A 57671-nucleotide genomic window follows, 5' to 3' on the forward strand; every position below is an offset into this window, starting at 1 on the left:
AAGTACCAGCAATCATACCCATTATGGTATAATAGTTAAAGTGATACTTTAATCGCGCGATCACTCCGATGACCAGGATAGGGATGACGGTGATCAGGAACCCCGTATAGACATATTTCAGTCCGTTGCCCTGTACTACTGTATACCAGAAGCCCGATCCGGCCTTGATACCTACACTGGCCAGAAACAGCACCAGTCCGATTTCCCGCAGCATCATATTGGCAGACGTGGTCGTATAGGTTACCAGTTTGAACTTATACCCATAGCGGCCGATCAATATGGCTATGATCAGCGGGCCTCCTGCAATTCCGAGTTTCAGGGGAGCTGGCATACCCGGAATGGCTACGGGAATGCTTCCCAAGAGGATACCAAGGATGATTCCTATAAAAATGGTAGCGATATTCGGCGCATCGAGGCGCTTTACCGAGTTGCCCATCATGTCTGTTACCTGATTGACATTATCTTCATGTCCGACGACCATCACCCGGTCACCTACCAGAAAACGGTAATCACGGGATGCAAACAGGTCTATTCCCTGGCGTGTGATGCGTGTGACATTGACGCCATAGACACTTGAGAAGTGCATCTTGCCTAGTTCTTTACCGTTCATGGCTGGATTGGTCACGATAATACGTCTGGAGATCATCGGCTGTTTTTGCTCCTCTTCATGCCATTCTGGCTGGATTTCCGGACCGATAAAGGCCTTGACGGCATTTACGTCGGCTTCTGCACAGACAATATGGATTTCATCACCTGACTGGAAAACGGTATCACGCTTAGGTGCCTCCAGTGTGCCCTCATGCATGATACTGGTGCAGACGATGTCGCGTTTTAAGAACTGAGAGATTTCATGCAGGCTTTTTCCGGCTATGTAAGCATTCTGGACCTTCAGGTACATCGGATGCGGTTTTGATTCCGGATTTTCCTTTTCGCTTGCATTTAGTTTTTCGTCTTCCTCCTTCAGATTAATGCGGCAGATATATTTGATGGCAATGGTAGCCCCGATCATGCCCAGCACTCCAAGAGGATAGGCACAGGCGTAACTGTTTGCAATATCAAAGTTGTTTCCGTTCGGAAACACGCTCTGCAAGGCTTCTTTGGCAGCTCCCAGGGCAGGCGTATTGGTTACGGCGCCGAACAGAGTGCCTACCATCATAGGGAGGTTCTTCGGATCTTTTGTGTTAAAAAACAGGTAATAGCATGCGAACATCACTAAGATGTTCAAAAGAATCATCATGCTGGAGAGAATGTTCAAGGTGATCCCTCCCTTTTTGAAACTCTCGAAAAATCCCGGGCCAACCTGCAGACCGATGCAGAATACAAATAAAATCAGACCGAAATCTCTTACAAAGTCCAGAATATCCGTCGGTGCGGTAAAACCGATATGGCCGGCGATGATACCTGTAAAGAGCACAAAGGTGACCCCTAATGAGATTCCGCCGATCTTGATTTTTCCCAGACTGATCCCTGTTGCGATGACAATGGAGAAGAGCAGGGCTATATGTGCGACGGAGTTTTGTGTAGTGAATAAACTGATAAACCAATCCATAATATAAAAAAAGAGATGAACACCGGATTTGCAAGAAGCACCTTGTGTCCCGTATTCATCTCTTTGATGTGTTTGTTATTAGATGACTGATGATAATTAATTATTCGTTGATCGCTGCGATAGCCGGCAGGGTCTTACCTTCAATGGCCTCCAGGAGGGCACCGCCACCGGTGGAGATATAAGACACCTGGTCTGCCAGGCCGAATTTGTGAATGCAGGCTACGGAATCACCGCCTCCGATGAGGGAGAAAGCTCCTGCCTTGGTAGCCTTGGCGATAGCCTCAGCGATAGCTTTGGAGCCACCGGTAAAATTATCAAATTCAAACACTCCGGCAGGACCATTCCACAGGATCGTCTTGCTGCCTTCAATGGCCTTGGCAAATGCCTTGCGGCTTTCAGGGCCGGCATCCAGACCTTCCCATCCATCGGGAATAGCACCTGAAGCGGTGATCTTGGTGTTCGCATCATTGGCAAATTTGTCAGCGATGACCGAATCGGTTCCCAGCACCAGATTCACATGGTTCTCTTTAGCTTTCTTGATGACATCCAGGGCAATGTCTAGTTTGTCATTCTCGCAGATAGAATTGCCGATCTTTCCACCTTGTGCCTTCGCAAAGGTATAGGTCATTCCTCCACAGAGAATCAGGTTGTCCACTTTCGTGAGCAGGTTTTCGATGATCCCGATCTTTGTGGATACCTTAGAGCCACCCATGATGGCGGTAAAGGGACGATTGATGTGATTCAGGATGCTGTCCACGGCCTTGACTTCTTTCTCCATCAGATAGCCGAGCATCTTATGATTCTTGTCATAGAACTGGTCTATGACGGCTGTGGAGGCATGCTTGCGGTGAGCTGTCCCGAAGGCATCCATCACATAGACATCTGCATAGGAGGCGAGTATCTTGGCAAATTCTACCTGACGCTTCTTCATATCAGCCTTTGCAGCATCATATTTGGGATCATTCTTGTCAATGCCTACTGGTTTACCTTCCTCTTCAGGATAGAAACGCAGATTTTCCAGTAACAGGGCCTCGCCACCCTTCAGGGCAGCTGCTTCCTTGCCGGCATGAGCACAATCCGGGGCAAACTTCACCTCTACGCTGAGGGCTTCGGAAACATTCTTTACGATCTGTTTCAAACTCAACTCCGGTTTTACTTTACCTTTGGGCTTGCCCATGTGACTCATCATGATCAGAGCGCCTCCGTCATTGAGAATTTTCTTCAACGTAGGCAGGGCTCCGCGGATACGGGTATCATCTGTAACATGACCGTCTGCATCCAAAGGGACATTGAAGTCAACACGTACGATTGCCTTGTGACCGGCAAAATTGAAATCTTCGATTTTCATTTTAACGTTATTATTTAAGGGTTGATTATTGCACTATTAGCATACAAAGTTAATAAAAAGAACACAGAAACGGGTTGGAAATGGAAGTTTTTAATATTTTTTGCTATTGATTTCCTGAATCTGGTGACTATCTGACCGGAATGCCAACTCTGCTTGACAATTTTTCGCTCAGGAGTCCTCATATTCTGTCGGATCTTCTATTCCGGCTTCTTTCAGCGCTTCTTTACGCTCTCTGCATGTGCCGCATTTCCCGCATTGTTTCTTACCGCCTTTATAGCAACTCCAGGTTTCTGCGTAATTGATGCCCAGTCGTTTGCCGATACGGGCAATGTCGGCCTTGGAAATATCCGTATAAGGAGCTGCGACTCTGATATGGGCAAAGGTACCGGCGACAGTTGCCTGGTCGATGGCTTTGATAAATTCGGGCCGGCAGTCAGGATAAATAGTGTGATCACCGCTGTGATTGGCGATCATGACCCGTTTGAGTCCGTTGCTTTCCGCAATGCCGGTGGCGATAGAAAGCATGATCCCATTGCGGAAGGGTACAACGGTGGACTTCATGTTTTCGGCGTCATAATTGCCTTCTGGTATGGCCTGGTCTCCCTCCAGGAGTGAACTTCTGAAATACCGGTGGATAAAATCGAGGTTAATGGTAATATGCGGAATGTTCAGACGTTTGCAATGCAACTCGGCGAAAGGTATCTCACGGGCATTGTGATTGCTGCCATAGTCGAAACTTACTCCTAAAGCAATTTCATCTTTTTTATCGTATAATAATGTGATGGAGTCCATGCCTCCGCTCACGATAATGACTGCATCTTTCATCCTCTTTATTTTTAAAAGGGCAGACCCACGAATGGAGCTGCCCTTGTCTCTGATCATGATGATCAGTACTCTTATTCTATGACTACGAGAGGATCCTCCTCCCGCACCGTCTGACCGACTTTCACGCAGATCGTCGTTACTTTACCGTCCTTTTCTGCCTCGATGTTGTTCGCCATCTTCATGGCTTCCAGCACGACGAGTGTATCTCCAGCCTTTACCTGTTGGCCTACGGCTACCTGAATGCCGGTGATCGTTCCCGGCAGGGGAGCCTTTACCGCCTTGTTGCTGTCTACTGGTGCTGAGGAGACAGGTTCTGCCCCTGCTTCCGTGGCTGCCGGTTGTCCCAGAACAACTTTCTTCTTTTCAGGCTCGGCCGGCTTTTCCATCTGTACCTTAAAAGAATCTCCGTTCACCGTGACATCAGCCACATTGTTTTCATCAATTTCTCCGATGGTAACCTTATATGCTTTCCCATCGATAGTATATTTGAATTCTTTCATTTCGTAATAGAAATTTGAAGTTTAAAACTTTATCTTGCTGAAGGCTTTGGAGTCATACCCTGAATTCTCGCGTTCCAGAGGGTATGGCGCTTCTTGATGGTAATGATGCCCGGCTCTTTGTCGTGGACATTATTGCCCTCAAATTCATACAGAGCCATCGCAATTGCTGCATATATATTCTGATCCATCATTTGTTCTTTAAAATAAATTTCAGATAAGGATTACATCGGCATGCATCCATGCTTCTTGGCCGGGAGACTCTGACGCTTCGTTGCCAACTGGGCCAGTCCGCGGCAGATGCGGAAACGTGTGTTGCGCGGCTCTATGACATCATCGATATATCCGAACTGGGCTGCCTGGTAAGGATTAGCGAAGGTGTCCGTATATTCCTGTTCTTTCTCCGCAAGGAATGATTTTACATCTTCCCCGGCTGCCTTCTTGGCTTTTGCCTCTTTTCCACAGAGGACAGCCACGGCACCACTTGCTCCCATTACGGCAATTTCTGCCGAAGGCCAGGCAAAGTTCAGATCGGCACGCAACTGTTTGCATCCCATCACGATATGACTTCCGCCGTAAGCTTTACGTAAGGTTACCGTAATCTTGGGTACGGTAGCTTCTCCGTAGGCATAAAGGAGTTGTGCGCCATGCAGGATAACGGCATTGTATTCCTGGCCTGTCCCCGGCAGGAATCCGGGTACATCGACGAGTGATACGATGGGAATATTGAAAGCGTCACAGAAACGGACAAACCGTGCACCCTTGCGGCTGGCATTGACATCCAGGACTCCTGCATAGGCTGCGGGCTGGTTGGCTACAATACCTACACTCTGTCCGTTGAAACGGGCGAAACCGGTGATGATATTCTTTGCAAATTTAGGTTGTACCTCGAAGAACTCCCCTTCATCGGTGATGGCTGCGATGACTTTGTACATGTCGTATGCCTGGTTCGGATCTTCAGGAATGATTTCATTCAGAGCATCCGCTTTCCGGTCAATAGGATCATCACAGTCTGTGCTTGGCGCTTCTTCCGTATTATTGGAAGGAATATAGGAGAGCAAGGTCTTGATCAGTTCCATGCATTCCTCTTCGGTCTTTGCCGTAAAGTGGGTGACACCACTCTTGGAAGCATGTACACTGGCGCCTCCCAGGTGTTCTGCATCAATATCTTCTCCCGTAACCGTCTTGACCACCTTAGGTCCGGTAAGGAACATATAGGATGTCCCTTCAGTCATGATAATAAAATCGGTCAGGGCAGGAGAATATACGGCACCACCGGCGCAAGGGCCCATGATTGCACTGATCTGGGGGATAACCCCGCTGGCAAGGATGTTACGCTCAAAGATCTCTCCGTAGCCGGCTAATGCGGCGATCCCTTCCTGGATGCGGGCACCACCTGAATCATTGATACCGATGACGGGAGCACCCATCTTCATGGCCATATCCATGATCTTGCATATTTTCTGTGACATGGTCTCAGAGAGGGAACCTCCGTGAACTGTAAAGTCTTGAGCATAGAGGTATACCAGACGACCGTCAATGGTTGCAGAGCCGGCTACGACACCGTCACCATAGATCTGTTTCTTTTCCATCCCAAATTGATGACAGCGATGGAGCTTGAACATATCATATTCTTCGAAACTGCCTTCGTCGACCAGCAGGTCAATACGCTCCCGGGCGGTGTATTTTCCTCTTGCGTGTTGCTTGTCAATGGCTTTCTGGCCCCCTCCAAGACGAGCCTGCTCGCGCTTGGCGATCAACTCTTTAATCTTTTCTACTTGTTTGCTCATAATAAGGATTCTATTGTTTTCAATATTATTTCTACCATCCTGGCTGGGTGTATATACACTGCCAACACTAATGGTTTCTTTTCATTAAAGACCGTGCAAAGATAATAATAATTCTTGAAATTCTGAGGATAGGATTTGAAAATCTTACTGATCAGCATGCCTTCAGGTCGTTTTTTACAGAATAAAAGAATCCTTTTTGCACAGATCAATTGAAGTGTGCAAAAATAGACTCTGCTGCCGATCTCTTGTTTGTTGATTTTCTGTTACAGTCGGATAACCTGGCGGACTCCCTTGATCGTCCTCAACTTCCTGATCAGGGAATTTGTTTTTGAGGCATCGCCGATCAAGACTTCGATATTGCCGGAAAACAAACCGTCATGACTGTCTATGTTGATGGATCTCATGGTCAGTTTGTCTTCTTTTGAAATCAAATTAGCAATATTGCTGACGATCCCCAGATCGTCATTGCCGATAATCCGGAGGGTTATCGTATATTGATGGGTCCCCTTTCCGGCCCATTTAGCCTTTACGATACGATAGCCGAAACGCTTCCTGAGCTCCGGTGCATTGGGGCAGTCCATACGGTGAATGGTGATCCCCCCGTTTACCGTGACGAAGCCGAAGATAGGATCACCATAGATGGGGTGGCAGCATTTGGCCAGTTTGTAATCAATGCCTTTCAGGTCCTGGTCAATCGTCAGGACATCCTCTTCATTCATCAAGGCCTCATGGTTAGGATCTTCGAATTCGAATTCCTGAGCACTGCGGGCCTCTTTCTGGTTGTTGACATTGAGATCATGGTCCCTTACTTCCTGATATTTCTCAATAATATCATTAGGGTCCAGACGACCATCTGAGACATCTTTGTAAAAGTCACTGATTTCCTTATATCCTAATTTCTTGATCAGGTGGCCTACCGTACTTTCATCTATGGCTACCTTGCGGTTCTTGAACCGGCGCTCCAGGAGTTCTTTTGCATAGAGACCGTCTTTGACCTGCGTTTCCTTCAGGGCTAATCTGATCTTGGACTTGGCCTTACTCGTGTTCACATAACTCAGCCAGTCCTGTTTGGGCTTCTGGTTGCTCTGTGTCAGCACTTCCACCTGGTCACCCGAATGCAAGGCTTCACGGAAATTGACCACCTTACCGTTGATCCTGGCTCCCACGCAATGATTGCCGATATTGGAATGGATGCGATAGGCTAAATCCAGGACCGTGGAACCCTTGGGGAGTTTCAGCAGATCACCTTTAGGAGTGAAGACATAGACTTCATCTTCATTGAGGTCCATCCTGAACTGGTCCATGAGCTGGAGATTGTCGTTATTCTCCAGGGCAGAGCGGATATTGGCCAGCCATTCATCGATGGCTCCCTCGCTCTTGATGCCCTTGTAGCGCCAGTGTGCAGCCAACCCATGCTCGGCGATCTCGTCCATCCGTTCCGTCCTGATCTGGACTTCCACCCATTTCTTCTCTGGGCCGAGTACGGTGATATGGAGACTTTCATAGCCGTTGGACTTGGGTACGCTCAACCAGTCTCTCAGACGCTTTGGGTTAGGCTGGTACATATCGGTGACGATGGAATAGACTTGCCAGCATTGCATTTTCTCCTGATTGCGCGGGGAGTCAAGGATGATCCGGATGGCAAACAGGTCATAAATACCTTCAAACCCACATTTCTGTTTCTGCATCTTCTGCCAGATGGAATGGATGCTCTTGGTACGGCCCTTGATCCGGAATTGAAGTCCGGCAGCTTCCAGTCTTTCTTTAACCGGTCGTATAAAGCGGTCGATATAGGCATCCCTGGATTTCTTCGTGGCGTTGAGCTTGTCCTTGATCATGTAGTAGGCATCATGATTGAGGTATTTAAGGCTCAGGTCTTCCAGTTCCATCTTCAACCGGTAGAGTCCCAGTTTATGGGCGAGGGGGGCATAGAGATAACTGGCCTCCTCGCTGACTTCCCTGCGGGCTTCCACGGCCTTGGTGTCGCGGATCTGCCGCATCACGTTCACCCGGTCTGCGATCATGATCAGGATGACCCGCATATCTTCGGAAAAAGAAATCAGAAGGTTGCGGAAATTATCACTTTCGATCACGGGGTTCCTTTTATAAAGATCATGGATCCGGGCGAGACCACGGATGATATGTGCTGTGCCGTCGCCATATTGCTCGCTCATCTGCTGGAGCGTATAATAGCCGTTGATCACTCCTTGATAAAGGATGATGGCAAGGACGCCATCCCTTTTCAGGCCGATCTCGTCAACGGCGATCTGTGCGGTCTGTAAAGCGTGCAGGATAGGATTCAGGCCGAAAACATCTCGCTGGAACTGATTGTTTTCGATCCCTTTCTTGATATATTGACGCAATTTCTCCAGGTCATCAGGCTTCATGAAATTCCCGATGGATGCCTCGAGATGATTAATGATATCAATGGCTTCCTTTTTCTCTTCTGGAGTAAAACTGAATCTTTCCTCGTTGTCCATGCGCAGTTTGAGCTAAATTCTATCGCAAAGATAATGTTTTTTATTGAGAAATTTCCGTTTTTCAGAAAAAGTATCTATATTTGTCCTAACTAACCACAAAAGTTAACATCATGTTAGATATTGAAGACTTAAAACAGATATCTGCAAAGGGTATCAGTGTAGAACAAGTCAATCATCAGTTGGATGATATCAAGAACGGTTTCCCTTTCCTCCGTTTGGATTCCGCTGCGGCAGTAGGAAAGGGGATACTGGCACCGAGCCAGGAAGAGGTAGAAACTTATTCCAAGGCATGGGAAGACTATAAGCAAAGAGGCCATCGGATCGTCAAGTTCGTTCCGGCATCTGGTGCGGCCAGCAGGATGTTTAAAAATGTTTTTGCATTTCTCAATGCTGACTATGATGTTCCGACTACTGATTTTGAGAAGACATTTTTTGCAGGGATACATGATTTTGCCTTTTTCGATGTTCTGGATGCGCGATGCGTGAAGAACGAGGGGAAAGGAATAGACCTGTTGATCAAAGATGGCAAGTACAAGGCAATTGCATCCAATCTGCTGAAACCGGAAGGACTTGATTACGGGGAGTTGCCTAAGGGACTGCTCCTTTTCCATAAGTATGCAGACGGACCACGTACGCCGATGGAGGAGCATCTTGTAGAAGCTGCCCTGTATGCAAGCTCTAACGGTGAAGCTCATGTCCATTTCACGGTCAGCCATGATCATCTGCCTCTCTTCGAAGAGAAGGTTGCTGAAAAAGTTGATAAGTATACCAAGAAATACCAGGTGAAGTATGACATTACCTTTTCCGAACAGAAACCGTCGACAGATACCATCGCAGCCAATCCTGACGGCACTCCCTTCCGGAACGATGACGGATCTTTGCTGTTCCGCCCCGGCGGCCATGGTGCCTTGATTGAAAATCTGAACGATATTCAGGCAGATGTCATCTTCATTAAAAATATTGATAATGTCGTTCCGGACCGTTTGAAGGGGGAGACCGTCAAATGGAAGGGCGTATTGGCTGGTGTCCTGGTGACTTTGCAGGAAAGGATATTTGCTTATTTGCGTCTGTTGGACAAGGGTGAATACAACCATAACCAACTTGAAGAGATCATCCGTTTTCTCCAGCGTGACCTGTGCTGCCGTAAACCGGATATCAAGGAACTGGAAGATGCTGAACTTGTCATTTACCTGAAGCAGAAACTGAACCGGCCTATCCGTGTCTGCGGGGTAGTGAAAAATGTGGGGGAACCTGGCGGCGGACCTTTCCTGGCCTATAATCCGGATGGTACCGTCAGCCTCCAGATTCTTGAATCCTCCCAGATCAACCCGGATGATCCGGCTGCCGTCCAGATGTTCCGGCAGGGGACCCATTTTAATCCGGTGGATCTGGTCTGTGCAACGAAAGATAAGAATGGAAAATCATTCCATTTGCCGGACTATGTGGATCCGTCTACCGGTTTTGTAAGTGATAAGAGTAAGAATGGCCATGACTTGAAGGCGTTGGAACTCCCCGGACTATGGAATGGAGCCATGAGTGACTGGAATACGGTTTTTGTCGAGGTTCCTCTGATCACCTTCAATCCGGTGAAAAATGTCAATGACCTTCTTAAAGAGCAACACCAGTAGGGGTGTGCTCTTCTTTCAGGTAAAGAGGGCAGAGTGAGGCGGTTATCCCAGATATTTCGTCAGGATCTTGGCATAACCGCTGTTGCGTATCTTCATAATGCTTTTTTCGCGGATCTGCCTTACCCGCTCGCGGGATAACCCATAGCTCTCGCCAATTTCTTCGAGCCCCTGCTGTGAGCACCCGATACCAAAACTCTTTTTGATAATGGAGATTTCACGTGGCCTGAGGACCTGGTTCAGGATGGAATCAATGTCATAGTTCATGGACTCTTCGTCAGCCCGCTTATCGGTACGGGTATCATCGTCATCGGATGAGAGCATGTCAGCCATCGAGTTGTCATCATCATCGCTGAAGGGGGCGTCAATGCTCATCTCATGATTATCGGCCTTCATGGCCTTGTCTATCTTATCAATATTAATATCCGTCAGTTCTGCCAGTTCATCTGCAGAAGGCTTGCGTTGGTGTTTTTGTTCGAAATTAGAGATCTCTGCATTGATTTTGGAAAGTGCGCCTACTTGATTCAAAGGCAGGCGCACCATCCTGCTCTGTTCGGCCAAAGCCTGCATGATGCTCTGCCGGATCCACCATACAGCGTAGGAGATGAACTTAAAACCTCTGGTCTCATCAAATTTTTCGGCAGCTTTCACCAGCCCTATATTTCCCTCGTCTATGAGATCAGTAAGAGACAACCCCTTATGCTGGTACTGCTTGGCCACGGAGACGACAAAGCGCAAATTCGCACGTACAAGTTTGTCCTTGGCACGTTCTCCTTCCTTGCCCCCTTTCTTGATCTGGCGGGCGAGCTGGGTCTCTTCGTCTACTGAAATCATTGGGATCCGCCCAATTTCTACCAGGTAATTATTCAATGATTCACTAGCACGGTTGGTTATGCTTTTTTGTATTTTCAGTTGTCTCATGTCTTTAGTTTTTTCAAAAGGTTATCGCTGCAAAAAATGTACCAGAACAGCATAAAAAGTAGTTCCTATGGATGCTCATCTCTCTATAAACGCATGATGGTGCAGTTTATTGCAAGAAAAGCAGGGCTTTATACCCATAATTATCGATAATTAACTTAATTCCGCTTTTCATGTTTACGCTTTCATCCTCAGGAGAAGGAACCGTCGGTTATATTCAGAATTTTCTCTGTACTTTCTTTTATTAAGGTCAAAAAAAACACTTGACGGATTCTTTCCCGTCAAGTGTTGTCTGTTTTTATCCCAGGTATTTCATCAGAATCTTCGCATTGCCGCTTTCCCGGATCTTCGCAATGCTTTTTTCCCGGATCTGCCGTACACGCTCCCGCGTCAGTCCGAATTCCTCACCTATTTCTTCGAGGCCACGTTCATGGCATCCTATGCCAAAACAGGCCTTCAGTATTTTCAGTTCGCGGTCTTTCAATACACCATTCAACACCTTGTCCAGGTCTATTTTCATAGATTCATAATCTACCTGGCGGTCTGTCCTGGAATCACTTCCGGAAGCCAGTACGTCAGCCATGGAGTTATCGTCGTCATCTCCGAATGGGGCATCAATGCTCATGTGGTGAGAGTCAGCATTCAGGCTCTGCTCTATCTTGATCTCATCCATGTGCAGGATTTCGGAGAGTTCCTGCACGGAAGGGCGGCGGTTATGCTTCTGGACAAATTTGCTCGTGGCCTGACTGATCTTGCTCACGGCACCTACCTGGTTCAAGGGCAGGCGGACGATCCGGCTTTGCTCGGCAATGGCCTGCATGATGCTCTGGCGAATCCACCATACTGCGTACGAGATGAATTTAAAGCCACGGGTTTCGTCAAATTTTTCAGCAGCTTTGACCAGCCCGATGTTCCCCTCGTCAATAAGGTCAGTCAGGGAAAGTCCCTGATGCTGGTATTGCTTGGCTACGGAGACTACAAACCGCAGGTTCGCGCGGACTAATTTTTCCTTAGCCCGTTCGCCCCCTCTGCCACCTTTCCTGATCTTTTCAGCCAGTTCGATTTCATCATCTACGGTGATCATTGGTTCACGCGCAATTTCAGCCAGGTATTTATCAAGAGCCTCGCTCGAACGATTTGTAATACTTCTGTTGATTTTCAGTTGTCTCATTCCCATTACCTCAAACTATCTTTTTTTTGATATCCTATTGTATATAACTGCATTTCGCCTTACTCTATTCAAAATGCGAATGCAAAATTAGCAAATAAAATCGATACATTTGTCAATATATAAGAAATTCTTCCTTTTCAGTTGCAAACATTGTACACTTTTTACTTTTTTCAAGTTTTCGTTCTTCACTATTTGTTTTTTTACCTACCTTTGCAAGCAAAAGACGAAGAAGAAGTGCATATCGCAATAGCAGGAAATATCGGGAGTGGGAAGACGACCTTGACGAATATGCTGTCCCGTCATTATGGCTGGAAGAAATTGCTGGAGGCGGTGGAGCAGAATCCTTATATCGAGGAGTACTATCAGGATATTCCGCGCTGGTCGTTCAACATGGAAGTGTATTTCCTGAAGCAACGGTTCCGGGATTTACTGAAAATCCGGGATACTGACCAGACGGTGGTCCAGGACCGTACCATTTTTGAAGGGGTCTATGTCTTTGCAGCTAACAATAAGGCGATGGGATTCCTGAATGATACGGATTTCAATACCTATATGGCACTTTTCCAATGTATGATGTCAGTGGTCAAATTACCAGACCTGATGATTTACCTGCGTTCTTCCGTACCCCATCTGGTCAGGAACATCGAGAAAAGGGACCGCAGCTATGAGCGGACCATCACTCTGGATTATCTGACTAATCTGAACCTGCTCTATGAGGATTTTATCTTCCATCATTATAAAGGCCGGACAATGGTCGTGGAAGTTGATGCGATCGACTTTGAGCATCTGCCTCGTGATTTCGGGAAGATTACGGATCGGATTGATGCAGAACTCTATGGTCTGTTCTCCTCTGCACAAAAGCCGGTTCCGCCGGTCCTTTAATTATATTTTCTGTTGAATCAATTTATCTTAACTCTCTGAAAAAATGCATATTGCAGTTGCTGGAAACATAGGCGCAGGAAAGACTACGCTGACGGAAATGCTGGCTAAACGTTATGGGTGGAAAGCTCATTTCGAGCCAGTGAACAATAATCCTTACCTTGAGGAGTATTACAAGGACATGAAGCGCTGGTCCTTTAATATCCAGATTTATTTTCTCAGCAAACGTTTTAAGGACGTTGTTGAAATTTTGAAGAGCAAGGACACGATCATCCAGGACCGAACGATATTTGAAGATGCCCGTATCTTTGCTCCTAACCTCCATGACATGGGGCTGATGAGCGATTGTGATTTTGACAATTATATCGATCTGTTCGATCTGATGGTTTCCTTGGTCCGATTACCGGATTTGCTGATCTATATCCGTTCTTCCGTGCCTACCCTTGTCGACCATATTGAAAGGCGGGGCAGAGAGTACGAAAAGGGAATCCGCATTGATTATCTGAAAGGACTGAATGACCGCTACGAGAAATGGATTGATGGATACAAGGGCAATCTGATGGTGGTTGATGGAGATCGTCTCCGTTTTCAGGAGAATATTGAGGATTTCCGGAAAATTACAGATCGTATAGACAGTGAACTCTATGGTCTGTTCCCGTTGGATAAGGGTGCTTGTCCCATCAGATTTTAAAATTCAAACTTGTTTTCTGTCCTTATCGTTATATCTCCGGCAGGATGATATGCACCATCGGGGCCATCTCAATGTACCATCGGAACTATCTCTATGTACCATTGGGGGCATCTGTATGTACCATTGGGGGCATCTGTATGTACCATTGGGGGCATCCCGGTGTACCATTGAGGCATTTTCTGATCACAATCGTGAAAGTCCGCAGACAGAGATCTTAACATGAATTCAGAAGGTGTTCTTGTGTCGAAAGAGAGGACCGGTGATCAGAAAAGAAAGAAAAATCCTGTGGAATTCAATTATATTGTGTACCTTTGCAAATGACAGTTGGTTCATATACCATTGATCAAAAAGGGAATCAGGTAAAAAACCTGAACAGTCCCGCTGCTGTGTGCAGCCTTTTTTGAGCGGAACATTTCACCACTGGGCATTGCCGGGAAGGTGGTTCCGTGACCAGGCTGCAAGTCAGAAGACCTGCCAGTTGTCTGTTTTCTTGTTCCTTCCGAGGAGAGGGACCAGGACTCATCCGAGTGAATAAAATTTGCGAGATTTCATGAATAGAATTCTCATTACGGCTCTTGCGATGATGGCAGGAGCCAGTGTGTTACCGGCGCAGACCCCGAAAGATACATTACGTTCTCACCTACTTCAGGATGTGGAAGTAAAAGCTGCCTCCATACCATCCCCATTGAAATCCGGTTCGCCGGTACAGGTTATGGACCGTTCTCAGATGGAAAGGATGGGAGTGGCAGATGTGTCTGAAGCCTTAAAGCATTTTGCAGGGGTCCAGGTCCAGGACTACGGAGGAGTAGGAGGGCTGAAGACCGTAAATATCCGGGGACTCGGTGCCCAGCATACCGGCGTATGCTATGACGGCGTCGAAGTAGGCGACTGCCAGTCCGGACAGGTAGACCTCTCCCGTTTTACCCTGGAGAATGTCTCGTGGCTGTATCTGACCATCGGTCAGCAGGATGATATTTACGAGAGTGCCCGGCAATATGCCTCTGCGGGTACCATCAATATCATTACTGATCAGGAAGAACGTTTCAATCCTGTTCATCCCTTTACCGGTTCCGGAACGATAAAGACCGGTTCGTACAGCCTCTTCCAGCCCTCCTTCCTGACTTCCGGATGGATAGGCAGCAAACTCCGTCTTTCGTCCTATTTCAGTGACCAGCATGTCGACGGCAATTACCGTTATCATCTCATGAACGGTACCCATGAAATCGATGAGAAGCGGAACAACAGCAGGGTGGACGCATGGCGGGGAGAGATGAACCTGGCCTGGCTGATCGGCCCTCGCCAAGACCTTCATGTCAAGGTCTATGGGTTCGATTCCAAACGCGGGCTTCCCGGCGGGATCATTTATGACAATACCTATAGTGCCGAGAAGCTCACGGACAAGAACGTGTTCATACAGGCCTTCTATGAGAATCGCTTCTCTGGCCGTTTCAAGATGAAGTCGGCCGCTAAGTGGAATTATTCCTGGATGCGCGATTTCAATGTCCCAGCTTCAGGACCGACAGAGGACCGGTTCCGCCAGAATGAGGTCTATCTCACTTCTACAGGGCTGTATCATTTCACGCGGAGGCTGAGTGGCTCCGTGGCCCAGGACTGCCAGTACAACTATCTGTCTACCACTCTGCGCAATTGCCCTTATCCATCCCGTCACAGTTCTCTGACCGCCACAGCCGTAAAATATGCGACGGACAGGATGACCGCCACGGCCTCCCTTCTCTATACCTATATCCATGAGCAGGTGAGGAAAGGAAATGCAGCTCCGAACCTGCACCGCCTGAGTCTGGCCTTCAGCCTGTCATGGCAACCCTTTGCGGAGGCACTCCGTTTCCGCCTTTCCTATAAGGACATTTTCAGAGCTCCCACGCTGAATGATCTCTATTACCTGCTCATCGGCAATACCCACTTGAGGCCGGAGAAGACAAGGCAGTGGAATCTCGGCGTCACCTGGACACGCCATCTGTCCAGGATCGTCGATCATATCACCTTTACAGCCGATTCCTATTATGGTCTGGTAACGGATAAGATCGTTGCCGTACCGACCATGTTTATCTGGAAAATGACCAATTTGGGAAAGGTGCGCTCCCTGGGAGCAGACGTGACCATGAACGCCAGTCTCATCTGGTGCAAAGGGTGGTCCTCTGATCTTCTGCTGACATACGATTACCTGCATGCCGTGGACAGGACCACCCGCGGAAGTGCCACGTATAATAACCAGATCGCTTATACCCCGCGGAATGCGGGGAGTGCCAGCGTGATGATCCATTCCCCATGGGCTGACTTGACCTATAACCTGGTACTGACGGGCACGAGGTATACAATGAACTACAACGGACCGGAAAACCATCTGCCGAGCATCCTGGACCATAGCCTGTCCCTTTCCAGAAGTTTCCCTCTCCGAAGGCATACCCTGCGCCTGCAATTGGATGTCCTGAACCTTGGGGGAAAGAACTATGAGGTCATCCGGTTTTATCCCATGTCTGGAACCAGTTTCCGCCTGCAGGCAGAATGGAAATTCTAAAAGGGAGTAATGTGATGGTATCATTCTTATCATCAGATCATCAGAACAGAATAATCAATTTTAAGTATAAGGAAAAATGAAGAAGAATGTATGGAAACTGCCCCTGCTTTTAGCGGCGCTTTTGAGTCTGGCAGCTTGTAGCAATGACGATGACACAAAATCAATTACTGATTCCAATGCCACCTCTACCACAAATTATGCCTATATCGTGAACAATGGCAACTGGAATGCGAATGATGGAGCAGTCATGAGCCTCAATATGTCTGACAAATCATGGGTGATGAAGGACATCTACAAGGCCTGCAACGGCAAGGGTATCGGGGATGCCCAGGACCTGGCGATCGCAGATGGCCAACTCTTTGTCACCTCGACCACCGGTGATAAGGTCGAAGTCTTGAAGATGGACGGGGAAATTATCAAGACGGTGCCCATGAAGAACCGGTCTCCACGTTATATCATCGCTGATGGCAACGAGGTGTATTTCACAGCCTATTCCGGTTATGTCTACCGGATGAATGCCAGCAACTATACCGTTGATGACAGTGTGCAGGTGGGGGATCATCCTGAAGCCCTGGCGGTTGCCGACGGTAAGATCTATGTAGCCAATTCCGGCTATGGGACAGGGAACACGGTGAGTGTCATCGATGAAGCTTCTTTCAAGAAGACCAAGGATATACAGGTGGCTCTGGATCCTTATAACCAGATGATCGCCGTGGGCAGCAAAGTGTTCCTGATCAGTGATCTGGACTTTACGGATAATCTGCTCCAGGTCATTGATGTTGCTACCGGCAAGGTGACCTCTCTCACATCCGCTTCCACCATGGCTTACGATCCGCTGTCCTCATCCCTGGTCTGCATCTTTGACGCCTATTCTTCCACAAAGCCGAAGCCGACCTATTTCCGCTATGACCTCTCTACCGGTAAGACAACGAGTCTGTCAGGACTGAGCATCGTCAAGGATCCTGGTCAGGTGAGCGTCGATCCTTCCACGGGTCAGATTTATGTGGTCGATAATGAAAGTTACAGTGCTCCTTGTTCCATTTATGTCTTTGACAGCAACGGTAACAAATTGCGCACGCTGACAAATGTAGGATATGGTACCGAGCAGGTTGTGTTCAATCCGAATGGCAAGGTCAACTAAACTCCTGACGGAATGAAGAATCTGCGATATATCCTTTCCTTTGCTGTCTGTGCCCTCCTTGCTGCCTGTGGAGGTTCCCGCACGGGAGATTCAGGGGCAGGAGGAGACACTATTGCCTTTAAGTATGCCCGGGACATTTCCCTCGTCAGATATGAGGGCTATACTGTGGCTAAGATCAGGAATCCCTGGAAAAACGGGCAATTATTGCATACTTATATCCTCATACCGAAAACAGAGAAGCCGGTCCCTTGTCATCTGCCTCCCGGAGACCAGATCCGCATACCCGTCAGCCGCAGTGTCATCTCGACGACAGCCCATTGCCAACTTCTGGAGTATCTTCATGCCGCGGATGCTATCGCAGGGGTCTGTGACCTGAAATATATCCTTATCCCGGACATTCAGAACCGGGTGAAGAGAGGAAAGATTGCCGATTGTGGCAATAGTATGTCCCCGACGATCGAGAGGATCATCAGTTTGAAACCCCAGGCTCTGTTCCTTTCACCGTTTGATAACAGCGGGGGATATGGCAAGGTCCAGACATTGGGAATTCCCATTGTGGAATGTGCTGACTATATGGAGACCTCTCCCCTTGGCAGGGCCGAATGGATGAAGTTTTACGGTCTGCTTTTCGGTTGTGAGAAAAGGGCTGATTCCCTGTTCCTTGTCGTGAGTCGTACTTATCAATCCCTGGAGCGGAAGGCTGCTGCATTGCCTGTCGGACGATCTATCCTGACGGAGCGCAAGACGGGCAGTGTATGGTATTGCCCCGGCGGGGAAAGTACGGTGGGGCGGATGATTGCAGACGCCCACGGACAGTATGCCTTTGCCCGGGACAAACACAGTGGGAGTCTGTCGCTGTCTTTCGAGCAGGTCCTGGACAAAGCCGGAAATGCTGACGTCTGGGCATTCAAATATGACGGTGCTCAGCCGATGACAAAAGCCCAACTTCTCCAGGAATATCCGGGATATAGAGCATTGAAAGCTTTTCGGACCGGAGAGATCTACGAATGTAACAGTTCGACGGTTCCGTATTTTGAGCAGACGCCTTTCCGGCCCGATTTCCTCTTGAAGGATCTGATCCAGATGCTTCATCCAGGAGTAGATTTGGGAGGATTGCTGTATTATCAGCATCTGAGATAGATTTTCAAGTTATCTGGCGATCAGGACATAGAATAATTTTTCCATTTCAAAAAGAATAGGTACTTTTGTACAATTGTGAGCAGAGGGGTGAAATATTGTATCCTGGCAGGCATCCTCATGTTGATCCTGTTTGTCTTGAATCTGGCTGTCGGAAGCGTGAAGATTCCGATAGGTGATGTTGTGAGAATCCTGTCAGGAAACGGTCAGGAGAATGATACCTGGCGTTTTATCATCATTGACTCCCGGTTGCCGCAAGCCATAACCGCCACTTTAGCCGGTTCTGCTCTTGCCGTGAGCGGCCTGCTTCTGCAGTCGGCCTTTCGAAATCCCCTTGCCGGTCCTGACATCTTCGGGATCAACAGTGGCGCAGGGCTTGCTGTTGCCATTGTCATGCTGCTTATGGGGGGCACGGTCACGGCCGGATCTTACAGCATCTCCGGGTTCATGGCCGTTTTGTCCGGAGCCTTTATCGGGGCAATGGCCGTCACGGGCATCATTTTCTTCTTTTCTACTCTTGTGCATAGTTCCGTGATGCTCCTGATTATCGGCATCATGATCGGTTATCTGTCCAGTTCGGCCATATCCCTGCTCAATTTCTTTGCGTCCGATCAAGGTGTGAAGTCGTATATGGTGTGGGGAATGGGGAATTTCGGAAATGTATCGTTGCAGGATCTGCCGGTGTTTGTGACCGTTACGCTGGCAGGACTCCTCTTTTCCATCCTGCTGATCAAGCCGTTGAACGCCATTCTCCTCGGTGAACAGTATGCCGAGAATCTGGGTATTTCCACACGGAAGGTGCGCAATTGGCTGTTGATCGTTACGGGAATCCTCACTGCTGTCACTACCGCATTCTGTGGTCCGATAGCTTTTATCGGTCTGGCTACACCACATATTGCTCGTTTGATCCTTACGACAGCCAATCACAGGCAATTGCTCCCGGCAACACTCCTGACAGGTTCCATTATAGCGTTATTCTGCAATATGATCTGTTGCTTACCCGGTGATAATGGGATTATTCCACTCAATGCCGTCACTCCTCTGATTGGGGCTCCGGTTATTATCTATGTGATTGCGAAGAAAAGATGAATATCAGAAAATAAGATTATGGTTAAGATTTATACGAAGAAAGGTGATGGCGGACAAACTTCCCTGAGACAGGGATTGCGAGTTTCCAAAGATGATATCCGCATTGAAACCAATGGAGAGATTGACGAACTCAATTCACTCATTGGGGTGGTCACTGCCTTATTGGGTGAAGATCGTGAGCAGAAGGAAGAGTTGCAGGATATCCAGACTCATCTGATGCAGATTATGAGCATTATCGCTATGCCTGCTGGAAATTCTGTCGATGATATTTTCCTAATAAAGGACACGGAGCAACTGGAGCATCAAATCGATGAACTATCGGGTGATAAAAAATTCCATTTTGTACTTCCTGGTGGCACTCTCTTATCGGCTTGTCTGCATCTGGCGCGAAGTAAAACTCGTACCTGCGAACGCCGCCTATGGACACTCAACCGTTCTTATCCGATAGATAAAAGTATCCTGAGATATATGAATCGCTTAAGTGATTATTTCTTCGCATTGGCTTTGTGCATGAAATGAATTTTTAGCAGAATCTCTTTTCAGACCCTCTGGCAAAAGATGCCTTGGCTATCTTGGCAGGAACGTGGATTCCTGAATAATGTGCCATAGGTAATCATTAGAAAAATGGTCTAAGGTTTATATACTTAATAAAGTATAAATTAATGTATATAGATATAAAATAAATATGTCATAATAAATATGTATTTTTATTAGTACTTAATCTATTTGCTCAAAGGAGTAGAAAAATGAATTATATATACGGTGTTAAAGAAAATATATAGTCTAATATTCCATTCTGCTAACCAATACTAAAAGGAGGTGTATTAATGAAATTTTTGAGATAGTTTAAAGGAATAAGTTAGTGAAGAAGTATATCTTTCTTCAGTTTATACATTTATTAACTAATTTAAAGTATTATTATCATGAAGAAATATTTATATTTATTATTTTTTGGCATCATTTTTATGTTCATATCCTGTAGCTCTTCGGATGATCATACGGAAACAATAACTGTAGCATCTTCCAGAGCCACCTATTATGATCCAGAACTTGGAAAGCAAGAACCCTGTTTCTTAATCAAGAAAAAAACAAATGACAGTTGGGATGGATCCATAATCATAGATGACTTCAGCTATGAGCCAGGATTTGAATATACATTGAAAGTCCAACCGACAGGCTTTCGTACTGAATATCAGGGATATGTGTGTCTGAAAGTACTATCCAAAGTACCAAAGAAATCAGACAACCTTCCATCTAATCTGTGGGATAAGTGATCCTGTCTGAGATTAGTTATGATGCGCGTATATTCGTTTCTTGAGTTCAACAAGTTGGGCTCTTGCCCGTTCTCCTGCTTTTTCACCCCGTCGTATCATCTTCCGAATCTTCCGAAGAGAAAAACTGGTCGCGTCAAACTCCTTCAGGTCTGGGTGGATATATACATCACAGTCCTTGACATTCTGGTTATATTTGATCAGGTCAGGGCGTCGTTTCAGCCATTCCAGGAGAAGGCGAAATCCTTTCAGATGATAATTCATGGTTTTCTCTTTTACTTCTTGTTTTTCCTGTGCCAGATCTATAGCTATGACCACATCGGCCCCCATAGTCCGTACCACGTCAACAGGCAGGTTATTCAATGCACCACCGTCAATGAGTTGATAGTTTCCTATCTGCACAGGTTTGTAAATGCCCGGTATAGACATGCTGGCACGCATTGCCTGCGACAGCCGGCCGCAGGTGAGGTCCACCTCTTTCATGGTAGACAAGTCAAAGGCAACGCTACAGAAGGGAATAGGGAGCTTTCGGAAATCCATCGAATCAGGCCGTTGGGTAAGACGGTCAAAGAGGGCGGTCAAACTGTCACCTTTTATTACTCCGAGATTCCGGCCATCTGATTTGTCCTTTTTCCTGCCTACAGGATAACCGAAGAAATAGGTTATACCCTTCCTCTTCCTCAGGATGTCCGTATGATATTCTACATTCCGGTCAGCCAGAAGTGTCTTCCAGTCCCTGGAGCAGAAGAGCGTATCAAGGTCAGCGGAACGATAGCCACAGGCGTAAAGTCCTCCGACGATGGATCCAATACTTGTTCCGGCAATATAATCAATTGGGATTCCCACCTCTTCAATGATCTTCAGCGCTCCCGCTTCAGCAGCCCCCTTGGCGCCCCCGCCCCCGAGGACCAGTCCGACCTTCAGCCTTTCCCTGCCTTCGGGATTCCCCGCGCCGGCGGGAAGAGCGAGCGCAAGGACCATCAGAATGAGAATGAATTTTCTGGTTTTCATCTTTCCTTATTAACTTGACAGTTGCAAAGGTACGATTTTGTCCTATTTTGTTCCTCTGATTTTGCCCTCATATTTGTTAAAGATAGTGAATGAATTCTTCCGATCTCATTCTATTTGCCTATCTTTGTGAATGAGAATAATAAAAATCACTTTATTATGAACGATCAGAAAACCATACAGAAACTCATCAATGATAATCAGGGATATGTCCATTCCCTGGCCCTCAACTATCTGAATCAAGGATTAGATCTGGAAGATCTGGTAGGAGAAGGAAATATGGGGATGATCAAGGCAGCCCAGACCTTTGATTCGAGCAAGTCCAAGCGTTTTGTAAACTATGCGTCAGGATTTATAAAGGGATCTATAGAAAAGGCATTGAAAAGTTATGGGTTAAAAGCTACGAGAAGCCTGGATGAAAAAGTGCCCAGAGGCAGTCAGAGCAGCACGATGAGGCTCCAGCATGTCCTGGAAGACAAGAATACTCCCCGAACGGACGAGCGATTACAGGCAGATGCCGATTCAGACGATGTCAGGAAACTCCTCTCCGTACTGGATGACAGGGAGCGTATTGTCATTCGCAGCCTTTATGGAATAGGAGAGGACCGGCTCACGATGGCGCAGACAGGGGAGAAGAACGGATGGAAACGTGAGCGTGTACGCCAGATCAGGGACAAGGCCTTGAAGAAGTTAAGCAAGGCCTCTGCACTTCTTCCGATACTGTGAATCAGGAGGTGTTCCCGCGATAGAGGATCATGAGAGGTGGAGAACAAAATTTTTTATAGAAATAATCGAATATTCTGTCTTGTTTTTTCTCCATTAAAAAGATTTATACTATCTTTGCGACTGATTTAGATAAGAACATTTTCAAAGATTAATGACTTATGGATAAAGACGAAAAAGAACCTGCAGCCAGCCAAGAGGAAAATAGGAAAGTTGAGCCACATATAACCTATACGGATTACAGTGTAATCCCTTCTTCCGGTATCTATCAATTCATAAAATGCCGTCAGGGCAGTCAATGGGTAGTCTTGAAGGGGTTGAAAGAGCCTTACCGGGATAAGATCCAGGAGCAGAATGTCTTGAAAAAGGAGTTCAGGCTAGCCCAGCACCTGGATCATCCGCATATAGAGAAATATATAGATTTCATTGATCATCCCGATTACGGGAAGTGCATTGTCCTGGAATATGTGGAGGGCAGGTCTTTAAAGGAATATATTGCAGAGCGACATACCCCGGATGAGAAAAAAGAGGTTGTCGAGCAGATTGCGGATGCCCTGAACTATATCCATGGGAAGAATATCGTCCATCGCAACTTGAAACCTTCCAACATATTACTCACGAAAGACAATCAGGTGAAGTTGATTGACTTTCGGGTTTCCTATGCTGATAACCTCTCTGAACCTTCCAGTTCATTAAGGTATGCAGCCCCCGAGCAACGCGACGGGACCATATCCGTGGATGGCAGGACAGACATCTATTCACTGGGAATGATCATGAAGGATCTCGGTCTCTATGCAGAATATCCGGACGTCATTGACAGATGCTGCCGTTTTGGCCGTTCGGAGCGCTATCTGGACATTGACTCTTTCCTCAGGGATTTGAATCATGAGGGAGGAGAGGGGAACTCGAAGAAAAAGAGTGTCCTTCTGATTGTGATCATCATCATAGCCATCATTTTAGTGGCAGTCATACTCTTTTCCAAGAATGGCTCACCCTCCAGTGAAAAGGCTTCTACACCAACCGTGGCTGTAAAGGACACGACAGATACCGTGCCGGCAAGCAAGACAGCTATCTCTGAGCCCAAGGCGGCCAAGGCACCTGCGGATACGACCAGTCAGGCAGCAGCGGGCAACCTGGATGCAGCCATTCAGGCAAAGGTGACGACAGGTCTGGATAAAATCTTCCGCGTTTATTTTGCCCAGAAGCAGAGCGGTAACCTCGACTTGAGGCAGATGCATAAGGATATTAGAAATTACTATAAGAGTTTTCTACGTACCCAGAACGTTCCAGCAGAAGAGCGTCAGGCTTTTGATGCAGCCTTCTCCAACTATGTCAAGCAGAAAACGACATTGCTCAATCAGTAACGGCGTGATTTGGAATGAATAGTTCTGGAACCAAGCTAATTATTCATGATTAAATTCTCAGATGTAACTACGACAGATCAGGCGTTCATCCAACAGTACACGTTGTGGGGGAGACGAAAAAATTGTGATCTGTCGTTTGCTAATATTATCAGCTGGCGTTTTCTTTATGATACCCAGTATGCCATCATTGATGACTATTTGATTTTTCGTTTTCATGCCGGGCGTCATCTGGCCTATATGGCACCCATTCCCAGGCCACAGGCGCAAGGGGATGGAACTTATTTTGTCCCGGAAGGGATCAGATGTCCGGTTTCGGTCATCAAGCAGATGAGGGAGGATTCCATAGCCATGGGCCACCCTTTTCTAATGGTCGGAGTAGGGAGGGATCTGGTTGAATTGCTGGAAGAGGCTTTGCCCGGAGTTTTTGTCTGCTCCCCGCAAAGAGACTTCTTTGACTATATTTATTCCCGTGACAAACTGTCAAAGTTGAGCGGTAAGAAATTACAGAGCAAGCGCAATCATATCAACAAGTTTAAAACCCTTTATCCGGACTATGAGTATCGGCCCTTGACAAAGGATCTCATACCCCAGTGTCTGGAGCTTGAAGCCAGATGGCGGAAAAATATGTATGAGGCCGCAGAGAAGAATTCCGAAGAACTCGAACTCTCTGAGGAATTGCGTTCCATGACCAGGACTTTTCTATATTGGGACCACCTTGCCACTATAGGCGGAACGATTTTTGTAAAGGGACAGTTGGTCGCATTTACTTTTGGGTGTCCCATCAACCAAGATACATTTGATGTCTGTGTGGAAAAGGCTGATGTCAATTATGAAGGCGCTTTCTCTATTATCAACCAGGAATTTGTCAGGCATCTGCCCGATCAGTATCAGTATATCAACCGGGAAGAGGATCTTGGGGATGAAGGACTCAGGCGTTCAAAGCTTTCCTATAAACCGGATCTCCTGCTGGAAAAATATTCCGTTACGGAGAAGCAGCCGTTGGCTCAGTTTGTCGACCAGAACCGGATCAAGAAAGAGACTGAGGAGCTCTGGCGCAAGACCTTCGGTGATCCGGAAGCCTTCATCCGTCTGTATTTTGACCAGGTGTATCAAAGTGAGTACAATATTGTCAGCCAGATAGGCGGGAAAGTAGTGGGAGCACTCCAGACGCTGCCCTATCAGATGCTTTTTCAAGGCAGTATTGTAAAGACAGCTTATATCAGTGGAGTGAGCGTGGACGAAGCCTATCGCAAGCAGAACATCGGCACGAGTCTGATGCAGCAGGCACATGATGCCTTGTACTATGAGGGTGTGATCTTTGCCACCCTGATCCCTGCAGAATCATGGCTCTACGACTGGTATGCTTCCTGCGGATATGTCCACGACATTACTTGTACCCCTCCTCCTGACGGAATCCGGACGATGACTTTTGACGAATTCAACTCCTGGCAGAGATCCAGGAAATGTATCCTGCTTCATGATCAGGCCAACTATCATATCATCCAGGAGGATCTGCGGCGGATGGGGGATGCGCCTCTTCAGCAGCATCCCATTCCTGCTATGATACGGGTGATCAATGCCCGGAAAGCACTCGGCGTCTATGCCCGTCTGCATCCCACGGCTAAGATGAATTTCCGGATCTATAATGATCGTCATGTGAGGATGAACAACCAGTACATACAGGTCGAAAATGGTAAGGCCCAATCCACAGACCACCCTCTGGCAGATGCCAGGGTGATGACCATTAATGAACTTGCGGCCTTTATCTTTGCGGAGGAGTCACCGGAGATGAACCTGATGCTCAACTGACAGATCAATGGAAGGGTCGTTGCCCGTTCTTGTCAGAACGGGTCTCAGGAAAGGGAAAAGAAGATAGGCAAGTCATCCTGTTTGTGGATGCTGCCTATCTTCTTTTTTCGTAAATTCCCACTACAGAATTGATGTAAATCAAGATTTAAGTCGTTTCCGTAAGTAAAACGATGATTACTGATTGTTTTTTCACTTTTCAGCCTATCTTTGCATCTGTGTTTTTCATGGTATTAGATTATTAAGGTTAAAGATTGGTTGTCGTGAGATAACTAATCTTTTTTTTATGCTTAAAACGGAAAGAATAATTTCCTTTTTAGGTTAAAATGGGTTAACGTATGCCCCGAAATCACAAAAAGTTTTTAGTTTTGTAAATGAACATGGAAGAATACTTTCAAAAAATCAAACTTATTTAAAATGGAAAGAGTAAAAACTTTAATTATTGGCAGTGGTCCTGCCGGTTATACAGCAGCTATTTATGCAGGAAGATCCAATTTGTCACCTGTCTTATATTCCGGCCTGCAGCCGGGGGGACAGTTGACGACCACCACTCTTGTAGAAAATTTTCCCGGCTATCCAGATGGGGTAGACGGAAATCAACTGATGATGGACTTGAAAGAACAGGCCTCCAGATTCGGTGCTGAGATCCGTGACGGAAGCATTGCCAAAGTAGATTTCTCCAAGCGTCCTTATCTGTTGACAGATGATGATGGTAAAGAGATTTCAGCAGACACCGTCATTATTGCTACAGGCGCTTCTGCAAAATACCTTGGACTCCCTGATGAGAAAAAATATGCCGGACAAGGGGTCAGTGCATGCGCAACGTGTGACGGCTTTTTTTACCGGAAGAAAATCGTAGCCGTAGTAGGTGGAGGAGATACTGCCTGTGAAGAAGCAATGTACCTCTCCTCGCTGGCTGAAAAAGTATATATTATCGTCCGCAAACCTTATCTCCGGGCAACGGACATCATGCAGGACCGTGTGAAGAAACAGTCGAATATAGAGATTTTGTTTGAAACAAACACACTGGGATTATATGGTGAAAAGGGCGTTGAAGGTGCACATCTGGTCTACAGAAAAGGTGAGACAGATGAACGGAAATATGACCTGCCTATCGATGGTTTCTTCCTGGGGATAGGACACAAGCCCAATGTTCAACTGTTTAAGAACTGGCTGCAACTTGATGATAAGGGCTATGTCCAGGTAAAACCTGGCACCTGTCAGACTTCATTGCCCGGCGTATTCGCAGCAGGAGATGTAGCTGATTCAGTCTATCAGCAAGGTGTCGTAGCTGCCGGAACAGGAGCGATGGCAGCCATTGAAGCTGACCGCTTCCTGCAGTCGTGAAAGATTGAAACTTTTTCTTATATTTAAAGAGGACCGATGTCTAAAGGTTACCGGATCCTCTTTTTTGTTTCCAAAAGTTTTATTTTTTGCTGTTTTCTGTTCCAGATTTCATTAATTATTTGTACATTTGTGAGTCAGAAGTGGTTAAGTCAAGATGAAAGCGGACAAGAAGGTCAAAGTAAGAGAGATCCTGGATAGTTATTTGACTACCAGTCATCATCGTCGGACTCCGGAAAGATATGCCATTCTTGATGCCGTTTACAAAATGACCGGATATTTCTCACTTACCGATCTGGAAGCCAGACTGGAGGAAAATGATTTCCGGGTCAGCAGAGCGACTCTTTATAATACGATGCATCTGTTCGTGGTCTTGAGACTCGTCAGGTGCCACCATTTCCATGAGCAAACGCTCTATGAAGCGAGCTATGATAATGACTGCAACTGTTTTCAGATTTGTTCGATCTGCGGAAAGATCACGGTCCTGCATTCACCGAAAATAGATCAGTTGGTAAATGAATTAAAATTAAAACGCTTTCACAAAGATGGATTCTCTCTGTATATCTATGGTGTATGTTCAACGTGTCAGGCAAAATTGACCCGCAGCAGAACACAGAAGACAAAAAAATCAAAATTATCAAATAAGAAATGAACACAGGTAAAGTTGATGTCCTACTCGGCTTGCAGTGGGGCGATGAAGGAAAAGGCAAGGTTGTTGATGTCCTCACACCAAATTATAATGTGGTCGCTCGTTTTCAGGGAGGTCCCAATGCCGGGCACACCCTTGAGTTTGAAGGCCAGAAATATGTACTCCGTTCCATTCCTTCCGGCATCTTCCAGGGCGGGAAGATCAATATCATCGGTAATGGTGTTGTCCTCGCGCCGGATCTTTTCATGGATGAAGCCAAGGAATTGGAAAAGAGCGGTCATCCGCTGAGCAATCGCCTTCATATATCCAAGAAGGCCCATCTGATCATGCCTACTCACCGTATCCTCGACCGTGCACTCGAAGCTGCTAAGGGAAAGAATAAAGTAGGTACGACAGGCAAAGGTATCGGGCCTGCCTATACGGATAAGGTCAGCCGTAACGGTCTGCGTGTAGGGGATATTCTGGATCATTTCGAAGAGAAATATGCAGCCCATAAATCCCGTCATCTCCTGATGCTCAAGGCTCTGGGCTGGACCGACCTTGCAAGTTTGAGCCAGGATGAGGCAAGATGGATGGAAGGGATCCGTTACATGAAGCAGTTCAAATTGGTGGACAGCGAATTTGAGGTAAATGATCTGCTCCGTTCAGGAAAGAATATCCTTTGTGAAGGTGCCCAGGGGACAATGCTGGATGTGGACTTTGGCTCCTATCCATTTGTGACGTCCAGCAACACCATCTGTGCCGGTGCCTGTGTCGGTCTTGGATTAGGACCGAACAAGATAGGGAATGTCTTTGGGATCACAAAGGCTTATTGCACACGTGTGGGCTCCGGACCGTTCCCGACGGAACTTTTCGACTCAACGGGGAAGAAAATCCGTGAACTGGGACATGAATTCGGAGCTGTGACGGGACGTGAGCGCCGCTGCGGCTGGATCGATCTGGTCCAACTCCGCTATTCGGTCATGATCGACGGAGTTACTCAACTCATTCTGATGAAGAGTGACGTCCTGGATGATTTTGATACCATCAAGGCCTGTGTCGGCTATCGCCTGAAAAATGGTGAAACGACAAGGGACCTTCCTTATGATCTTCAGGGGGTTGAACCTGTATATAAAGAGATACGCGGATGGAAAACCGATCTGACGAAGTGTACGACCGAGGACCAATTGCCACAGTCTTTTAAAGATTATATCAAATTCATTGAAGATTTTCTGGAAACTCCAGTATCCATCATTTCATTAGGCCCCGACCGGGAGGCCACGATTGTAAGATCATAAAACTTGAATGCGATCCCATGAAAAGGCCATCAGTGGTCTATGGGATCGCATTATCATTTGTAATCATAAAAGCATTTAAGATGTCACAGAAACCATCCATCCCAAAGGGTACCCGGGATTTCGGGCCTGAGGAGATGGCAAAAAGAAACTATATTTTCAATACTATCAGGAGTGTCTATGCTCTGTATGGCTTTCAGCAGATTGAAACTCCGGCCATGGAGACGTTGCACACCCTGATGGGGAAATACGGAGAGGAAGGAGACCAACTATTGTTCAAGGTCCTCAATTCTGGGAATTATTTATCGAAAATAACCGATGAAGAACTTCAGGAGCGCAATCCCTTGCATCTGGCTCCCTGCCTTTGCGAAAAAGGACTGAGGTATGATCTGACCGTCCCTTTTGCACGCTATGTGGTCATGCATCGTGATGAGATCCAGTTGCCCTTCAAGCGTTATCAGATCCAACCTGTATGGCGTGCTGACCGTCCTCAAAAGGGCCGTTATCGTGAATTCTATCAATGTGATGCGGATGTCGTAGGTTCCGACTCCCTGCTCAATGAGGTTGAACTGATGCAGATCGTGGATACCGTATTCACGCGTTTCGGGGTACGGGTACAGATCAAGATCAACAACAGGAAGATTCTGACCGGTATGGCGGAGATCATGGGCGCGGCAGACAAGATCGTAGACATCACGGTGGCTATCGACAAACTCGATAAGATCGGGTTGGAGAACGTAAACGAAGAGCTTCTTAACGATGGGATAGGCAGAGAGTCTATTGCTAAATTGCAGCCTATCCTTACCCTTCAGGGAACGAATGATGAGAAATTGACGGAGATGAGCAGGATACTTGAAGGGAGTGAAACCGGCATGAAAGGGGTGGAAGAAACCCGGTTCATCCTGGAGACCCTCAAGAAACTGGAATTGAAGAATGAAATCCAGTTTGACCTGACTCTTGCCCGTGGACTCAATTACTATACCGGGGCTATATTTGAAGTAAAGGCACTTGATACCCCTATGGGAAGTATCACTGGCGGCGGCCGTTATGATAACCTGACCGGGATCTTCGGGATGCCCGGCCTGAGTGGAGTAGGAATCAGTTTCGGGGCAGACCGCATCTATGATGTCCTGAACACCCTCAATCTTTATCCTAAGGAAACGGCAACATCCACCCAGCTGTTGTTCATCAATTTCGGCGAAAAGGAAACGGCTTATTGCATGCCTATTGTGGCCAAAGTCCGTAATAGTGGAATCTTTACAGAAATGTACCCGGATCCGGTGAAAATGAAAAAGCAGATGGCTTATGCCAATGCGAAGCAGATCCCATACGTGGTACTGGCAGGAGATGATGAAATCCAGGCCAGTAAGGTGACTTTAAAAAATATGGAGACCGGCAAACAGAGATTGGTTACCGTTGAAGAACTGGTTAATGTCCTTAAAGACAAGGCTTAGAGCAACTATCCGGCCGACCTGATTCCCTGACATGCCTGTTAACGTCAGTGATCCGTCTGCCCTTCTCCCTGTACAGGGAGAGGGGGAACGAATGAAAGTGCCCGGAAGGGAGGATATGCTGGAGAGTATTTAAATAGATTTAATTTTAAAATGACATTTATCCAAATTTGTTTTGGAAATCAGAAAAAAAGACTTATCTTTGCAACCACAATAAAAACAATTAATTTCTAATAGAGAATGGAACAAAAGAACGAAGCATATCAACGTCTGGTAAAGAATGGAGTCCGTCCATCCGTACAGCGCTATGCAATAATGAATTACCTGTTGACCCATTTCGATCATCCCACAGTGGATGAGGTCTATCAGGGATTGTGTGATCAGATTCCGACTTTGAGTCGTACCACAGTTTACAACACCCTTCGTCTGTTGTCAGAGCACAATGCTGCTCAGATGATAACGATAGATGATCATCATGTCTGTTATGACGGAAATATCAATCCTCATGTCCACTTTATCTGCAAGAAGTGTGGAAAGATCATTGACCTGTTTGATGAAAAGGCACCCCGCGTTCGCAAACAAACGATGATTGACGGTAATATTGTAGAAGAGGAGCAACTCTATTACAAGGGAATATGTGCCGAATGTGCAGCCAAGGAAAAGGCTGAAGGAAATGTGGAGCAATAGTCAGGAGACTGTAGATGCTGAATGAATATTCTATTTGCTATATTTAATCTTTAAAAAGTAAAACATTTATGAAGAAGAAGTTTATATGTACCGTTTGCGGGTACATTTATGAAGGAACAGAGGCTCCTGAACAATGTCCGATCTGCAAGGCTTCTCGCAGTAAGTTCAAAGAACTGGACAGCAACAATGATGATGACTATAATTTTGCTACAGTCCACTATCTGGGTGCAGCGTATAAAGAGGGAGTATCTGACGATCTGATCCAGCACTGCAAGGCTACATTCAGCGGTGAGTGCAGTGAGGTAGGGATGTATAAGGCTATGGCCCGTGAGGCAGACCGTGAGGGTTATCCGGAGATTGCCAGTGTCTTCGAGCGTTACGCGGATGACGAGGCCAATCATGCCAGTCGTTATGCAGAACTTCTGGGTGACCTCGTTCATGACACCAAGTCTAATCTGGAAGCCCGCATCAAGGCCGAAAAGGGTGCTTGTGCCGAGAAGTTTGCCGCAGCCAAGAAAGCTAAGGCTGAGGGCAATGATACGTTGCATGACACCATCCATGAAATGGCAAAGGATGAAGCTCGTCATGCTGCCGGTTTCATCGGTCTCTATAAGAGATATTTCGAGAAATGAAATTTCTGATCATCCCGATTTGAGGAGATGATTTTTCCGATGTTATATACCTGACTTTTCCGAGCCAGGTATTTTTTTGTCTGATCGAGGGACAGAATATAAAACTCCCGCAATCCTCAATCAGGAAACGGGAGTTTTATATTGAAATCAACTTGAGTAAATTCCAGGTTGGTTATGGATTCTGTTATTTGCCGTTCAGAGCAAGGTCAACGGCCACGGCAGTAGCCACGGTGGCACCCACCATCGGGTTATTCCCCATGCCCAGGAACCCCATCATTTCCACGTGAGCAGGGACAGATGAAGAACCGGCAAACTGTGCATCGGAGTGCATTCTTCCCAAGGTATCAGTGAAACCATAGGAAGCGGGTCCTGCAGCCATATTATCAGGATGAAGAGTACGGCCCGTACCTCCTCCGGATGCAACGGAGAAGTAAGGCTTCCCCGCAGCCAGACGCTCTTTCTTGTAAGTTCCTGCCACAGGATGCTGAAAACGGGTCGGATTAGTAGAATTACCGGTTATGGAAACATCCACGTTCTCTTTCCACATGATGGCAACGCCTTCACGGACATCATTGGCACCATAGCATTTTACTTTCGCGCGTGCCCCCTCAGAGTAAGGAATTTCTTCCAACACACTCAGTTTACTCGTATAGTAATCAAAATCCGTCTTTACATAAGTGAAGCCATTTACACGACTGATGATCTGTGCTGCATCCTTGCCCAATCCATTCAGGATGACGCGCAACGGTTTCAGGCGGACCTTGTTGGCCATTTCCGCAATACGGATTGCCCCCTCTGCGGCCGCAAAACTTTCATGACCGGCGAGAAAGCAGAAGCATTCCGTCTCTTCACGAAGCAGGCGTGCAGCCAGATTACCATGGCCGATACCCACCTTGCGGTCATCAGCAACAGATCCCGGGATACAGAAACTCTGCAGTCCGATACCGATCGCTTCAGCAGCATCAGCAGCCGATTTGATGTTTTTCTTGATAGCAATGGCAGCACCTACGACATAGGCCCATTTGGCATTCTCAAAACAAATCCGTTGTGTATCCTCACATATTTTATAAGGATCAAGGCCCTTTGCTTCGCAAATCTGATTAGCCTCTTCTATATTCTGGATCCCATTAGCATGCAGTACAGCAGAGATCTGCTTCTCACGACGCTCCTGACTTTCAAAATTTACTTTTCTTAACATAGTCGTATCTCCTTATTCTTTACGTGGGTCAATAGATTTAACAATGCCCTGTTCAGCAGTGGTCCGGCCATAACAACCCGTAAATTTCTTTACGGCCTCATTAGCGTCCATACCTTTCTTGATGGCTTCCATCATCTTGCCTAACTGAACATATTCGTAACCGCATACCTGGTTATCTTTGTCGAGGAACATTTTTGTGATATATCCTTCTGTCAGTTCAAGATAGCGTGCACCTTTCTTCAAGGTTCCATAGAGCGTACCGGTCTGTGAACGCAGGCCCTTGCCCAGATCTTCGAGGCCAGCTCCGATGACCAGTCCATTCTCGGAAAAAGCACTCTGAGAGCGACCGTAGACGATCTGGAGGAACAGTTCCCGCATGGCTGTGTTGATGGCATCACATACCAGGTCAGTGTTCAATGCTTCCAGGATGGTCTTTCCCGGAAGGATTTCAGATGCCATGGCAGCCGACTGGGTCATGCCTGAACAGCCGATGGTTTCAATCAGACATTCCTGGATCACTCCATCCTTGATATTCAGTGACAGTTTGCACGCGCCCTGTTGCGGAGCACACCATCCCACACCGTGAGTATAACCGGAGATGTCTTTGATCTCTTTTGCCTTTACCCATTTCCCTTCCTCCGGAATCGGAGCAGGGCCATGATTGGCACCTTTTGCGACAACACACATGTTGTCGACTTCTTTAGAATAGATCATATTCGCTAAAATTTTAAAGAATATAAATATGTGTATGAAGTGTCTTTTGCTGTGAACTCTTAATTAGAACCGCGCAAAAGTACAAAAATCTTCTTAAAATGTCCTATAAAGGATCTACTTTTTGCACTTTAATCGTCTTTTTCGTAGGGTTAGTTAGGGATAAAGAAAAAATTACGTTATCTTTGCAAAATAAAACTTACAATTCGATGCCCATGATTGAGGTGAAAATTAAAGACAGTGAACTGCAGAAGGCTGCAGGAGAAAGTGATGATGCTTTCGTCGGTATCTTTGTGGAAGCCATAAAGAAAGCTATTGGGGGAGGATTGGACGCAGAGGGGATGAGTCGTTTGAATGCCGACCAGATTACGCTGCTTGCATGGGACATTCTCCATGAGGAAGTGATGGACGGAGGACTTATCCAACTCATCCATAATGGTTATGGCGGATTCATTTATATGAACCCTACAGACAAAGCCTTCCGTAATTGGGGACTGACGAACCTCTACCGCTGGATCAACCGCTCTCATGGGTTGTACGTCTCCCATCATGAAGAGATAGAGCGGGATTGCACGGACGAAGAATTTATGGCCCTTTATGAGAAGTTCCCACAATTTGATGATTATGATGATGCCTTTGTTGAAAATGAAGAGCAGTGGACTTCTGAGATTGCCCACTATATTGACGCCCATCTGGAGCGGGGACAAGGGGAGATCAAGGCAAAAGGGACCTTTGCCTTGATCGTAGAATGAACAGAGAAAGGAAAAGGACAGATGAAAAAAGACCAGCATAACCCAAATAAGAAAAGTGCCGTTCAGATCAGGAACAAAAAAGCTTCCTTCGAATATTTCTTTCTGGATAAATTTACCGCAGGAATTGTTTTGACCGGGACCGAAATCAAATCGATCCGCAATGGCAAGGCTTCTTTAGTGGATTCGTATTGCGATATTTACAAGGGTGAGGTATGGGTAAAAGGGATGAGCATCTCTCCCTATTTTTATGGATCTTACTCTAACCAGCCTTCCAAGCGTGACCGTAAGCTCCTGCTCAACAGGAAAGAAATCCGCCATCTTCAGGAAGCTACCAAGGAAGTGGGCTACACCATTGTTCCAACGCTTATTTTTATAGATGACCATGGATTGGCAAAGGTGAATATTGCACTGGCCAAGGGCAAGAAAGAATATGACAAGCGCCAGACCTTAAGGGAAAAAGAAGATCGTCGCGCAATGGACCGTGCGATCAAGCATTATTAAAGGGTGAAGATTGTATTGATATGGATGAGCAAGTGCATAGAGTCGATTTGAAGGATTTAGTTCAGGACCGGATTCTGGTCCTGGATGGAGCGATGGGGACCATGATCCAAACTTATCATCTGGAGGAGGATGATTTCTGGAATCCGGAGTTGAAAGAGGCCTTGGAGAATACTGCTCCCGCCATCCAGTTGAAGGGCAATAATGATGCCCTGAACCTGACTCATCCTGAGATCATCGGGAATATCCATCGGAGGTACCTGCAGGTGGGAGCGGACCTGATTACGACGAACACCTTTTCGTCCCAACGTGTTTCCCAACGGGACTATCATCTGGAAAAATTCAGTTATAGAATGGCATTGGAGGGGGCCAGAATTGCCAGGAAGTGTGCCGATGAATTCAGTACGCCGGAACATCCCCGCTTTGTCCTGGGATCCGTCGGGCCTACAAATGAGACTTGTTCCATGAGCCCTGATGTCAGTAACCCTGCTGCCAGGAATCTATACTATGATGAACTCTTTGCTGCCTATAGTGAAGAGATTGACGGTCTTCTTTCCGGCGGAGTGGACGCAATCCTCATCGAGACGATTTTCGATACACTGAACTGCAAGGTCGCCATTGACGCCGCGGTGACGGAAATGAGAAAAAAGGGTGTACAGTTTCCTATCATGCTCAGTGTCACGATCAGCGATCTGGCAGGGCGGACTCTCAGCGGGCAGACCCTGGATGCTTTTCTGGCCAGCGTCTCCTCTTACCCGATCTTCTCTGTAGGTCTGAACTGCTCCTTCGGACCGGCACAGATGAAGCCTTATTTAAAAGAACTTGCGCAGAGGTCACCTTATTATATTACAGTATATCCTAATGCAGGCCTTCCGAATGCAATGGGACTGTATGATGAAACACCTGACACGATGGCTCCTAAAATACAGGAATTTGTCGATGAAGGACTCGTCAATATCATAGGGGGTTGCTGTGGTACCACTCCTGATTTTATCGCAAGATATATTCCGATTGTGAAAGGTAAGCCGCCACGCCGGCCCATGCACCGTAACCCAACTCTCCAGTTATCCGGTCTGGAACTCCTGGACGTTACTCCTGAAGTTAAATTTGTCAACATTGGTGAGCGTTGTAATGTGGCTGGCAGCAAGAAGTTCCTGCGTTTAATTAAAGAGAAGAAATATGAGGAAGCCGTTTCCGTTGCCCGTAAGGAGGTGGATGACGGTGCTCTGGTCATAGATGTCAACATGGATGACGGACTTCTCGATGCCAAAGCAGAGATGGTCAACTTCCTCAACAGGATTGCGGCTGAACCGGATATTGCCAAAGTGCCGGTAATGATTGATTCCAGTAAGTGGGAAGTCATCATTGCAGGTCTGAAATGCCTCCAGGGAAAGGGTATTGTCAATTCCATCTCCTTAAAAAACGGCGAGGCAGAATTTATCGCTCATGCCTACGAAGTGAAGCGGTATGGAGCTGCCTGCGTTGTCATGTGTTTTGACGAGCAGGGACAGGCTACTACTTATGAAAGGAAGATAGGAATCGCTCGAAGAGCTTATCATATCTTGACAGATGTGGTGGGGATGAACCCTCTGGATATCATCTTTGACCCTAATGTCCTTTCCATCGCCACCGGCATGGAGGAGCATGATGCTTATGCTGTGGACTTCCTCAAGGCAACCCGCTGGATTCGGAAAAACCTGCCCGGTGCACATGTGAGTGGTGGAATCAGCAATCTGTCCTTTTCCTTTCGTGGAAATAACACCATCCGCGAATCCATGCATGCTGTTTTCTTGTACTACGGTTTGAAATGCGGATTGGATTTCGGTATCGTAAATCCTTCTGCTAAAATCACTTATGATGATATTCCTAAAGAACAACTTCAGATCATTGAAGATGTGGTTCTCAACCGCAGGAAAGGAGCCGCAGACCAACTCATAGAGTTGGCTGACCGTCTGAAGGACACGGCTGACACTAAGAAAACTGGTGGGACAAAAGGGATGACTGACTCCCCCAGACAGAAAGAGCAATGGAGAACTCTGCCTTTGGAAGAACGTCTTGGCTATGCCCTTCGCAAGGGCATATCAGATTATCTGCAGGAAGATTTGAAAGAGGCTCTGGAAAAATATCCTCATGCCGTAAATATTATTGAGGGACCTTTAATGGCAGGAATGAACGAAGTAGGCAAACTTTTTGGTTCCGGAAAGATGTTTCTCCCACAAGTGGTAAAGACTGCCAGGACAATGAAGCAGGCCGTTGCCATTCTCCAGCCTTATATCGAATCAGAGAGGACGGGACATTCCTCGAAAGCTGGAAAGGTGCTGCTGGCTACGGTTAAGGGTGATGTACATGATATTGGCAAGAATATCGTCGCTGTCGTCATGGCTTGTAATAATTACGAAGTCATTGATATGGGGGTGATGGTACCGGCTGAGCAAATCGTCAAGAAGGCTGCCGAAGAGAAAGTCGATATTATTGGGTTAAGCGGACTGATTACCCCTTCTCTCGATGAAATGGTCAATGTAGCCAGGGAGCTCCGTCAGGCAGGGCTCAATATCCCTATCATGATCGGTGGGGCTACGACAAGCCAGCTTCACGTGGCTCTCCGTATTGCTCCGGTCTATGAAGGTCCCGTGGTATGGATGAGGGATGCCAGTCAGAACCCGATCATGGCTTCACGGCTTTTGAATAAGGAGGAGAAGCCCCAATTGGAGAAAGATCTCAAGGAGAAATATGAGCAACTCCGGGAGCATTATCAGAAGGAACAGGAACGGTTACTGTCACTGGATGAAGCAAGAAAAAACAAGTTGGACCTTTTCAACTAACTGGAAAGATTCATAGGATGTTATATAAGTTATGATAAAGAATATAATTTTTGACCTGGGCGGGATCATTTTTACGATTGATGAGAAGCAGGCAGTTCGCAGATTCAAGGAAATAGGACTGAAAAATGCTGACGAACAACTCGATCCTTACCGTCAGAGCGGTTATTTCGGGGAATTGGAATCGGGAAAGATCAGTGCAGAAGAATTCCGTCAGGAACTGAGCACGAACATCGGTCATACCGTAACCCTGGACGATTGCCGTTATGCGTGGACAGGCTATGTGAAAGAGGTCCCTCAGATCAATTTGGACAAGTTGATCTCTTTACGTGAGAAAGGCTATCGGCTTATCCTGCTGACAAATACCAATCCATTTATGATGAGCTGGGCTGAAAGCAACGAATTTGACGGTAAGGGTCATCCTTTATCCTATTATTTCGATGCAGCTTACAAGAGCTATCAGATGAAATTGATGAAGCCGGACAAATCCTGTTTCCTGTATCTTCTCCGTCATGAAAAGATCGCTCCGGAGGAGAGCCTTTTCATTGATGATGGTCCCCGTAACGTGGCTGCTGCAGGAGCACTGGGGCTGCGTACGTACTGTCCGGAAAATGGACTGGACTGGACGAAGCAAATGGATGATTATTTAAAATAATTAAAAATCTACTTTTTCAGTTGGCTGAGTGTAGGAAATTTAAACTTTTCCTTTAACTTTGCATCGGATTCATGAGTTATCCGCATTTTCGTCGGGAAAAGGAGAGAAATTAATGAACGATTTGATGAAAAAAGTATTATTCATGGCATTGGCGGTCATTTTCGCCATGCCGTTATTCGCACAGCGCATCAACTATGAGGTTATTGCCAAAGTTCCTTTTGATGCCCGTACCATGCATTATGGGAAAGTTGATCCGGTGAAAATGAATATTGTCCGTGTAGGGAATCAGGTCATCTATATAGGCCCTGATAAGTATACGATAAAGAAGACGGATACGGCGTTCAAGGACTCCGTCATGGAGTACCTTGAGTATGATGCCACCGATGAAACCGGGCAGGAATATACCATAAAGGTTGCTTACGATGGAACGGCTACTCCGGACGTTATGCGGCATTTCGTGCTGATATTCAATGATAATGATATTTACAACTGGACTTACTACTATACGTCTGCCGGAAAAGAAATGACGGACGAAGATTCAAAGTGATATTTTAAGAACTAATAATAATGATGTTTAAAAAGAAAAAGAGATGGCATTGCCTGCCGGGACAACCTCTGACAGAACTTGACAAGAAGGTCATGTATTGGGAAAGTAAGGGCAAGGAAGTGCCTACTCGGGACTTGATAAAAACTCCGGAACAGATAGAAGGGATCAGAAAGAGCGGGGTCGTCAACAACGGTCTTCTGGATACTGTTCAGGCAGCCATACACCCGGGGATGAATACTCAGGAAATAGATGATATTGTCAATGATTATTTGAAAGAACACCATGCCCAGTCTGCCACGTTGAACTATGAGGGTTTCCCCAAAAGCGTGTGTACGAGCATCAACGAGGTGGTCTGTCATGGAATTCCCAAGGAAGAAGATGTACTTCAGGAAGGTGATATTGTCAACGTAGATATGACGACTGTACTGGATGGGTACTATTCAGATGCCAGCAGGATGTTTATTGTCGGTGGCAAGACTACTCCTGAAAAGGATCAGTTGGTCCGTGTGACAAAAGAATGTCTGGACATCGGTGCCCAGGCTGCGAAGCCCTATAGTTTTGTCGGTGACATTGGGCATGCCATTCAGAAGCATGCCGAGAAATTCGGTTACGGCGTGGTCCGTGACCTCTGCGGTCATGGGGTGGGCCTGGCCATGCATGAAGAACCGGACGTGTTACATTATGGCCATCCGGGAACGGGAATGCTCCTCGTGCCGGGGATGTGCTTCACCATTGAGCCGATGATCAATATGGGTACATGGAAAGTGTTCATTGATGCTGATGATCCCTACGGCTGGGAGGTCATCACCGGAGATGAAAAGCCATCCGCACAGTGGGAACATACTTTTGTCATGACTGAACATGGCGTTGAAATTTTATCAGAATAACCATCATGAAGGATATTTATATATTAGGCATTGAGAGCAGTTGTGATGATACCTCCGCAGCAGTTCTCTGCAACAGAGTGATCAAAAGTAATGTGACTGCCTCACAGGAAGTGCACCGCGCCTATGGAGGGGTCGTCCCCGAGTTGGCTTCCAGAGCCCATCAGCAGAATATTGTACCTGTCGTGGACCAGGCCTTGAAGCGTGCAGGAATCACGAAGGAGCAACTCTCTGCCGTGGCTTTCACACGGGGACCCGGATTGATGGGGTCTTTGTTGGTGGGGGTGAGTTTTGCAAAGGGCTTCGCCCGTTCACTGAACATCCCGTTAATTGATGTTAATCACCTCCAGGGCCATGTCATGGCCCATTTCATCAAGGATAATGAAGAGGATAACCACATGCCTCCATTTCCTTTTATCTGCCTTCTGGTCAGTGGAGGCAATTCGCAGATCGTAAAGGTCAATGCTTATAATGATATGCAAGTGCTCGGGCAAACCATTGATGATGCCGCAGGTGAAGCCATTGACAAATGTTCGAAAGTGATGGGACTCGGATATCCCGGTGGTCCGATTATTGACAAACTTGCACGGCAGGGCAACCCTGCTGCTTTTCATTTTGCTGAACCGCACGTCCCCGGACTGGATTATTCTTTTTCCGGCCTGAAGACCTCTTTCCTTTATTCGCTGCGCAAATGGGTGGCCGAGGATCCTGACTTTATAGAGCACCACAAAAATGACCTGGCTGCCAGCCTGGAGCATACGATTGTTGATATTCTGATGAAAAAACTCCGTCTGGCCGTCAAGCAGACGAAGATTACCCATGTGGCGGTAGCCGGAGGAGTATCCGCGAATACTGGTCTGCGAAATGCCTTCAAAGAGCATGCCGCCCAGTATGGATGGACCATCTATATTCCGAAATTCAGTTATACGACGGATAATGCGGCAATGATCGCCTGTGTGGGTACTTATAAGTATCTGGATAAGGACTTTGCGTCCATTGACTTGCCCGCTTTCTCTAAAGTAACTTTCAAATAAAAGAACCCTCACGATCCTATTTCTCTTCAGGGGATAGGTCTCATTTAAACTAACAGAAAATGGAATTAGAAACTAAGATCTTGAGTAAGCAGATCCAGGAACTGCTCTACAACAATGAGAAAACCCTCGGCACCGCCGAAAGTTGTACCGGCGGCCGGATAGCTGAAGCTATCATTGCCGTGCCCGGTGCTTCCAATTATTTCAAGGGTGGCATCATCTCGTATACGAATGAGATTAAGATAAAATTGCTGAATGTCAATCCTCAGGTACTGGAAGAGCAGACCGCTGTGTGCGAGGAAGTTGCCAGAGAGATGGTCAGCGGAGCCATTGAAACACTCAATGTTGACTTTGCGATCAGTGCTACAGGTGTTGCCGGTCCGACAGGAGGAACCAAGGAGATTCCTGTAGGAACAATCTGGCTCGGATATGGAAACAAGGAAGATATCAGAACTTTCAAATTGACCGAAGATTTCGGACGGGACATCAATCTCAGTATCGCAACAAACAAGGCAATGCATCTCTTGCTGGACTTCCTTAAAGAGCACGAGAAAGACCTTAATAAGCCGGAGAAATGAAAAAATATCTTAAAAGATATACATTTCTGAAAGAATATTTTGCAATTCCAAGATAAAATTGTAATTTTGCACCCTGTTTGGAATAGGTTTCAATTAACGAATTTAAAATTTTGAGATAGAAATGTCGAAAATCTGTCAGATTACCGGAAAGAAGGCACAGAGAGGCTGTAATGTGTCTCACTCAAAGCACCATACAAAGCGTAACTTTGATGTCAACCTCTTCAGCAAGAAATTCTATTATGTGGAACAGGCTTGTTGGATTAACCTTAAGATCAGTGCAGCTGGTCTGCGTCTTATCAACAAGATCGGACTTGATGCAGCTCTGAAGTATGCTGTTTCCAAAGGCTACTGTGACTGGAAAGACATTAAAGTAATAGGAGAATAAGATCATGGCAAAGAAAGCTAAAGGCAATAGAGTACAAGTGGTTCTGGAGTGCACGGAAATGAAGAAGAGCGGTCTGCCAGGCACAAGCCGCTATGTGACTACCAAGAATCGTAAAAACTCTCCGGAGCGTCTGGAATTAATGAAATATAATCCCATTTTGAAGAAAATGACTCTTCATAAGGAAATCAAGTAATAGGAGACTTAAACTATGGCAAAGAAAGTAGTTGCTACCCTCCATGAAGGATCAAAGGATGGGAGAGCATATTCGAAAGTAATCAAAATGGTGAAGAGCCCTAAAACAGGTGCTTACGTTTTTGATGAAGAAATGGTTCCTAACGAAGCTGTTAAGGACTTTTTTAAATAAGCCGATAAATCGGTAAAACATATTGAAGTCGTGATCTCTTTGGAGGTCACGACTTTTTTGGGTTCTGATCCCTGACCGATCACTAAATAAAGGATCATTGTATAAAGTCATAAAGTCAGGGACCTTGACGCCTGATTCCGGGCGGTATAGTCATGGAGGAGCAATATGCACCATTTTGGGGTACCATAATGCACCATATCGGTCACAAGTGACTATCGTCGTGAGAATCAGTGACTATGATTCTTTTTTATCGTTAAAAAAGCAACAATATAATTTGAACCTAAATAAATCATCATCCTTATCAGAATTATCAATTTTATTTCTTAATTTTGCAGAAAATACTTTAGAATATGGCATTGTTTGGTTTATTCAATAAAAACAAGAAGGAAACCCTTGATAAGGGTCTGGAGAAAACAAAAGAGAGTGTTTTTGGTAAATTAGCCCGTGCTGTTGCCGGAAAGTCAAAAGTGGATGATGATGTCCTGGATGACCTGGAGGAGATCCTCATCTCTTCGGATGTGGGAGTGGATACGACGATTAAAATCATCGATCGCATCGAAAAACGGGTCGCACGTGACAAATATGTCTCCACATCAGAATTAAATGGTATCCTCCGCGATGAAATCGCCTCTTTGTTGACAGAGAACCATACGATTGATACTGATTCCTGGGATCTGCCAGCAGATCACCAGCCTTATGTCATCCTTGTCGTCGGCGTGAATGGCGTCGGGAAGACTACTACCATTGGAAAACTGGCTTATCAGTTTAAGAAGGCCGGGAAGACAGTTTATCTCGGTGCTGCGGATACTTTCCGTGCAGCTGCCGTAGAGCAGATACAGATATGGGGAGATCGTGTAGGGGTACCGGTGATCAAGCAGCAGATGGGTTCGGACCCAGCTTCAGTAGCTTTTGATACGCTGCAGAGTGCCAAGGCCAATCATGCGGATGTCGTGCTCATTGATACAGCTGGCCGGCTGCATAATAAAGTAGGATTGATGAATGAATTGAAAAAGATCAAGGAAGTCATGAAAAAGGTCATTCCTTCAGCCCCTGATGAAGTACTGCTCGTCCTGGATGGAAGTACAGGGCAGAATGCTTTTGAGCAGGCCAAACAGTTCTCTGCCGTTACGCAGATTACGTCCCTTGCCATCACCAAACTGGATGGTACGGCCAAGGGGGGAGTAGTCATTGGTATCAGTGACCAACTGAAAGTACCTGTGAAATATATCGGGCTCGGTGAGGGCATTGAAGATCTGCAACTCTTCAACAAACGGGAGTTTGTCGACAGCCTTTTCAATGGTCTCAAACAGTAAACAGCCGCAGAGATGAAGAAAAACCAAATTGATGTCATTTCCATGGGTTGTTCAAAGAACCTGGTAGATTCTGAACTCCTGATGAAACAGTTTGAAGCGAATGGTTTCCATTGTGTCCATGACAGTCAGCACCCCCAGGGAGAAATAGCCGTAATCAATACGTGCGGTTTCATCGAGAGTGCAAAAGAGGAAAGCATCAACACGATACTGCAATTTGTTAAGGCAAAAAAGGAGGGGAGGCTGAAGAAGCTCTTTGTCATGGGCTGTCTTTCACAGCGTTACCAGAAAGAGCTGGAGAAGGATATTCCGGAAGTTGATAAGTATTATGGAAAGTTCAATTATAAGCAACTCCTCACTGATTTAGGCAAGGCGGATGTGCCTACCTGTGACGGCAAGCGCCATCTGACAACTCCTCATCATTATGCTTACATCAAAATAGCGGAGGGTTGTGACCGCCATTGTGCCTATTGTGCCATCCCCATTATCACGGGAAAGCATGTCAGTCGTCCGGAAGGAGAAATCTTACAGGAAGTGCGTGATCTTGTCTCCCAAGGAGTAAAGGAGTTCCAGATCATCGCCCAGGAGTTGACCTATTATGGAGTGGATATAGACGGTCACAGGCATATTGCTGAACTGATTCAGAGAATATCAGACATTCCAGGGGTGATCTGGATCCGCTTGCATTATGCTTATCCCACACAGTTCCCCCTTGACCTGCTGGATGTGATGAGAGAACGGCCTAATGTCTGCCGCTATCTGGATATCGCTTTCCAGCACAGCAGCGACCATGTCCTTTCCCGTATGCACCGGCATATTACCAGGCAGGAACAGATTGATCTCATCCGGACCATGCGGGAACGTGTGCCGGGCATCCATATCCGTACCACATTGATGGTAGGTTTTCCGGGAGAGACGGAAGAAGATTTCCAGGACTTGATGGACTTTGTACGCTGGGCACGTTTTGAGCGGATGGGAGCTTTTGCTTATTCAGAGGAAGACGGGACATACAGTGCCCTCCACTATAAGGATGATGTGCCTGAAGAGGTGAAGCAGCATCGGCTGGATGAGTTGATGGCTTTACAGGAAGAAATATCAGGGGAGATGGAGGCCTGCCAGGTCGGAAAGATCATGAAGGTGATCATAGACCGCAAGGAAGGATCCTATTTCGTAGGGAGGACGGAATTCAGTTCTCCTGAAGTTGATCCGGAGGTGCTGATCCCTGTTTCCGGCAATCCCTCTGTACGGACCGGCAGGTTTTATCAGGTTAAGATCACAGGAAGTGAAGACTATGATCTCTTGGGAAAAATAGATGCTCATGAACACTAAGGAAATGATCGCCAGCCTGGCTGAAAGAAGCGGATTCACGCAGGAGGATACCAAAAAACTCTTGCGTACTATTGTTGATGCCTTGACGGAGGAAGTTGGTCAGGGGCAGCCCGTAGTTATCCCTGGTTTTGGTACTTTTGAGGTAAAGAAGCGTCTGGAACGGGTTATCGTCAATCCTACGACAAAACAAAGAATGCTTGTACCCCCGAAATTGATCTTGAATTTCCGGCCTTCTGCATCGGTCAAGGAACAGTTAAAGAATGGAGGGACGCTCAATGGCTAAGAATAGTCTTTCCTTATTATCTGAGCGCCTGGTGGAGAAAAACCATCTTGACGAGGCCACGGCTGATGAATTCATCAAGAGTCTGTTGGCGGTGATCAGTACCGGCTTGCAGCAGGATAAACTTGTAAAGGTCAAGGGGTGGGGAACTTTGAAAATCATCAGCGTACGTGACCGGGAAAGTATAGATGTCAATACCGGGGAGCGTATCGTTATTGAGGGCCGGGACAAACTCAGTTTTACGCCTGATGCGGTCTTACGCGAGATTGTCAATAAACCTTTTGCACAGTTTGAAACGGTTATCGTAAACGATGGCGTTGATTTCACCCCTATAGATGAGAAATTTGCTGAGGGTATGGTACCGGAAGCAGGGGAAGAGGAGGAGGTTACTACCTTTCAGACTGTCCCGGTTTCCGTTACGGAAGGACAGCAGGAGGAGCAGAAAGATATAGAAAAAGAACCTCTTGTTCCTTCTATTGAAAAGGAAAAGGATACTGTGGAGCAGGGCGAAGAGACGAAGTTGACGGACCTGCATAAACCGGCTGGTCAATTGCCGGCAACCGCAGACACGACAGAATCCGTCCCCCTTCATCAAGTTCAAGAAAACTCGCCTGGAGATTCTCCGGTCACCATGACCGCTGAAAAAACTGAGGATATTGTTTCCCGATCGAATCCCATCACTCCTGTTTCTGGAAGCAACGAAAAGCATACTTTATCAGAATCGTCAATGAAGGAGGAGGAAGATGAAATGCCGGATAATCCTAAAAAGACTGTCCCTGTGAAGAGTGACAGTAAAGCATCTCATGGCAGAGTCTTTCCCCGTTATCTCACTTATATTATCGGATTCTTGTTTCTTGTATTGATAGGAGCCTTGGTTGGACTAAGTTATAATTACGGTCGGTTAGTAACAGAGCATAACCAGATGATTATCAAACTCCATGATATTGAGTCAACATCCTCAGTCAGGCCTCCTCGTAAAGTTACGAAAAAGCATGCGGTGCCTTCTTCTTCCCAATCCCCTCGTCAACCAATGGAGAAAAAGGAAGTAAAAGTTCATTCTGATGACCACTCTTCTTACTCCTCGTATGACTCTGATCCACGGATCCGTACAGGAGCCTATCGTATTGCAGGGGTAGAACGTACCGTCACGGTCCGCAGCGGTCAGACCCTTTCAGGATTGAGCCGCACATATTTAGGAAAAGGGATGGAATGTTATGTAGAGGCTCTGAATGGAACGAAAGAAGTCAGGGAAGGGCAGAAACTCCGTATACCGAAATTAGTATTGAAGAAAAGATGACCCTTGTCAGGTTCTTGATGGCTTTCCCCGGGGCATGGCGGTGGTCACCCTTGGTCCTTTCAGTATCCTCGAAGGAGATTCTGCTGGTTTTATTTCTTGAAAAACTTCTGGTATTCATTTTCGAAATTAGGAGTGAATATACCCCTTCCGAGAGCAGATAATATTTCCTCTTTCGTCCAGAACCGTCCTCCGTCCAGTTCTTCTTTATCCGGATGGACCGGCCCGTTATAGGTACACCGGTGCACATAGACCAATTCTCTTTCTTTTGTACTTTCAAAGACATAATGTCCCATCGGAACGGGATCGAAGTCGGTAATTCCCAGTTCTTCCCTTACTTCTCTGTCCAGTGCCTGTCCTACACTTTCTCCCAGGTCAATATGTCCCCCGCACGACGTATCCCATTTCCCGGGTTGTATATCCTTCCACACGGGACGCTTCTGGAGAAACAACTCCCCCTTGCTGTTGAACAGGTGCAGATGGACTACTGGATGCAGGATCTTACTGCCATCATGTGCGTGTCCCCGGGTTACAACTCCCAGGATGTTCCCGTTTTCATCCACTACGGGAAACTTCTCTGCTTTATTGTCTCTCATTGATTCTTTCGAAATAGCACCTGCCCCTCTTTTAGGAGTTCCGGCAAGAGGAGTCAGGCTTGCTTTTAATATAAAAATCCTTCACTATGATCCTTGATGTATCAGGATCTTTTTATTCCAATGACTTTACCGCCAGATAGGACCCCTGGAACTCTTCCTCCAGTCCTGAAGGCTTTTGACGGAAGATGCCGTAGACGGCACTGCCGCTGCCACTCATTTGTGCATATACGGCACCATGGTCATAAAGGCGTTGCTTGATGTCCTTCAATTCAGGCCAGAGAGCAAAGACCGTTTTTTCGAAATCATTGGTGAGATCCGTCTTCCACGTCTCTATGGGCTGACGGACGACCTCCCGACAGCATTTTCGGGGCTTCCGACACTCTATCCCTCGGAAGGCTTCTGAAGTACTGATGGATATATCCGGCTTAACTACTGCGATAAAATAACCTGAAAGATTACCCCTCGGACCATCTGCCGGCTCCAGGAGATTTCCCATGCCAGCTCCGAAACTCGGTTCTGCGGAGATGAAGAAAGCACAGTCCGCACCTAACTTGGCAGCATAGCGTTCCATTTCCGGATTACCGATATTCAGGCGGAACCTTTCATCAAGGAGCCTGATCATGAACGCTCCGTCGGAAGATCCTCCCCCCAGACCGGCCTGGGTAGGGATCTGCTTGTACAGGTGGGCATGGACACGAGGCAGGGTGAAGTCTTTTGCCAGGACCTGATAAGCCCGAAGGACAAGATTTTTCTGTTCGTTACATTCAATCCTGTTCCCGGTCACCTTCAGGTCACAGGGACTTTCACTCGGGAATTTCTCATCCATATATTTGATTTCGAGTGCATCATAAATAGGAACAGGATAGAAAACGGTTTCTATACTGTGGTAGCCATTTTCCAACTCCCCGACAATATTCAGGCCGAGGTTGATTTTCGCACAAGGAAATGTAATCATAGTCGTTTATGTTTATTTGTCTATGACAAAATTAGTAAAAAAAGAAATACAATACAACGAATCCTCCTTGTTTTTTTATTAACTTTGCAGTCAAAGCTATAACTAAGATGGCAGAAGAAAAGAAAAACAACAATCGTAAACGGCACACCCCCGCGCCTATCGACGAAAGTTACGGGCACTTACAACCACAGGCCACCGACATAGAACAGGTCGTGATCGGAGCCCTTCTCATTGATAAAGACGCTTTTTCCGTCGTCTCAGAAATTCTCCGTCCGGATACTTTCTATGACCCGAGGAACCAGAAAATCTATCAGGCCATACAGACCATGAATCTGGAAGAACGTCCTGTGGACATCATGACGGTCATAGAAGAACTTAAACATGAGGGGTCGCTGGATGAAATAGGAGGGCCTGCCTATGTCCTGGACATCAGCCAGCACGTGGCCTCATCGGCGCATATAGAATACCATGCCCATATCCTTGCCCAGAAATACCTGGCGCGTCAACTCATTCATTTTGCAAGTGAGGTGGAGACAGAGGCTTTTGATCCCCAGATAGACGTGGATGACCTGATGCAGAAAGCCGAGAGTTCCCTTTTTGAACTCTCCCAGAAAAACATGCGTCAGGACTATACGCAGATAGATCCTATTATCCATGAGGCGACGGAGATCCTTCAGCGTGCGGCAAGCAATGCTGGAGGGCTTACCGGAATCCCGACGGGATTCACCCGCCTTGACGAAATTACCAGTGGATGGCAGAAGAGTGACCTGGTGATTATTGCCGGCCGGCCGGCCATGGGCAAAACATCTTTTGCCCTGAGTATTGCTAAGAGCATTGCCGTAGATCACCATATCCCCGTAGCTTTCTTCTCCCTGGAAATGAATAAGGTCCAACTTGTGAACCGTCTCATTTCCAATGTGTGCGAGATACCGGGAAACAAGATCCTTAACGGACAACTGGACAATGATGACTGGGAACGACTTGATAAGAAACTCCGGCTGCTTATCGGGGCTCCTTTGTTCATTGATGATACGCCCGGACTTTCAGTTTTTGAACTCCGTACCAAGGCCAGGCGTCTGGTCCGTGAGCAGCACGTCCAGATTATCATGGTCGACTACCTGCAGTTGATGAATGCCAATGGTTCCCGTTTCAGCAACCGTCAGGAAGAGGTCTCTACCATATCCCGTTCTCTCAAGGGTCTCGCCAAGGAGTTGGATATTCCTATCCTTGCCCTTTCACAGTTGAACCGTACGGTAGAGAACCGCGAAGGACTCGAAGGCAAGCGCCCTCAGTTGAGCGATCTTCGTGAGTCCGGAGCCATCGAGCAGGATGCCGATATGGTACTTTTTGTCCATCGTCCTGAATATTATCATATCTATGAGGATGAAAAAGGGCATGACCTTCATGGAATGGCTCAGATCATCATTGCCAAGCACCGTAAGGGTGCTACCGGTGATGTACTGTTACGCTTCAAGGGCGAATTTACGACCTTCCTGAATCCGGAAGATGATAAGGTTTTTGCACCTCTTCCACCACAGGACGGAGGGGAGATCATTGGCAGCAAGATGAACGGCGATAGTGATGAACCGCCGTTCTGACCAGAGCACGTAAAAATACAACAGAAAACAGGCCGGATGATCGAGAGAAACTCCGGCCTGTTTTCTGTTGCCCCTTCAGATAGCATTATTGTTCTTTGAGGATCCCTCCCTGGAACAGTCTTTGCCGTGACCCATGTGTGAGGAGGTGGTCCTGTCTTATGATCAGGGAGATAAATATATAGTATAATACAGTAGGTAAATAAATGAATCCGTAACTTTTTTTATTAAAAAAGTATTTATTTGTTTGCTTATATCATTTTAATTCCTTACCTTTGCCCGCAACAATAAATAAAGCAAATGATTCCACAGATTATACTAAGCATCATTATTCGAATTCGACTGCATCCAGTGGCCGGAAGTGATGGGGTATGTGTATAGTTTTGTAGGACTACGTATAAAAGCCTTTCTCACTTCTGGTATAGTGAGGAAGGCTTTTTTGGTAAATGAAAGTAAATGACTAACAATTTTTGAATATGAGAGACAGATTGTTTATTTTTGACACAACACTTCGCGATGGCGAACAAGTGCCGGGTTGTCAGTTGAACACGGTAGAAAAGATTCAGGTAGCCAAGCAATTGGAGCTGTTGGGTGTTGATGTGATTGAAGCCGGATTCCCCATCTCCAGTCCGGGTGATTTCAATTCCGTAGTAGAAATCAGTAAAGCTGTCACCTGGCCGGTTATCTGCGCCCTGACCCGCGCGGTACCTAAGGACATCGACTGTGCGGCAGAAGCGCTGAAGTACGCCAAACGTAAACGTATCCATACCGGACTGGGAACGAGCGATTATCATATCAAGTATAAATTCAATTCCACTCGTGAAGAGATTCTCCAGCGTGCTGTCGATGCCGTCAAATATGCTAAAAAGTACGTGGAGGATGTTGAATTTTATGCCGAAGATGCTGGCAGAACGGATAATGAGTATCTTGCTCAGGTCTGTGAGGCTGTCATTAAAGCGGGTGCTACAGTGGTCAACATCCCGGACACGACCGGATATTGTCTTCCGGATGAATATGGAAACAAGATCAAATACTTGATGGAGCATGTTGATGGAATAGAAAAGGCTCAGATTTCCACCCATTGTCATAATGACCTGGGTATGGCGACAGCTAACACCTTGCAGGGAGTCTTGAACGGGGCCCGGCAGGTTGAGGTCACGATCAATGGCATCGGTGAGCGTGCCGGCAATACTGCTCTTGAAGAAATTGCCATGATCCTGAAATGTCATAAGGATATAGGAATCGATACGAATATCAACACGACTAAAATATGCCCGACATCACGGATGGTATCCAGTTTGATGAACATGCCTGTCCAGCCTAACAAGGCAATAGTGGGGCGTAATGCGTTTGCTCATTCTTCCGGCATTCATCAGGATGGTATCTTGAAGAATGTACAGACTTATGAAATCATAGATCCTAAAGATGTCGGACTGGATAATAATGCCATTATCCTTACTGCCCGCAGCGGTCGTGCAGCACTCAAGTACCGCCTGAATGCAAATGGTATAAAGGTCTCAGAAGATAAACTCAACGAAATTTATAAGAAGTTCCTGGCCCTTGCTGACAAGAAAAAGGAAGTGACGGATGACGATGTCATCGCCTTGTCGGGTGCTGCATCAGGGGCACACAATGTCAAACTGGACTATCTTCAAGTCACTACCGGTAAGGGCGTGAAGAGTGTTGCCAGCATAGGCCTGGATATTTCCGGTGAGAAATTTGAAGAATGTTCGTCCGGTAATGGGCCGGTTGACGCGGCTATCCTTGCCTTGAAGCGCATTATCCGTAAGCAGATGACCTTGAAGGAATTTACCATCCAGGCTATAGACAAAGGATCTGATGATGTGGGAAAAGTCCACATGCAGGTGGAATATGATGGTCATATCTATTATGGGTTCGGTGCAGACACGGACATTGTAACAGCCTCCGTGGAAGCCTACATCGACTGTATCAACAAATTCAGCAATAAGTAAAATAAGAGAGAAAAATGAACACATTGTTTGATAAAATCTGGGACCGGCACGTCGTCCAGATCGTAAAAGACGGCCCTACACAACTTTACATTGACAGACTTTATTGTCATGAGGTGACTTCCCCTCAGGCTTTTGCGGGGATGCGCAGCCGGGGCCTCCGCCCTTTCCGCCCCGGACAGATCTACTGTATGCCGGATCATAATACTCCTACACATGATCAGGATCAACCTATCGAAGATCCTGTATCCCGTAAACAGATAGACATGCTGGACAAGAATTGTGCAGAATTCGGGCTCAGGGAATATAAGATGAACACACGGGACAATGGCATCATCCATGTCGTAGGCCCGGAGAAAGGACTGTCTTTGCCGGGAATGACCATTGTCTGTGGTGATTCCCATACGTCTACTCATGGGGCTGTAGGAGCTCTGGCTTTTGGCATCGGAACGTCTGAGGTCGAAATGGTCATGGCCTCCCAATGTATTTTGCAGCAGAAACCGAAGTCGATGCGGATTAATATCAATGGAAAACTGGAAGCCGGTGTAACGGCGAAGGATGTTGCATTATACCTGATGAGCCAACTGACGACATCCGGTGCTACCGGATATTTTGTGGAATATGCAGGACAGGTGGTCCGGGATATGACCATGGATGGCCGTCTCACACTTTGCAATTTGTCCATTGAGATGGGTGCGCGTGGTGGCTTTGTCGCTCCTGACGAGACCACCTTCGCATTCCTCAAGGGCCGTCAATATGCTCCTGAAGGTGCAGAATGGGATAAGGCTGTGGCATACTGGAAAACATTGAAAAGCGGCGAAGATGCGGTGTTTGATAAAGAACTCAACTTCAAGGGGGAGGACATCGAACCACGAATTACGTATGGTACCAATCCTGGAATGGGCATCGCCGTTGACGGTATGATTCCTGTGCTGTCCCAGATTCCTGCGGAGGATCAGGCTTCTTTCAAAAAAGCCTTGAACTATATGGGCTTTACCCCCGGTCAGAGGTTGCTCGGACATCCCGTTGATTATGTCTTTCTCGGAGCCTGTACCAACGGACGGATCGAGGATTTCCGGGCTTTTGCCAAAATGGTCAAGGGACATCATAAAGCTGAAGGAGTTACTGCATGGCTTGTCCCGGGCAGTTGGCTTGTTGACCGCCAGATCCGTGAGGAAGGTCTTGACAAAGTATTGGAAGCTGCGGGATTCAATATCCGCCAGCCCGGATGCTCTGCCTGTCTGGCCATGAATGATGACAAGATACCTGCCGGCAAGTATTCCGTATCTACCAGCAACCGTAATTTTGAAGGACGGCAGGGCCCTGGCTCCCGTACGATCCTTGCCAGTCCGCTTGTAGCTGCCGCTGCTGCTATCACGGGAAAAATCACAGATCCGAGAACCCTCTAAAAAGTTAGTAAAATGAAACAGAAATTTAATGTGATTACCTCTTCTTGCATCCCTTTGCCTTTAGAGAATGTAGATACAGACCAGATTATACCTGCCCGTTTCCTGAAAGCCACAGATAAGGAGGGCTTCGGGAATAACCTTTTCCGTGACTGGAGATACCATAAAGACGGAACCCCGAAAGAAGGGTTTGTCCTTAATGATCCGTCTTATTCGGGCGTGATCCTGGTGGCCGGCAAGAATTTCGGTTCAGGATCATCCCGTGAGCATGCAGCCTGGGCTATTGCCGGCTATGGCTTCAGGGTAGTGATCAGTTCCTTTTTCGCGGATATTCACAAGAACAACGAACTGAACAATTTCGTCCTTCCTGTTGTAGTCAGTGAACCTTTCCTGAAGGAACTGTTTCGTAGCATCCAGGAAGACCACAAGACACAGGTAAAGGTGGACTTGCCCCGCCAGACGGTAACGAATCTTGCAACGGGACATTCCGAGCATTTTGAGATCAACGGTTATAAGAAACACTGTCTGGAAGAAGGTCTGGACGATGTGGATTTTCTGGTGAAGAACTTAGATAAAGTTGAAGCTTGGGAGAAAGCAAACAGCCTGAGTTTCCAGGATTAAAGTAATCATGATGTGATGAATAGTGATTCAAGCAAGAAGATAATAGAAATCATGGATTCAACACTCCGTGACGGTGAACAGACCAATGGGGTCTCGTTCCTGCCTCACGAGAAGTTGATGATCGCAAAGGCTCTCCTCGATGTAGGGATAGACCGTATAGAAGTGGCCTCAGCACGGGTCTCTGATGGTGAAAAAGATGCCGTCAGCATGATCTGCAGATATGCGGCCAGCCACAATCTCCTGGACCGTATAGAGGTGCTGGGGTTTGTTGACGGTACAAAATCGGTTGATTGGATCAAGGATTGTGGGTGTCATGTCATCAATCTCCTGGCAAAAGGATCATTGCGGCATTGTAATCTCCAACTCCATAAAACTCCGGAAGAGCATATTGCTGACATAAAAGGGGTAATCGAATATGCGCATAGTCAGCATTTTACCGTAAATCTCTACTTGGAGGACTGGTCCTCCGGGATGATGCATTCCAGGGATTATGTGTACCGGATGATGGATGCCCTCAAGGATGCCGGCATCGCCCGTTTTTTACTGCCTGACACACTGGGGATCCTGAATCCTTTCAATACGAGAGACTACCTTGAAGAGATGATCTCCAGATACCCTGGGGTGAAGTTTGATTTCCATGCTCATAATGACTATGGCATGGCCGTAGGTGACTCTTTTGCAGCAGTCAAGGCAGGGGCCACCGGACTTCATGTCACCGTAAACGGACTGGGGGAACGATGTGGCAATGCACCTTTGTCCTCTGTGCAGGTGATGCTTCATGACCAACTCGGTGTCTCCACTCACGTAGATGAATCGGGACTCGTTGATGTCAGTCACCTCGTGGGAGGATACAGCGGCATCTGCGTGGCTCCGAATACTCCGGTAATCGGTGACAATGTGTTCACCCAGGTTGCAGGCGTGCATGCAGACGGGGACAAGAAAGCTCACCTCTACAGCAATGCCCTGGTACCGGAACGTTTCGGACGTCATCGTGAATTTGCCTTGGGAAAGAATTCCGGTAAGGCTAATATTATCCAGAACCTGAAAGAGCTTGGGCTTGAACTGACTCCTGAACAGACAAAAACCGTGACGAAAAGGATCACGGAACTGGGTGACAAGAAGGAGTTGGTCACACAGGATGATTTGCCTTATATCGTGAGTGATGTTCTCAAGCACAATGCGCCGGAGGATAAAGTGAAACTCGTAAGTTATATGGTATCAACGTCTTATGGTCTTAAACCTATAGCAAGCCTTAAAGTGAACATCAATGGGGTGAACTATGAAGCAGACCATACCGGTGATGGCCAGTATGATGCGTTCGTGAAAGCCATGCGCAAGATTTACAAGGAGAAACTGAATCGCACTTTTCCGATGCTGGACAACTATCAGGTCAGTATTCCCCCCGGGGGACATACTGATGCACTTGTCCAGACAGCTATCTCCTGGCATTATGGTGACCGGTCATGGCGTACCCGCGGACTGGATGCTGACCAGACGGAGGCCGCCATCAAAGCTACCTTGAAAATGCTCAATCTTTTTGAGAAAGATGAGAGCAAGAAGGGAGTGACAGCATCCGAAACTCTAACAGATAAAGAATAAAGAACTTTATAAAAAAATGAGAATGAACTTGAAAATTGCTGTTCTGGCCGGTGATGGTATCGGCCCGGAAATCATGAAGCAGGGCGTAGCTGTTCTGGACACTATCGGTGAAAAATTCGGACATACTTTCAGTTATGCACCGGCAGTCTGTGGGGCTCATGCTATCGACACGGTAGGGGATCCGTTTCCTGACTCCACCTTTAAAACCTGCATGGACTCAGATGCTGTACTTTTTGCCGCTGTCGGAGATCCTCGTTTCGACAATGATCCGACCATAAAGGTACGGCCGGAGAATGGCTTGCTTGCCATGCGCAAACAACTGAGTCTTTATGCTAATGTACGCCCGGTGGCCACTTTTGACTGTCTGCTCCACAAGAGTCCTCTGAAGGACGAGATCATCAAGGGAGCCGATTTTGTCGTGATCCGTGAGTTGATCGGGGGAATGTATTTCGGCAAGAAGCATCAAGATCATGATATGGCTTTTGATACCGACATCTACACCCGTCCTGAGATCGAACGTATCCTGAAGGTAGGATTCAAGTTTGCCATGAAGCGTCGCAAGCATCTCACGGTCGTGGATAAAGCTAACGTCCTGGCCAGTTCCCGTCTCTGGCGCCAGGTAGCCATGGAGATGGCACCGGAATATCCGGAAGTAACGACAGACTATATGTTTATTGACAATGCTTCCATGCGTGTGCTGACAGAGCCTCGTTTCTTTGACGTGATCGTCACGGAAAACACCTTTGGTGACATCCTTACGGATGAAACCAGTAGTATTACGGGATCCATGGGTTTGCAGCCATCTGCTTCACTGGGTGATCATACACCTTTGTTTGAGCCGGTTCATGGGAGTTGGCCACAGGCAGCGGGAAAGAACATCGCCAATCCGATCGCTGAAATCCTTTCTGCCGCTATGCTGCTCGAACATTTTGAATTGAAAGAAGAAGGGGCGTTGATCCGTAAGGCCGTCAATGCCAGCTTGGAAGCAAATGTGCGTACACCTGAGATTCAAGTTGAGGGTGGCAGGAAATATGGCACGACGGAAGTGGGGGCATGGATTGCCGACTATATCCGGAAGGCAGAGTGATCCTATGGCAGGAAGGACCGGATAGGGTCCGGCATCTTTCCTGATGGTTTACCCACGATGGGAGATGGGAGCATCTTCCCCGTGGGTGTTTTATTATCTGATGGATGAGAATCATTAATTTTATCTAACAGAAGCGGTGATTCTTTGGGCCATTCCACTTTTTTTGTAACTTTGCCGATAAAAATAATGACCATGCGTAAACTCTTTATGATCTGTATGCTCACCGTCTTGTCCGGAGGGGCTGTCATGGCTCAGAGTAATCAGGCTCTGAGGGATTCTCTGTCAAAAGCTACGGAGATCCTGGCTTATCATCCTGATAGTGTGGACCTGCGCTTGAAAAAAGTGGCATGGAACATCAAGTTGGAACAATGGCAGTATGCCAAGGATGATCTGGATAAGGTCCTTTACCTCAGACCGGGAAATATCGCCGGACTATTTTACCGGGCATACGTGAATGAAAAACTGGACCGGTATAATTTCGCTCGTCTGGATTATCAGAACCTGCTGGCCATCGTTCCCGGTAATTTTGAGGCAGAACTGGGACTTGCCTTGCTGGACCAGAAGGATATGCATTACACTGATGCTTATGATGAGATCAATGATCTCGTGGACCAGTATCCTGACAGTGCCGTGGCATACGCAGCCAGAGCGGGTATAGAGGTGGAAAGGAAGATGAACGATATAGCTGAGTATGATTATTCCAAGGCTTTCCAGTTGGACTCTGCCAATATAGACTATCTCCTGGACCGTGCGAACCTCAGGATCAATCTGAAACGCTTTGACGAGGCTGAAGATGATTTGAAACTGGCTGTCAAACTGGGTTATCCGAGAGGAGCGCTTATCGGCTATTATCGCAAACTCAAATATATGAAGAAGAAATAAAAACAATGATTAAAGGTATCAGCAAGAGAGATTGTCTTATTCTGCTTTTTTCCTGTCTTTTCTTTTCGGCGCTGCCGGCACAGAATACGCCGAATGCCCGGCAGGCGAGAAGGATATTCGGTGAGGCCTACGAACAAATATATGGTCCTCATGGAGCTGAATTCAATTATGCCGTAAATGTAATAGGAATTTACAAGACCTCAGGCACGATGTGGATAAAGGGGGAGAAACATAAGTTTATCGAACGTCAATGTTCTGTATGGGATGACGGCAGAGAGTTCTATAGGGTAAACCGAAAAAAAAGAACCGTAGAACTATATAATGCCGGTTCTTCGAAAAAGGACAAACTGTTTTCTAAATTTTCTTTTAGTCCTGACGATTATGACTATCATATTTCCGATAGCTGCAGTGGGTATCTGATCACCCTGGACGCCCGTCCT

General features: G+C 46.7%; 56 protein-coding genes and 1 riboswitch (2 of these 57 running past the window's edge). Of the genes, 42 read left to right on the forward strand and 14 right to left on the reverse strand.

From position 1 onward, the window contains the following. The 7 genes from ACYRYG_RS00690 to ACYRYG_RS00720 form a co-directional block, all read right to left on the reverse strand. Nucleotides 1-1549: the 5' portion of a putative transporter gene (locus tag ACYRYG_RS00690; protein WP_293417113.1), read on the reverse strand. It extends 146 nt beyond the left edge of the window; only the first 1549 of its 1695 coding nucleotides appear in the window; its start codon is at nt 1547-1549; its stop codon lies off the left edge, out of view. 100 nt (nt 1550-1649) lie between these two features. Continuing rightward, the gene (locus ACYRYG_RS00695) at nt 1650-2897 is read right to left on the reverse strand and encodes a phosphoglycerate kinase (protein ID WP_293417110.1); all 1248 of its coding nucleotides are present in this window, start codon (nt 2895-2897) and stop codon (nt 1650-1652) included. A gap of 168 nt (nt 2898-3065) precedes the next feature. After that, the gene (gene queC, locus ACYRYG_RS00700; RefSeq protein ID WP_293417107.1) at nt 3066-3722 is read right to left on the reverse strand and encodes a 7-cyano-7-deazaguanine synthase QueC; all 657 of its coding nucleotides are present in this window, start codon (nt 3720-3722) and stop codon (nt 3066-3068) included. A gap of 71 nt (nt 3723-3793) precedes the next feature. Next, on the reverse strand, nt 3794-4222 hold the full coding sequence (locus ACYRYG_RS00705) for an acetyl-CoA carboxylase biotin carboxyl carrier protein (RefSeq protein ID WP_293417105.1): 429 nt from the start codon (nt 4220-4222) through the stop codon (nt 3794-3796). A gap of 29 nt (nt 4223-4251) precedes the next feature. After that, nucleotides 4252-4410 (reverse strand): hypothetical protein, encoded by a 159-nt coding sequence (locus ACYRYG_RS00710; protein ID WP_294075744.1) that lies wholly within the window; start codon nt 4408-4410, stop codon nt 4252-4254. Nucleotides 4411-4443: 33 nt separating this feature from the next. Then, on the reverse strand, nt 4444-6009 hold the full coding sequence (locus ACYRYG_RS00715) for an acyl-CoA carboxylase subunit beta (RefSeq protein WP_293417103.1): 1566 nt from the start codon (nt 6007-6009) through the stop codon (nt 4444-4446). Between the two features lie 263 nt (nt 6010-6272). Next, nucleotides 6273-8489 (reverse strand): RelA/SpoT family protein, encoded by a 2217-nt coding sequence (locus ACYRYG_RS00720; protein WP_293417101.1) that lies wholly within the window; start codon nt 8487-8489, stop codon nt 6273-6275. A 110-nt stretch (nt 8490-8599) separates the two neighbouring features. Here ACYRYG_RS00720 and ACYRYG_RS00725 point away from each other — a divergent pair, with 110 nt between their 5' ends. Further along, nucleotides 8600-10117, forward strand: coding sequence for a DUF4301 family protein (locus ACYRYG_RS00725; RefSeq protein WP_293417099.1), 1518 nt, complete (start codon nt 8600-8602; stop codon nt 10115-10117). 42 nt (nt 10118-10159) lie between these two features. Here ACYRYG_RS00725 and ACYRYG_RS00730 read toward each other — a convergent pair whose 3' ends face one another. Together ACYRYG_RS00730 and ACYRYG_RS00735 are read right to left on the reverse strand one after the other, a co-directional pair. Next, nucleotides 10160-11035: a sigma-70 family RNA polymerase sigma factor gene (locus tag ACYRYG_RS00730; protein ID WP_293417097.1), complete on the reverse strand. Its 876-nt coding sequence runs from the start codon at nt 11033-11035 to the stop codon at nt 10160-10162. A 295-nt stretch (nt 11036-11330) separates the two neighbouring features. Continuing rightward, on the reverse strand, nt 11331-12203 hold the full coding sequence (locus ACYRYG_RS00735; protein ID WP_293417095.1) for a sigma-70 family RNA polymerase sigma factor: 873 nt from the start codon (nt 12201-12203) through the stop codon (nt 11331-11333). 234 nt (nt 12204-12437) lie between these two features. Here ACYRYG_RS00735 and ACYRYG_RS00740 point away from each other — a divergent pair, with 234 nt between their 5' ends. From ACYRYG_RS00740 to ACYRYG_RS00780, 9 genes are all read left to right on the forward strand, one after another. Continuing rightward, nucleotides 12438-13085 carry a deoxynucleoside kinase gene (locus ACYRYG_RS00740; RefSeq protein ID WP_293417093.1) on the forward strand — a complete coding sequence of 216 codons (648 nt, stop codon included), beginning with the start codon at nt 12438-12440 and terminating at the stop codon, nt 13083-13085. 43 nt (nt 13086-13128) lie between these two features. Then, on the forward strand, nt 13129-13773 hold the full coding sequence (locus ACYRYG_RS00745; RefSeq protein WP_293428927.1) for a deoxynucleoside kinase: 645 nt from the start codon (nt 13129-13131) through the stop codon (nt 13771-13773). Nucleotides 13774-13817: 44 nt separating this feature from the next. Then, on the forward strand, nt 13818-13991 hold the full coding sequence (locus tag ACYRYG_RS00750; RefSeq protein ID WP_460197318.1) for a hypothetical protein: 174 nt from the start codon (nt 13818-13820) through the stop codon (nt 13989-13991). 90 nt (nt 13992-14081) lie between these two features. Beyond that, a riboswitch (cobalamin riboswitch) is annotated at nt 14082-14266 on the forward strand. Between the two features lie 57 nt (nt 14267-14323). Then, the gene (locus ACYRYG_RS00755; protein WP_460197319.1) at nt 14324-16309 is read left to right on the forward strand and encodes a TonB-dependent receptor plug domain-containing protein; all 1986 of its coding nucleotides are present in this window, start codon (nt 14324-14326) and stop codon (nt 16307-16309) included. A gap of 76 nt (nt 16310-16385) precedes the next feature. Continuing rightward, nucleotides 16386-17450 (forward strand): YncE family protein, encoded by a 1065-nt coding sequence (locus tag ACYRYG_RS00760; RefSeq protein ID WP_293422728.1) that lies wholly within the window; start codon nt 16386-16388, stop codon nt 17448-17450. 12 nt (nt 17451-17462) lie between these two features. After that, a complete protein-coding gene (locus ACYRYG_RS00765; RefSeq protein WP_294075741.1) occupies nt 17463-18590 on the forward strand; it encodes an ABC transporter substrate-binding protein in 1128 nt (375 codons plus the stop codon). A gap of 75 nt (nt 18591-18665) precedes the next feature. Next, the gene (locus tag ACYRYG_RS00770; RefSeq protein ID WP_293426748.1) at nt 18666-19676 is read left to right on the forward strand and encodes an iron chelate uptake ABC transporter family permease subunit; all 1011 of its coding nucleotides are present in this window, start codon (nt 18666-18668) and stop codon (nt 19674-19676) included. A gap of 18 nt (nt 19677-19694) precedes the next feature. Next, complete coding sequence (locus ACYRYG_RS00775) at nt 19695-20195, forward strand: cob(I)yrinic acid a,c-diamide adenosyltransferase (protein ID WP_294076985.1); 501 nt, start codon at nt 19695-19697, stop codon at nt 20193-20195. A gap of 404 nt (nt 20196-20599) precedes the next feature. Further along, nucleotides 20600-20950 (forward strand): DUF4377 domain-containing protein, encoded by a 351-nt coding sequence (locus tag ACYRYG_RS00780; RefSeq protein ID WP_293418643.1) that lies wholly within the window; start codon nt 20600-20602, stop codon nt 20948-20950. A 12-nt stretch (nt 20951-20962) separates the two neighbouring features. Here ACYRYG_RS00780 and ACYRYG_RS00785 read toward each other — a convergent pair whose 3' ends face one another. Next, nucleotides 20963-21958, reverse strand: coding sequence for a patatin-like phospholipase family protein (locus ACYRYG_RS00785; RefSeq protein WP_293418641.1), 996 nt, complete (start codon nt 21956-21958; stop codon nt 20963-20965). A gap of 156 nt (nt 21959-22114) precedes the next feature. Between ACYRYG_RS00785 and ACYRYG_RS00790 the strand changes: the two genes are divergently transcribed. The 9 genes from ACYRYG_RS00790 to ACYRYG_RS00830 all read left to right on the forward strand — a co-directional run bounded on the left by ACYRYG_RS00790 (nt 22115) and on the right by ACYRYG_RS00830 (nt 31885). Then, nucleotides 22115-22681 (forward strand): sigma-70 family RNA polymerase sigma factor, encoded by a 567-nt coding sequence (locus ACYRYG_RS00790; RefSeq protein ID WP_293418639.1) that lies wholly within the window; start codon nt 22115-22117, stop codon nt 22679-22681. A 158-nt stretch (nt 22682-22839) separates the two neighbouring features. Next, nucleotides 22840-24042, forward strand: coding sequence for a serine/threonine-protein kinase (locus ACYRYG_RS00795; RefSeq protein ID WP_293418637.1), 1203 nt, complete (start codon nt 22840-22842; stop codon nt 24040-24042). 45 nt (nt 24043-24087) lie between these two features. Continuing rightward, complete coding sequence (locus tag ACYRYG_RS00800) at nt 24088-25851, forward strand: GNAT family N-acetyltransferase (protein WP_460197320.1); 1764 nt, start codon at nt 24088-24090, stop codon at nt 25849-25851. Nucleotides 25852-26265: 414 nt separating this feature from the next. After that, complete coding sequence (trxB, locus tag ACYRYG_RS00805) at nt 26266-27195, forward strand: thioredoxin-disulfide reductase (protein ID WP_293418633.1); 930 nt, start codon at nt 26266-26268, stop codon at nt 27193-27195. Between the two features lie 154 nt (nt 27196-27349). After that, nucleotides 27350-27844: a Fur family transcriptional regulator gene (locus tag ACYRYG_RS00810; RefSeq protein ID WP_293418631.1), complete on the forward strand. Its 495-nt coding sequence runs from the start codon at nt 27350-27352 to the stop codon at nt 27842-27844. Continuing rightward, the gene (locus ACYRYG_RS00815) at nt 27841-29118 is read left to right on the forward strand and encodes an adenylosuccinate synthase (RefSeq protein WP_460197322.1); all 1278 of its coding nucleotides are present in this window, start codon (nt 27841-27843) and stop codon (nt 29116-29118) included. The genes ACYRYG_RS00810 and ACYRYG_RS00815 overlap by 4 nt, the downstream gene beginning before the upstream one ends. A gap of 80 nt (nt 29119-29198) precedes the next feature. Next, nucleotides 29199-30569 (forward strand): histidine--tRNA ligase, encoded by a 1371-nt coding sequence (gene hisS, locus ACYRYG_RS00820; protein ID WP_293418627.1) that lies wholly within the window; start codon nt 29199-29201, stop codon nt 30567-30569. 237 nt (nt 30570-30806) lie between these two features. Further along, nucleotides 30807-31253 (forward strand): Fur family transcriptional regulator, encoded by a 447-nt coding sequence (locus ACYRYG_RS00825; RefSeq protein ID WP_293418625.1) that lies wholly within the window; start codon nt 30807-30809, stop codon nt 31251-31253. A 68-nt stretch (nt 31254-31321) separates the two neighbouring features. Next, nucleotides 31322-31885 (forward strand): NADH peroxidase, encoded by a 564-nt coding sequence (locus tag ACYRYG_RS00830; protein WP_460197325.1) that lies wholly within the window; start codon nt 31322-31324, stop codon nt 31883-31885. Nucleotides 31886-32069: 184 nt separating this feature from the next. On the opposite strand, the gene ACYRYG_RS00835 is transcribed toward ACYRYG_RS00830, so the two are convergent. Both ACYRYG_RS00835 and ACYRYG_RS00840 read right to left on the reverse strand, forming a co-directional pair. After that, nucleotides 32070-33083, reverse strand: coding sequence for a GGGtGRT protein (locus ACYRYG_RS00835; RefSeq protein ID WP_293418621.1), 1014 nt, complete (start codon nt 33081-33083; stop codon nt 32070-32072). A 12-nt stretch (nt 33084-33095) separates the two neighbouring features. Then, on the reverse strand, nt 33096-33797 hold the full coding sequence (locus ACYRYG_RS00840; protein WP_294075736.1) for an iron-sulfur cluster assembly scaffold protein: 702 nt from the start codon (nt 33795-33797) through the stop codon (nt 33096-33098). A gap of 212 nt (nt 33798-34009) precedes the next feature. Between ACYRYG_RS00840 and ACYRYG_RS00845 the strand changes: the two genes are divergently transcribed. From ACYRYG_RS00845 to ACYRYG_RS00915, 15 genes are all read left to right on the forward strand, one after another. Next, a complete protein-coding gene (locus tag ACYRYG_RS00845; RefSeq protein ID WP_293418617.1) occupies nt 34010-34546 on the forward strand; it encodes a DMP19 family protein in 537 nt (178 codons plus the stop codon). A gap of 21 nt (nt 34547-34567) precedes the next feature. Further along, on the forward strand, nt 34568-35047 hold the full coding sequence (gene smpB / locus ACYRYG_RS00850) for an SsrA-binding protein SmpB (RefSeq protein WP_293418615.1): 480 nt from the start codon (nt 34568-34570) through the stop codon (nt 35045-35047). A gap of 20 nt (nt 35048-35067) precedes the next feature. Then, entirely contained in the window at nt 35068-37866 is a 2799-nt protein-coding gene (gene metH / locus ACYRYG_RS00855) for a methionine synthase (protein ID WP_460197326.1), read from the forward strand. 31 nt (nt 37867-37897) lie between these two features. Further along, complete coding sequence (locus tag ACYRYG_RS00860) at nt 37898-38518, forward strand: HAD family hydrolase (RefSeq protein WP_293418611.1); 621 nt, start codon at nt 37898-37900, stop codon at nt 38516-38518. A gap of 124 nt (nt 38519-38642) precedes the next feature. Continuing rightward, complete coding sequence (locus ACYRYG_RS00865) at nt 38643-39065, forward strand: hypothetical protein (protein ID WP_293418609.1); 423 nt, start codon at nt 38643-38645, stop codon at nt 39063-39065. A 23-nt stretch (nt 39066-39088) separates the two neighbouring features. Next, on the forward strand, nt 39089-39952 hold the full coding sequence (gene map / locus ACYRYG_RS00870) for a type I methionyl aminopeptidase (RefSeq protein WP_293418645.1): 864 nt from the start codon (nt 39089-39091) through the stop codon (nt 39950-39952). Between the two features lie 5 nt (nt 39953-39957). Beyond that, nucleotides 39958-40983 (forward strand): tRNA (adenosine(37)-N6)-threonylcarbamoyltransferase complex transferase subunit TsaD, encoded by a 1026-nt coding sequence (tsaD, locus tag ACYRYG_RS00875; protein WP_460197327.1) that lies wholly within the window; start codon nt 39958-39960, stop codon nt 40981-40983. 59 nt (nt 40984-41042) lie between these two features. After that, complete coding sequence (locus ACYRYG_RS00880) at nt 41043-41558, forward strand: CinA family protein (RefSeq protein ID WP_460197328.1); 516 nt, start codon at nt 41043-41045, stop codon at nt 41556-41558. 121 nt (nt 41559-41679) lie between these two features. Beyond that, a complete protein-coding gene (gene rpmB, locus ACYRYG_RS00885) occupies nt 41680-41943 on the forward strand; it encodes a 50S ribosomal protein L28 (RefSeq protein ID WP_293418603.1) in 264 nt (87 codons plus the stop codon). Nucleotides 41944-41947: 4 nt separating this feature from the next. Beyond that, entirely contained in the window at nt 41948-42136 is a 189-nt protein-coding gene (gene rpmG, locus ACYRYG_RS00890) for a 50S ribosomal protein L33 (RefSeq protein WP_293418601.1), read from the forward strand. 15 nt (nt 42137-42151) lie between these two features. After that, nucleotides 42152-42307: a DUF4295 domain-containing protein gene (locus ACYRYG_RS00895; RefSeq protein ID WP_252761610.1), complete on the forward strand. Its 156-nt coding sequence runs from the start codon at nt 42152-42154 to the stop codon at nt 42305-42307. 350 nt (nt 42308-42657) lie between these two features. Then, nucleotides 42658-43620, forward strand: a complete 963-nt coding sequence (gene ftsY, locus ACYRYG_RS00900; protein WP_293418454.1) for a signal recognition particle-docking protein FtsY — start codon at nt 42658-42660, stop codon at nt 43618-43620. A 12-nt stretch (nt 43621-43632) separates the two neighbouring features. After that, nucleotides 43633-44946, forward strand: a complete 1314-nt coding sequence (gene rimO, locus ACYRYG_RS00905; protein WP_293418452.1) for a 30S ribosomal protein S12 methylthiotransferase RimO — start codon at nt 43633-43635, stop codon at nt 44944-44946. Next, nucleotides 44936-45229, forward strand: coding sequence for an HU family DNA-binding protein (locus tag ACYRYG_RS00910; protein ID WP_293418450.1), 294 nt, complete (start codon nt 44936-44938; stop codon nt 45227-45229). Before rimO ends, ACYRYG_RS00910 begins: the two co-directional genes overlap by 11 nt. Further along, nucleotides 45222-46523: an HU family DNA-binding protein gene (locus tag ACYRYG_RS00915; RefSeq protein WP_460197331.1), complete on the forward strand. Its 1302-nt coding sequence runs from the start codon at nt 45222-45224 to the stop codon at nt 46521-46523. The genes ACYRYG_RS00910 and ACYRYG_RS00915 overlap by 8 nt, the downstream gene beginning before the upstream one ends. A gap of 89 nt (nt 46524-46612) precedes the next feature. Here ACYRYG_RS00915 and ACYRYG_RS00920 read toward each other — a convergent pair whose 3' ends face one another. Then, on the reverse strand, nt 46613-47116 hold the full coding sequence (locus tag ACYRYG_RS00920; RefSeq protein WP_293418446.1) for an NUDIX hydrolase: 504 nt from the start codon (nt 47114-47116) through the stop codon (nt 46613-46615). A gap of 112 nt (nt 47117-47228) precedes the next feature. Next, nucleotides 47229-48071 (reverse strand): 4-(cytidine 5'-diphospho)-2-C-methyl-D-erythritol kinase, encoded by an 843-nt coding sequence (gene ispE / locus ACYRYG_RS00925; protein WP_293428945.1) that lies wholly within the window; start codon nt 48069-48071, stop codon nt 47229-47231. A 107-nt stretch (nt 48072-48178) separates the two neighbouring features. On the opposite strand from ispE, the gene dnaB reads away from it, so the two are divergent. The 8 genes from dnaB to ACYRYG_RS00965 all read left to right on the forward strand — a co-directional run. After that, nucleotides 48179-49669 (forward strand): replicative DNA helicase, encoded by a 1491-nt coding sequence (gene dnaB / locus ACYRYG_RS00930; protein WP_460197333.1) that lies wholly within the window; start codon nt 48179-48181, stop codon nt 49667-49669. A gap of 473 nt (nt 49670-50142) precedes the next feature. Then, nucleotides 50143-51639, forward strand: a complete 1497-nt coding sequence (locus tag ACYRYG_RS00935; protein ID WP_293418440.1) for a 2-isopropylmalate synthase — start codon at nt 50143-50145, stop codon at nt 51637-51639. A 14-nt stretch (nt 51640-51653) separates the two neighbouring features. Beyond that, the gene (gene leuC / locus ACYRYG_RS00940) at nt 51654-53045 is read left to right on the forward strand and encodes a 3-isopropylmalate dehydratase large subunit (RefSeq protein WP_460197334.1); all 1392 of its coding nucleotides are present in this window, start codon (nt 51654-51656) and stop codon (nt 53043-53045) included. A 12-nt stretch (nt 53046-53057) separates the two neighbouring features. Then, the gene (gene leuD / locus ACYRYG_RS00945) at nt 53058-53663 is read left to right on the forward strand and encodes a 3-isopropylmalate dehydratase small subunit (RefSeq protein ID WP_293418436.1); all 606 of its coding nucleotides are present in this window, start codon (nt 53058-53060) and stop codon (nt 53661-53663) included. Nucleotides 53664-53678: 15 nt separating this feature from the next. Continuing rightward, a complete protein-coding gene (locus ACYRYG_RS00950; RefSeq protein ID WP_293426892.1) occupies nt 53679-55262 on the forward strand; it encodes an alpha-isopropylmalate synthase regulatory domain-containing protein in 1584 nt (527 codons plus the stop codon). A 22-nt stretch (nt 55263-55284) separates the two neighbouring features. Then, nucleotides 55285-56349 (forward strand): 3-isopropylmalate dehydrogenase, encoded by a 1065-nt coding sequence (gene leuB / locus ACYRYG_RS00955; RefSeq protein WP_293418432.1) that lies wholly within the window; start codon nt 55285-55287, stop codon nt 56347-56349. 192 nt (nt 56350-56541) lie between these two features. Next, nucleotides 56542-57231: a tetratricopeptide repeat protein gene (locus tag ACYRYG_RS00960; protein ID WP_460197336.1), complete on the forward strand. Its 690-nt coding sequence runs from the start codon at nt 56542-56544 to the stop codon at nt 57229-57231. A gap of 5 nt (nt 57232-57236) precedes the next feature. Next, a protein-coding gene (locus tag ACYRYG_RS00965; protein ID WP_293418430.1) for a LolA-like putative outer membrane lipoprotein chaperone crosses the window boundary here: on the forward strand, nt 57237-57671 show its 5' portion. Its footprint extends 204 nt past the window's final position; the window shows 435 of its 639 coding nt (coding positions 1-435); its start codon is at nt 57237-57239; the stop codon falls past the right edge of the window.

Source organism: Segatella asaccharophila (genome assembly GCF_054687055.1).

Excerpts from the sequence above, each read along its gene's own strand:
- ACYRYG_RS00695 (WP_293417110.1), bottom strand. The coding sequence starts at position 2,897 with ATGAAAATCGAAGATTTCAATTTTGCCGGTCACAAGGCAATCGTACGT.
- queC (WP_293417107.1), bottom strand. The coding sequence starts at position 3,722 with ATGAAAGATGCAGTCATTATCGTGAGCGGAGGCATGGACTCCATCACA.
- ACYRYG_RS00705 (WP_293417105.1), bottom strand. The coding sequence starts at position 4,222 with ATGAAAGAATTCAAATATACTATCGATGGGAAAGCATATAAGGTTACC.
- ACYRYG_RS00710 (WP_294075744.1), bottom strand. The coding sequence starts at position 4,410 with ATGGATCAGAATATATATGCAGCAATTGCGATGGCTCTGTATGAATTT.
- ACYRYG_RS00715 (WP_293417103.1), bottom strand. The coding sequence starts at position 6,009 with ATGAGCAAACAAGTAGAAAAGATTAAAGAGTTGATCGCCAAGCGCGAG.
- ACYRYG_RS00720 (WP_293417101.1), bottom strand. The coding sequence starts at position 8,489 with ATGGACAACGAGGAAAGATTCAGTTTTACTCCAGAAGAGAAAAAGGAA.
- ACYRYG_RS00725 (WP_293417099.1), top strand. The coding sequence starts at position 8,600 with ATGTTAGATATTGAAGACTTAAAACAGATATCTGCAAAGGGTATCAGT.
- ACYRYG_RS00730 (WP_293417097.1), bottom strand. The coding sequence starts at position 11,035 with ATGAGACAACTGAAAATACAAAAAAGCATAACCAACCGTGCTAGTGAA.
- ACYRYG_RS00735 (WP_293417095.1), bottom strand. The coding sequence starts at position 12,203 with ATGAGACAACTGAAAATCAACAGAAGTATTACAAATCGTTCGAGCGAG.
- ACYRYG_RS00745 (WP_293428927.1), top strand. The coding sequence starts at position 13,129 with ATGCATATTGCAGTTGCTGGAAACATAGGCGCAGGAAAGACTACGCTG.
- ACYRYG_RS00750 (WP_460197318.1), top strand. The coding sequence starts at position 13,818 with ATGATATGCACCATCGGGGCCATCTCAATGTACCATCGGAACTATCTC.
- ACYRYG_RS00755 (WP_460197319.1), top strand. The coding sequence starts at position 14,324 with ATGAATAGAATTCTCATTACGGCTCTTGCGATGATGGCAGGAGCCAGT.
- ACYRYG_RS00760 (WP_293422728.1), top strand. The coding sequence starts at position 16,386 with ATGAAGAAGAATGTATGGAAACTGCCCCTGCTTTTAGCGGCGCTTTTG.
- ACYRYG_RS00765 (WP_294075741.1), top strand. The coding sequence starts at position 17,463 with ATGAAGAATCTGCGATATATCCTTTCCTTTGCTGTCTGTGCCCTCCTT.
- ACYRYG_RS00775 (WP_294076985.1), top strand. The coding sequence starts at position 19,695 with ATGGTTAAGATTTATACGAAGAAAGGTGATGGCGGACAAACTTCCCTG.
- ACYRYG_RS00780 (WP_293418643.1), top strand. The coding sequence starts at position 20,600 with ATGAAGAAATATTTATATTTATTATTTTTTGGCATCATTTTTATGTTC.
- ACYRYG_RS00785 (WP_293418641.1), bottom strand. The coding sequence starts at position 21,958 with ATGAAAACCAGAAAATTCATTCTCATTCTGATGGTCCTTGCGCTCGCT.
- ACYRYG_RS00790 (WP_293418639.1), top strand. The coding sequence starts at position 22,115 with ATGAACGATCAGAAAACCATACAGAAACTCATCAATGATAATCAGGGA.
- ACYRYG_RS00795 (WP_293418637.1), top strand. The coding sequence starts at position 22,840 with ATGGATAAAGACGAAAAAGAACCTGCAGCCAGCCAAGAGGAAAATAGG.
- ACYRYG_RS00800 (WP_460197320.1), top strand. The coding sequence starts at position 24,088 with ATGATTAAATTCTCAGATGTAACTACGACAGATCAGGCGTTCATCCAA.
- trxB (WP_293418633.1), top strand. The coding sequence starts at position 26,266 with ATGGAAAGAGTAAAAACTTTAATTATTGGCAGTGGTCCTGCCGGTTAT.
- ACYRYG_RS00810 (WP_293418631.1), top strand. The coding sequence starts at position 27,350 with ATGAAAGCGGACAAGAAGGTCAAAGTAAGAGAGATCCTGGATAGTTAT.
- ACYRYG_RS00815 (WP_460197322.1), top strand. The coding sequence starts at position 27,841 with ATGAACACAGGTAAAGTTGATGTCCTACTCGGCTTGCAGTGGGGCGAT.
- hisS (WP_293418627.1), top strand. The coding sequence starts at position 29,199 with ATGTCACAGAAACCATCCATCCCAAAGGGTACCCGGGATTTCGGGCCT.
- ACYRYG_RS00825 (WP_293418625.1), top strand. The coding sequence starts at position 30,807 with ATGGAACAAAAGAACGAAGCATATCAACGTCTGGTAAAGAATGGAGTC.
- ACYRYG_RS00830 (WP_460197325.1), top strand. The coding sequence starts at position 31,322 with ATGAAGAAGAAGTTTATATGTACCGTTTGCGGGTACATTTATGAAGGA.
- ACYRYG_RS00835 (WP_293418621.1), bottom strand. The coding sequence starts at position 33,083 with ATGTTAAGAAAAGTAAATTTTGAAAGTCAGGAGCGTCGTGAGAAGCAG.
- ACYRYG_RS00840 (WP_294075736.1), bottom strand. The coding sequence starts at position 33,797 with ATGATCTATTCTAAAGAAGTCGACAACATGTGTGTTGTCGCAAAAGGT.
- ACYRYG_RS00845 (WP_293418617.1), top strand. The coding sequence starts at position 34,010 with ATGATTGAGGTGAAAATTAAAGACAGTGAACTGCAGAAGGCTGCAGGA.
- smpB (WP_293418615.1), top strand. The coding sequence starts at position 34,568 with ATGAAAAAAGACCAGCATAACCCAAATAAGAAAAGTGCCGTTCAGATC.
- metH (WP_460197326.1), top strand. The coding sequence starts at position 35,068 with ATGGATGAGCAAGTGCATAGAGTCGATTTGAAGGATTTAGTTCAGGAC.
- ACYRYG_RS00860 (WP_293418611.1), top strand. The coding sequence starts at position 37,898 with ATGATAAAGAATATAATTTTTGACCTGGGCGGGATCATTTTTACGATT.
- ACYRYG_RS00865 (WP_293418609.1), top strand. The coding sequence starts at position 38,643 with ATGAAAAAAGTATTATTCATGGCATTGGCGGTCATTTTCGCCATGCCG.
- map (WP_293418645.1), top strand. The coding sequence starts at position 39,089 with ATGTTTAAAAAGAAAAAGAGATGGCATTGCCTGCCGGGACAACCTCTG.
- tsaD (WP_460197327.1), top strand. The coding sequence starts at position 39,958 with ATGAAGGATATTTATATATTAGGCATTGAGAGCAGTTGTGATGATACC.
- ACYRYG_RS00880 (WP_460197328.1), top strand. The coding sequence starts at position 41,043 with ATGGAATTAGAAACTAAGATCTTGAGTAAGCAGATCCAGGAACTGCTC.
- rpmB (WP_293418603.1), top strand. The coding sequence starts at position 41,680 with ATGTCGAAAATCTGTCAGATTACCGGAAAGAAGGCACAGAGAGGCTGT.
- rpmG (WP_293418601.1), top strand. The coding sequence starts at position 41,948 with ATGGCAAAGAAAGCTAAAGGCAATAGAGTACAAGTGGTTCTGGAGTGC.
- ACYRYG_RS00895 (WP_252761610.1), top strand. The coding sequence starts at position 42,152 with ATGGCAAAGAAAGTAGTTGCTACCCTCCATGAAGGATCAAAGGATGGG.
- ftsY (WP_293418454.1), top strand. The coding sequence starts at position 42,658 with ATGGCATTGTTTGGTTTATTCAATAAAAACAAGAAGGAAACCCTTGAT.
- rimO (WP_293418452.1), top strand. The coding sequence starts at position 43,633 with ATGAAGAAAAACCAAATTGATGTCATTTCCATGGGTTGTTCAAAGAAC.
- ACYRYG_RS00910 (WP_293418450.1), top strand. The coding sequence starts at position 44,936 with ATGAACACTAAGGAAATGATCGCCAGCCTGGCTGAAAGAAGCGGATTC.
- ACYRYG_RS00915 (WP_460197331.1), top strand. The coding sequence starts at position 45,222 with ATGGCTAAGAATAGTCTTTCCTTATTATCTGAGCGCCTGGTGGAGAAA.
- ACYRYG_RS00920 (WP_293418446.1), bottom strand. The coding sequence starts at position 47,116 with ATGAGAGACAATAAAGCAGAGAAGTTTCCCGTAGTGGATGAAAACGGG.
- ispE (WP_293428945.1), bottom strand. The coding sequence starts at position 48,071 with ATGATTACATTTCCTTGTGCGAAAATCAACCTCGGCCTGAATATTGTC.
- dnaB (WP_460197333.1), top strand. The coding sequence starts at position 48,179 with ATGGCAGAAGAAAAGAAAAACAACAATCGTAAACGGCACACCCCCGCG.
- ACYRYG_RS00935 (WP_293418440.1), top strand. The coding sequence starts at position 50,143 with ATGAGAGACAGATTGTTTATTTTTGACACAACACTTCGCGATGGCGAA.
- leuC (WP_460197334.1), top strand. The coding sequence starts at position 51,654 with ATGAACACATTGTTTGATAAAATCTGGGACCGGCACGTCGTCCAGATC.
- leuD (WP_293418436.1), top strand. The coding sequence starts at position 53,058 with ATGAAACAGAAATTTAATGTGATTACCTCTTCTTGCATCCCTTTGCCT.
- ACYRYG_RS00950 (WP_293426892.1), top strand. The coding sequence starts at position 53,679 with ATGAATAGTGATTCAAGCAAGAAGATAATAGAAATCATGGATTCAACA.
- leuB (WP_293418432.1), top strand. The coding sequence starts at position 55,285 with ATGAACTTGAAAATTGCTGTTCTGGCCGGTGATGGTATCGGCCCGGAA.
- ACYRYG_RS00960 (WP_460197336.1), top strand. The coding sequence starts at position 56,542 with ATGCGTAAACTCTTTATGATCTGTATGCTCACCGTCTTGTCCGGAGGG.